General features: G+C 38.0%; 49 protein-coding genes. 22 read left to right on the top strand and 27 right to left on the bottom strand.

The window, feature by feature from the left end; all coding sequences use genetic code 11:
- Nucleotides 1-116 precede the first annotated feature (116 nt).
- Nucleotides 117-443, top strand: coding sequence for an MBL fold metallo-hydrolase (locus NQ185_RS18905; RefSeq protein ID WP_307001635.1), 327 nt, complete (start codon nt 117-119; stop codon nt 441-443).
- Nucleotides 444-446: 3 nt separating this feature from the next.
- Here NQ185_RS18905 and NQ185_RS18900 read toward each other — a convergent pair whose 3' ends face one another.
- Nucleotides 447-1331 (bottom strand): LysR family transcriptional regulator, encoded by an 885-nt coding sequence (locus NQ185_RS18900; RefSeq protein ID WP_257583619.1) that lies wholly within the window; start codon nt 1329-1331, stop codon nt 447-449.
- A 118-nt stretch (nt 1332-1449) separates the two neighbouring features.
- Here NQ185_RS18900 and NQ185_RS18895 point away from each other — a divergent pair, with 118 nt between their 5' ends.
- A complete protein-coding gene (locus NQ185_RS18895) occupies nt 1450-2640 on the top strand; it encodes a coenzyme F420-0:L-glutamate ligase (RefSeq protein ID WP_257583618.1) in 1191 nt (396 codons plus the stop codon).
- 59 nt (nt 2641-2699) lie between these two features.
- Here NQ185_RS18895 and NQ185_RS18890 read toward each other — a convergent pair whose 3' ends face one another.
- From NQ185_RS18890 to NQ185_RS18880, 3 genes are all read right to left on the bottom strand, one after another.
- Entirely contained in the window at nt 2700-3536 is an 837-nt protein-coding gene (locus NQ185_RS18890) for a carbohydrate ABC transporter permease (protein ID WP_257583617.1), read from the bottom strand.
- Between the two features lie 16 nt (nt 3537-3552).
- Nucleotides 3553-4440 carry a carbohydrate ABC transporter permease gene (locus tag NQ185_RS18885; RefSeq protein ID WP_257583624.1) on the bottom strand — a complete coding sequence of 296 codons (888 nt, stop codon included), beginning with the start codon at nt 4438-4440 and terminating at the stop codon, nt 3553-3555.
- Nucleotides 4441-4545: 105 nt separating this feature from the next.
- On the bottom strand, nt 4546-5820 hold the full coding sequence (locus NQ185_RS18880) for an ABC transporter substrate-binding protein (RefSeq protein WP_257583616.1): 1275 nt from the start codon (nt 5818-5820) through the stop codon (nt 4546-4548).
- A 291-nt stretch (nt 5821-6111) separates the two neighbouring features.
- Between NQ185_RS18880 and NQ185_RS18875 the strand changes: the two genes are divergently transcribed.
- Entirely contained in the window at nt 6112-7092 is a 981-nt protein-coding gene (locus NQ185_RS18875) for a glycoside hydrolase family 43 protein (RefSeq protein WP_257583615.1), read from the top strand.
- Nucleotides 7093-7179: 87 nt separating this feature from the next.
- On the opposite strand, the gene NQ185_RS18870 is transcribed toward NQ185_RS18875, so the two are convergent.
- From NQ185_RS18870 to NQ185_RS18850, 5 genes are all read right to left on the bottom strand, one after another.
- The gene (locus tag NQ185_RS18870; protein ID WP_257583613.1) at nt 7180-7557 is read right to left on the bottom strand and encodes a VOC family protein; all 378 of its coding nucleotides are present in this window, start codon (nt 7555-7557) and stop codon (nt 7180-7182) included.
- Nucleotides 7558-7748: 191 nt separating this feature from the next.
- Nucleotides 7749-7991: a hypothetical protein gene (locus NQ185_RS18865; RefSeq protein ID WP_257583611.1), complete on the bottom strand. Its 243-nt coding sequence runs from the start codon at nt 7989-7991 to the stop codon at nt 7749-7751.
- Between the two features lie 117 nt (nt 7992-8108).
- Nucleotides 8109-9503: a 23S rRNA (uracil(1939)-C(5))-methyltransferase RlmD gene (gene rlmD, locus NQ185_RS18860; protein ID WP_257583610.1), complete on the bottom strand. Its 1395-nt coding sequence runs from the start codon at nt 9501-9503 to the stop codon at nt 8109-8111.
- Between the two features lie 121 nt (nt 9504-9624).
- Nucleotides 9625-10509 (bottom strand): hypothetical protein, encoded by an 885-nt coding sequence (locus tag NQ185_RS18855; RefSeq protein ID WP_257583609.1) that lies wholly within the window; start codon nt 10507-10509, stop codon nt 9625-9627.
- Nucleotides 10510-10594: 85 nt separating this feature from the next.
- Nucleotides 10595-11101, bottom strand: a complete 507-nt coding sequence (locus NQ185_RS18850; protein WP_257583608.1) for a TetR/AcrR family transcriptional regulator — start codon at nt 11099-11101, stop codon at nt 10595-10597.
- Between the two features lie 169 nt (nt 11102-11270).
- Between NQ185_RS18850 and modA the strand changes: the two genes are divergently transcribed.
- Both modA and modB read left to right on the top strand, forming a co-directional pair.
- Nucleotides 11271-12047 (top strand): molybdate ABC transporter substrate-binding protein, encoded by a 777-nt coding sequence (gene modA, locus NQ185_RS18845; protein ID WP_257583607.1) that lies wholly within the window; start codon nt 11271-11273, stop codon nt 12045-12047.
- Between the two features lie 2 nt (nt 12048-12049).
- Nucleotides 12050-12709 (top strand): molybdate ABC transporter permease subunit, encoded by a 660-nt coding sequence (modB, locus tag NQ185_RS18840; protein ID WP_257583623.1) that lies wholly within the window; start codon nt 12050-12052, stop codon nt 12707-12709.
- A 69-nt stretch (nt 12710-12778) separates the two neighbouring features.
- On the opposite strand, the gene NQ185_RS18835 is transcribed toward modB, so the two are convergent.
- The gene (locus tag NQ185_RS18835) at nt 12779-13216 is read right to left on the bottom strand and encodes a hypothetical protein (protein WP_257583606.1); all 438 of its coding nucleotides are present in this window, start codon (nt 13214-13216) and stop codon (nt 12779-12781) included.
- A 342-nt stretch (nt 13217-13558) separates the two neighbouring features.
- On the opposite strand from NQ185_RS18835, the gene NQ185_RS18830 reads away from it, so the two are divergent.
- Nucleotides 13559-14338 carry an aldo/keto reductase gene (locus NQ185_RS18830; RefSeq protein WP_257583622.1) on the top strand — a complete coding sequence of 260 codons (780 nt, stop codon included), beginning with the start codon at nt 13559-13561 and terminating at the stop codon, nt 14336-14338.
- Between the two features lie 109 nt (nt 14339-14447).
- Here NQ185_RS18830 and NQ185_RS18825 read toward each other — a convergent pair whose 3' ends face one another.
- Nucleotides 14448-14768 (bottom strand): winged helix-turn-helix transcriptional regulator, encoded by a 321-nt coding sequence (locus tag NQ185_RS18825; RefSeq protein WP_257583605.1) that lies wholly within the window; start codon nt 14766-14768, stop codon nt 14448-14450.
- A gap of 166 nt (nt 14769-14934) precedes the next feature.
- Here NQ185_RS18825 and NQ185_RS18820 point away from each other — a divergent pair, with 166 nt between their 5' ends.
- Nucleotides 14935-15783: an NAD-dependent epimerase/dehydratase family protein gene (locus tag NQ185_RS18820; RefSeq protein WP_257583604.1), complete on the top strand. Its 849-nt coding sequence runs from the start codon at nt 14935-14937 to the stop codon at nt 15781-15783.
- Nucleotides 15784-15808: 25 nt separating this feature from the next.
- A complete protein-coding gene (mgrA, locus tag NQ185_RS18815) occupies nt 15809-16801 on the top strand; it encodes an L-glyceraldehyde 3-phosphate reductase (protein WP_257583603.1) in 993 nt (330 codons plus the stop codon).
- Between the two features lie 88 nt (nt 16802-16889).
- On the opposite strand, the gene NQ185_RS18810 is transcribed toward mgrA, so the two are convergent.
- The gene (locus NQ185_RS18810; protein WP_257583602.1) at nt 16890-19976 is read right to left on the bottom strand and encodes an efflux RND transporter permease subunit; all 3087 of its coding nucleotides are present in this window, start codon (nt 19974-19976) and stop codon (nt 16890-16892) included.
- Between the two features lie 130 nt (nt 19977-20106).
- Here NQ185_RS18810 and NQ185_RS18805 point away from each other — a divergent pair, with 130 nt between their 5' ends.
- Nucleotides 20107-20943 carry a TetR/AcrR family transcriptional regulator gene (locus tag NQ185_RS18805; protein ID WP_257583601.1) on the top strand — a complete coding sequence of 279 codons (837 nt, stop codon included), beginning with the start codon at nt 20107-20109 and terminating at the stop codon, nt 20941-20943.
- A gap of 12 nt (nt 20944-20955) precedes the next feature.
- Nucleotides 20956-21720: a peptidoglycan editing factor PgeF gene (gene pgeF / locus NQ185_RS18800; protein WP_257583600.1), complete on the top strand. Its 765-nt coding sequence runs from the start codon at nt 20956-20958 to the stop codon at nt 21718-21720.
- A 149-nt stretch (nt 21721-21869) separates the two neighbouring features.
- On the opposite strand, the gene NQ185_RS18795 is transcribed toward pgeF, so the two are convergent.
- The 7 genes from NQ185_RS18795 to NQ185_RS18765 all read right to left on the bottom strand — a co-directional run bounded on the left by NQ185_RS18795 (nt 21870) and on the right by NQ185_RS18765 (nt 29613).
- Complete coding sequence (locus NQ185_RS18795; RefSeq protein WP_257583599.1) at nt 21870-23321, bottom strand: protein adenylyltransferase SelO; 1452 nt, start codon at nt 23319-23321, stop codon at nt 21870-21872.
- A gap of 159 nt (nt 23322-23480) precedes the next feature.
- A complete protein-coding gene (locus NQ185_RS18790; RefSeq protein ID WP_257583598.1) occupies nt 23481-24368 on the bottom strand; it encodes a sugar phosphate isomerase/epimerase family protein in 888 nt (295 codons plus the stop codon).
- Nucleotides 24369-24520: 152 nt separating this feature from the next.
- Nucleotides 24521-25399 carry a TolB family protein gene (locus tag NQ185_RS18785; RefSeq protein WP_257583596.1) on the bottom strand — a complete coding sequence of 293 codons (879 nt, stop codon included), beginning with the start codon at nt 25397-25399 and terminating at the stop codon, nt 24521-24523.
- A 101-nt stretch (nt 25400-25500) separates the two neighbouring features.
- Nucleotides 25501-26229: a GntR family transcriptional regulator gene (locus NQ185_RS18780; RefSeq protein ID WP_257583595.1), complete on the bottom strand. Its 729-nt coding sequence runs from the start codon at nt 26227-26229 to the stop codon at nt 25501-25503.
- Between the two features lie 58 nt (nt 26230-26287).
- On the bottom strand, nt 26288-27070 hold the full coding sequence (gene frlD, locus NQ185_RS18775) for a fructoselysine 6-kinase (RefSeq protein ID WP_257583593.1): 783 nt from the start codon (nt 27068-27070) through the stop codon (nt 26288-26290).
- A gap of 45 nt (nt 27071-27115) precedes the next feature.
- Nucleotides 27116-28129 carry an SIS domain-containing protein gene (locus tag NQ185_RS18770; RefSeq protein WP_257583592.1) on the bottom strand — a complete coding sequence of 338 codons (1014 nt, stop codon included), beginning with the start codon at nt 28127-28129 and terminating at the stop codon, nt 27116-27118.
- A 137-nt stretch (nt 28130-28266) separates the two neighbouring features.
- On the bottom strand, nt 28267-29613 hold the full coding sequence (locus NQ185_RS18765) for an MATE family efflux transporter (RefSeq protein WP_257583591.1): 1347 nt from the start codon (nt 29611-29613) through the stop codon (nt 28267-28269).
- Between the two features lie 245 nt (nt 29614-29858).
- Between NQ185_RS18765 and NQ185_RS18760 the strand changes: the two genes are divergently transcribed.
- Together NQ185_RS18760 and NQ185_RS18755 are read left to right on the top strand one after the other, a co-directional pair.
- Entirely contained in the window at nt 29859-30527 is a 669-nt protein-coding gene (locus NQ185_RS18760; RefSeq protein ID WP_257583590.1) for a response regulator transcription factor, read from the top strand.
- Nucleotides 30524-31531, top strand: coding sequence for a sensor histidine kinase (locus NQ185_RS18755; protein ID WP_257583589.1), 1008 nt, complete (start codon nt 30524-30526; stop codon nt 31529-31531). Before NQ185_RS18760 ends, NQ185_RS18755 begins: the two co-directional genes overlap by 4 nt.
- Nucleotides 31532-31605: 74 nt before the next feature.
- On the opposite strand, the gene NQ185_RS18750 is transcribed toward NQ185_RS18755, so the two are convergent.
- Together NQ185_RS18750 and NQ185_RS18745 are read right to left on the bottom strand one after the other, a co-directional pair.
- Nucleotides 31606-33525, bottom strand: a complete 1920-nt coding sequence (locus NQ185_RS18750; protein WP_257583588.1) for an ABC transporter permease — start codon at nt 33523-33525, stop codon at nt 31606-31608.
- The gene (locus tag NQ185_RS18745; protein ID WP_257583587.1) at nt 33512-34288 is read right to left on the bottom strand and encodes an ABC transporter ATP-binding protein; all 777 of its coding nucleotides are present in this window, start codon (nt 34286-34288) and stop codon (nt 33512-33514) included. The genes NQ185_RS18750 and NQ185_RS18745 overlap by 14 nt, the downstream gene beginning before the upstream one ends.
- A 262-nt stretch (nt 34289-34550) precedes the next feature.
- Between NQ185_RS18745 and nagE the strand changes: the two genes are divergently transcribed.
- From nagE to NQ185_RS18730, 3 genes are all read left to right on the top strand, one after another.
- Complete coding sequence (gene nagE / locus NQ185_RS18740; protein WP_257583586.1) at nt 34551-36431, top strand: N-acetylglucosamine-specific PTS transporter subunit IIBC; 1881 nt, start codon at nt 34551-34553, stop codon at nt 36429-36431.
- A gap of 286 nt (nt 36432-36717) precedes the next feature.
- Nucleotides 36718-36939 carry a hypothetical protein gene (locus NQ185_RS18735; protein WP_257583584.1) on the top strand — a complete coding sequence of 74 codons (222 nt, stop codon included), beginning with the start codon at nt 36718-36720 and terminating at the stop codon, nt 36937-36939.
- 73 nt (nt 36940-37012) lie between these two features.
- A complete protein-coding gene (locus NQ185_RS18730; RefSeq protein WP_257583583.1) occupies nt 37013-37687 on the top strand; it encodes a hypothetical protein in 675 nt (224 codons plus the stop codon).
- Nucleotides 37688-37786: 99 nt separating this feature from the next.
- On the opposite strand, the gene NQ185_RS18725 is transcribed toward NQ185_RS18730, so the two are convergent.
- The 3 genes from NQ185_RS18725 to NQ185_RS18715 form a co-directional block, all read right to left on the bottom strand.
- Nucleotides 37787-39994, bottom strand: a complete 2208-nt coding sequence (locus NQ185_RS18725) for an ABC transporter ATP-binding protein (RefSeq protein ID WP_257583582.1) — start codon at nt 39992-39994, stop codon at nt 37787-37789.
- 296 nt (nt 39995-40290) lie between these two features.
- Nucleotides 40291-40848, bottom strand: coding sequence for a DUF1854 domain-containing protein (locus NQ185_RS18720; RefSeq protein WP_257583581.1), 558 nt, complete (start codon nt 40846-40848; stop codon nt 40291-40293).
- Nucleotides 40849-43137: an ABC transporter ATP-binding protein gene (locus tag NQ185_RS18715; RefSeq protein WP_257583579.1), complete on the bottom strand. Its 2289-nt coding sequence runs from the start codon at nt 43135-43137 to the stop codon at nt 40849-40851.
- 396 nt (nt 43138-43533) lie between these two features.
- Between NQ185_RS18715 and NQ185_RS18710 the strand changes: the two genes are divergently transcribed.
- The 6 genes from NQ185_RS18710 (at nt 43534) to nspC (ending at nt 49751) form a co-directional block, all read left to right on the top strand.
- Nucleotides 43534-44685: a serine hydrolase domain-containing protein gene (locus NQ185_RS18710; RefSeq protein WP_257583578.1), complete on the top strand. Its 1152-nt coding sequence runs from the start codon at nt 43534-43536 to the stop codon at nt 44683-44685.
- Between the two features lie 120 nt (nt 44686-44805).
- Nucleotides 44806-45708 carry a LysR family transcriptional regulator gene (locus NQ185_RS18705; protein ID WP_257583577.1) on the top strand — a complete coding sequence of 301 codons (903 nt, stop codon included), beginning with the start codon at nt 44806-44808 and terminating at the stop codon, nt 45706-45708.
- Nucleotides 45709-45886: 178 nt separating this feature from the next.
- Nucleotides 45887-46402 carry an acyl-CoA thioesterase gene (locus NQ185_RS18700; protein ID WP_257583576.1) on the top strand — a complete coding sequence of 172 codons (516 nt, stop codon included), beginning with the start codon at nt 45887-45889 and terminating at the stop codon, nt 46400-46402.
- 25 nt (nt 46403-46427) lie between these two features.
- The gene (locus NQ185_RS18695) at nt 46428-46799 is read left to right on the top strand and encodes a hypothetical protein (protein ID WP_257583575.1); all 372 of its coding nucleotides are present in this window, start codon (nt 46428-46430) and stop codon (nt 46797-46799) included.
- Between the two features lie 578 nt (nt 46800-47377).
- Nucleotides 47378-48622 (top strand): saccharopine dehydrogenase family protein, encoded by a 1245-nt coding sequence (locus NQ185_RS18690; RefSeq protein WP_257583574.1) that lies wholly within the window; start codon nt 47378-47380, stop codon nt 48620-48622.
- Nucleotide 48623: 1 nt separating this feature from the next.
- On the top strand, nt 48624-49751 hold the full coding sequence (gene nspC, locus NQ185_RS18685) for a carboxynorspermidine decarboxylase (protein ID WP_257583621.1): 1128 nt from the start codon (nt 48624-48626) through the stop codon (nt 49749-49751).
- 241 nt (nt 49752-49992) lie between these two features.
- On the opposite strand, the gene NQ185_RS18680 is transcribed toward nspC, so the two are convergent.
- The 3 genes from NQ185_RS18680 to NQ185_RS18670 all read right to left on the bottom strand — a co-directional run bounded on the left by NQ185_RS18680 (nt 49993) and on the right by NQ185_RS18670 (nt 53472).
- Nucleotides 49993-51156 (bottom strand): acyltransferase family protein, encoded by a 1164-nt coding sequence (locus NQ185_RS18680; RefSeq protein WP_257583573.1) that lies wholly within the window; start codon nt 51154-51156, stop codon nt 49993-49995.
- A 115-nt stretch (nt 51157-51271) separates the two neighbouring features.
- The gene (locus NQ185_RS18675) at nt 51272-52462 is read right to left on the bottom strand and encodes a serine hydrolase domain-containing protein (protein ID WP_257583572.1); all 1191 of its coding nucleotides are present in this window, start codon (nt 52460-52462) and stop codon (nt 51272-51274) included.
- A 146-nt stretch (nt 52463-52608) separates the two neighbouring features.
- A complete protein-coding gene (locus NQ185_RS18670) occupies nt 52609-53472 on the bottom strand; it encodes an alpha/beta fold hydrolase (protein WP_257583571.1) in 864 nt (287 codons plus the stop codon).
- A 193-nt stretch (nt 53473-53665) separates the two neighbouring features.
- Between NQ185_RS18670 and NQ185_RS18665 the strand changes: the two genes are divergently transcribed.
- Nucleotides 53666-54472: a 7TM diverse intracellular signaling domain-containing protein gene (locus tag NQ185_RS18665; RefSeq protein ID WP_257583570.1), complete on the top strand. Its 807-nt coding sequence runs from the start codon at nt 53666-53668 to the stop codon at nt 54470-54472.
- Nucleotides 54473-54575 lie beyond the last annotated feature (103 nt).

Raw genomic sequence — 54575 nt, 5'->3', positions numbered from 1 at the left:
TTCGCCCTTGTTACCCTGAATTCAAACCATTGGCGTGTTTGTCAAGGGCGATTGCGGAGTCATTCCACTAATAACTGGAAAGGGAACTGAGTATCTATTGAGTTTTCATAGAACTTTTGACACTACCAAATGAAACAGAGAATCTAGTGCCAATCGGAGGACTCACCCCGTACCTTACACCTGGCCACTCTCCCGGACATGTCGCCTATTTTCACGAAAAAGATCAAGTGTTATTAGCGGGTGACCTCTTCACATCGAAAAAGGGAAAACTCCATCGTCCGATATCTATTTTTACACCAGACATGAACGAAGCGGTAAAAAGCAGTGCCATCATTAAAGAACTTAAACCCAAAAAGGTAGAAGTATGCCATGGATATACCGTTCTTAATCCTGCAGATCATATAGAGGAATATATAGAGAGTTGGAGCAAAAAAAGATCATAGAATTTAATGGTTTTCTATGATCTTTAAAAATTTATTGGATGCGGGAGAAAGTGGAACACTTTTTAAATAACAAACACCGATGCTTCTACTTGGGATTTCTTCGTCTAATGGAATTTTCCATACTCTCCTTGCATACAAATCTTCTTCGGAAAATTCTTTAGTGACACAGGCAATACCTAAATTAATTTTTGCAAACTCCAGCAATAAATCATGCGAACCCAACTCAAATTCCGGCGACAGCTTAATCCCTTTTGAAATCATATAATCCTCTACATACATTCTCGAATTTGATTTTTGTTCAAGCATAATTAATGGCAATCCCACTAATCTTTCTAAGCTTAATGGTTTAGATAATAAGTATTTAAACTTCTCACCGCAAACAAAGATGTCATGAATATCGATGCAGGGTCTAAGCTCCAAAGCAGGGTCTTCCAATGGAAAATTACACACTCCAATGTCGACTTCCCCAGACTTAAGTAATGAACAAATCTCTGTGGTCGTACCATTGACCATTTTAAATTTAATATTTGGGTAGTGATTATGGAATGCTTCTAAGTATGGAAGTAAAAAGTGGCGGGAGATCGTATCGCCGACGCCTATTTTTAATTCACCTGCTGTTAAATTCTTAAATTCCAAAAGCTTTTCTTCACCAGCATCAATTAAATTAATGGCTGAGTTGGCATATTCAAATAAAATAGCACCCTCATCCGTTAAGGTGACCCCTTTCGGTGTGCGATTAAAAAGACGGGTATCCAACTCTCTTTCTAACTGCATAATTGCTTGGCTTACAGCTGGTTGGGTCATATATAGATCTTTTGCCGCTTGCGAAAAGCTATTTCTTTTTCCAACGACACAAAAAACTTTATACAAATCTAACTTGCTTGCCATATAACCACACCTTATATCCAGTATTCAATATATTCATTTTACTTATATCACTAAACTACGGTATATTACAAGTAGAGATAACTTACATTAAGTCTAATAGTAATAAGGGGCGATCAATTTGGAAAGAGTAGTCGGAACTGTTGCGAGAGGACTTCGTTGCCCGATCATCAATAAAGGCGATAACATCGAAGAAATCGTTGTAGATAGTGTGTTAAAAGCTGCGGAAATTGAAGGCTTTACCATTCATGATAAAGATATTGTGTCCATCACTGAATCCATCGTTGCACGCGCACAAGGCAACTATGCGACGATTGATCAAATTGCAAAAGACGTTCATTCAAAATTTGGCGACGATGCTTTAGGCATTATCTTCCCGATCTTAAGCCGGAACCGTTTTGCCAACTGCCTTCGCGGTATTGCAAAAGGTGCCAAAAAGATTGTTTTAATGCTGAGCTATCCATCTGATGAAGTTGGAAATCATTTAGTCGATATTGATACACTTGATGAAAAAGGTGTTAATCCTTGGACAGATGTACTAACAGAAAAGCAATTCCGCGATCTGTTCGGATATAATAAACATCCTTTCACTGGTGTCGACTATATCGAGTATTACAAATCTTTAGTAGAAGAATACGGAATTGAATGCGAAGTTATTTTTTCAAACAATCCAAAAACCATTCTAGACTATACAAAAAACGTACTTACTTGCGATATTCATACAAGATTTAGAACGAAAAGAATTTTAAAGGCAAATGGCGGAGAAAAAATCTATAGCCTCGATAACATCTTATCCGAATCTGTTGATGGCAGCGGGTATAATGAGGCATACGGTCTGTTGGGTTCTAATAAATCGACAGAAGAAAGCCTAAAACTTTTCCCACGCGACTGCCAGCCAGTCGTGGATAAAATCCAACAAGTGCTAAAAGAGAAGACAGGTAAAAACGTGGAAGTCATGATTTATGGAGATGGAGCGTTTAAAGACCCTGTCGGCAAAATATGGGAGCTTGCCGATCCAGTCGTATCTCCTGCTTATACATCGGGTCTTGAAGGAACACCTAATGAAATCAAATTAAAATACCTTGCCGATAATAATTTTGCAGATTTAAAAGGCGATGAATTGAAAAAAGCAATCGCCGATTATATCAATAATAAAGGCGACGATCTTGTCGGTGCGATGGAAGCTCAAGGAACAACACCTAGAAAGCTTACTGATTTAATTGGTTCGCTATCCGATTTAACTTCCGGAAGCGGCGATAAAGGAACGCCGATTGTGTTTATACAAGGGTATTTTGATAACTATACGAAGTAAAATTAAAGGGCATTGCCAGTTTTATGGCATGCCCTTTTGTCATTTATATTTAGATGAATTTAGTTTTTGACCGCTCCCTCTGTTATTCCTGCAATGAATTGCCTGCTGAACACGACAAACACTATCAAAATAGGCAAGGTTGCTAAGAAAGTGCCTGCAAGTATCATTGAATAATCTGTAAAGTATACATCATTTAGTGTTCTTAATGCTATTTGTATCGTATGGACAGATTCATCTTTTAATACAATCAACGGCCATAAAAAGTCATTCCAAGACCCCATAAAAGTGATAATCCCTAATGTTGCTAGGCCTGGACGTACAGCTGGAACTACAATATTCCAATACGTTCTAAAATTACTGCAGCCATCGATTCTCGAAGCTTCTATCAACTCGTAAGGAACGGCAGACGAAATGTATTGCCTCATCCAGAAAACGCCAAATGCCGAAACCATCCCAGGAACAATGACAGCTTTTACATCATCAATCCAACCTAATTTACTAATAATCATAAAGTTTGGAATTAATCCTAATTGGGGAGGAATCATCATCGTCCCTAACAGAAAAATAAATAATGCGTCTCTCCCTTTAAATTCTAGCTTTGAAAATGCAAATCCGGCCAAGGAACAAAAGAATAATACAGAAATTGTAACTACGACTGAAATTATAAAGGAATTCCATATCGCACTGAAAAAATCAATCTTTTCAAAAACCTTTTGAATATTTTCGATAAAATTTACACCTGGCACGACTACTGGTGGAAACTTGTTAACATCACTTGTGGTATTGGATCCAATTACATACATCCAATAAAAGGGAAATATTGAAATCAAGGTGCTTAAGACCATAAATACATATATAACAAAACTCGATATTTTATTTCTTCCAACCTCTTTCATTTTGGCCACCTCCTACCTATGCCGATCTAATTTTTCTAGTAAGAAAAATATTCAGGAGTGAAAAGATAATGATGATAAAGAACAACATCCAAGCAATTGCAGCTGCATATCCAAATGAAAATCTAGTGAAAGCTTCCTCATATAAGTATAAAGTAATTGTTAAACCTTGATTACTTCCACCCTTTCCGAACAATAGCGGCTCCGTAAATATTTGCATACCACCTATAGTTGATTGAAGAACGGTAAAAATGATTACTGGCCTCAACAGTGGAATTGTAATATGAAGAAGTTGTTGGAATTTACTTGCACCATCTATAGTTGCAGCCTCATATAAATCATTTGAAATACCTTGTAGACCAGATAGATAAATAATGGCATTATAGCCAACCCAGCGCCACATGACCATTGTTGAAATAACGACATGGGTTCCAAAATAGGAGCCGCTCCAATTGATTGGATCAATTCCTAAAAAAGAAAGTGCATAGTTGACAAGCCCATATTTTGTACCGAACATTGCTGAAAAGACAATAGCAACTGCAACGATGGAGGTAATATTCGGCATAAAGATACCTAATCTAAATATATCTTTCGCCTTTAAAAACGCTTGATTTAAAAGAAATGCAATAATTAAAGCAGCAATTAATTGCGGTATCGTCGATAAAACCCATATGCTAAATGTGTTTCCTAGGGCTTTCCAAAATAGTGGGTCAGTAAATAAAAGTTTATAATTCTGTAAGCCTATAAACTCCTTAGTACCCAAGATATCCCACTTATGAAATGATAGAAATGACGTGAATAATAATGGGAACACACCAAAAACGCCAAACAATATAAAAAAAGGAGATATAAATAAGTAACCAGATAATCGATCTGAGGATTTTTTACTATATTTTTTTGTTTTCATCGAAATGCCCTTATCAAGTTCTATCCCTTTATTCACATAGCTACCTCCCTCTAACTATTAGTAGAAATAAGAGGCGACATGCACCTCTTATCTCCACAGCATATATTATCTTCCTACCTGCCTTTTAACTTCTTCCATGGCTTTTTTCCAAGCTTCTTCCTCAGTGGCTTGTCCGTCAGAAACTGAGATTAATGCATCACCCATAATGGTGTTGATCGGTCCGGTCATAGGTCCACGGTAGACATACTTAACAGCTTTAGCTGCCTCTGAGAAAATTGCACCTAAGTCATCACGATTAAAGAACTCATCTTTTAAGTTTTGTACTTCATCTGTATCATAAATAGCTGGTGTGGAAGGGAAGTTTCCTTTTTCTTTAAAAATCTCCAACTGTATTTCAGGAGACATAACCCAAGTTATGAATTTATACGCTTCTTCAGCATGTTTCCCTTGTTTAGGAAGTGTGAGTAATGATCCACCCCAGTTTCCAGAGCCACCTGGCATTAAAGCGATATTCCATAGTCCAGCAGTGTCGGGAGCATCATTTTTAATGTTTTGCAACATCCACGGTGGAAGAAAGACAGTTGCAAAATCTCCGGCAGCTAGCGAAGCTGACCATTCAGTCGTTCCTCTTTGAGTGTTATTGTGAATTTCAATTCCTTGGATAGAAAGATCCCAAGCTCTCTTAATTAATTCACTATCTTCAATTATCAATTCACCGTTTTCATCAAAGTATTGTTTTTCTCCTTGTTCCCTAACCGCAGCGTACAAATCCGTTACATGGTTAAACATATTTTTGCCTGTTGCTGCTTTTAGTTTTTTCCCTGCCTCCATATATTGTTCCCATGTTCCCATTTGTGCTGAAACTTCATCTGGGGAAGTCGGGAGGCCCGCTTCTTCAAAAATATCCATTCTATACGCCATAGCCATAGGTCCTACATCTGTTGGGATACCAAAAACTACCTTTTCATCATTAGTTGATGCTTCTTTCCAACGCCAATCTAAATAATCACTTTTAATATCTGCTGCACCGTAATCTAGTAAATTATAAAAATGTTGATTATTTTCTTTAAATCTCTCAATATAACCGGATTCTACTGCAGCAATATCCGGGGCGCCCGAACCGGCTGCTAAAACAGTAAGTAAATTTTGATGGTGATCCGAGTATTCTGTTTCTTGAACTTTAATTTTTATGTTCGGATGGTCTTTTTCATATTGTTGAATATAAGAATCCATCCCCATACCAGGCCATAACCAAAAAGTCAGTTCAATATCCCCATCCTCACCTTTGGAACTGCCTTTACTAGAAGAACCCGAGGAGGAACAAGCTGCAAGCCCAGTAATTAAAGCCAAAACGATAAGCATTTGTGCAATCTTCTTCATTTGACTACCCCTTTTCATTTTTTTCTTATCTCATTCATAAGAAACTTATGAATTAATAAGTTAGTATACTAGTATACTTTTATAATTAGGAGGGTGCCTAAGCCAATTTTGAGCATGCTTCTAATCTCCCTAAAAGGCGATGATGAATATTTAATGTAATGAAAGCGTTGTCTTTTGCCTTTTTCCATATTATAATAATAATATCCTAGTTTGTCTAGCCATCATACAAAGTTTATTAAGGGATTTTTTTGCATTAAACTAGAATGGTAGAATACTAAAAAGGAGTAGAAAATGATGAAAAAAGTAAAGCCAAATATACCGTTAGTCGACCATATTTATACAGCAGACCCTTCTGCCCATGTATTTGAAGGTAAAATTTATATTTATCCATCCCATGATTTAGATCACGATGGACCCTCCAATGATAATGGCGACCAATATGCCATGGAGGATTACCATGTTCTATCAATGGATGATTTTGATTCTCCATGTGTGGATCATGGAGAAGTTCTTCATATAAAAGATGTTCCATGGGCAAAGCAACAAATGTGGGCACCGGATGCTGCTTTCAAAAACAATACTTATTATTTATATTTCCCGGCAAAAGATCACGATGGCATTTTCCGAATTGGGGCAGCGACTAGCTCTAATCCAGCCGGGCCTTTTATACCGCAAGAAAATTACATACAAGGCAGTTTCAGCATGGATCCCGCTGTACTAGTTGATGAAGATGATAGAGCCTATATGTATTTTGGCGGCCTTTGGGGTGGACAGTTAGAAAAGTGGCAGACAGGAAGCTATGATCCTAATGGGGAAGGTCCAGCTATAACAGAACCCGCCTTAGGTCCAATGTTTGCTGAACTGGATGATGATATGCTTTCTTTTAAAGAAAATCCAAAAGAAATTTCTATTATAGATGAAGATGGGAACCCAATCCTTGCGGGCGATGAGGAAAAAAGGTTTTTCGAAGGCCCATGGGTCCATAAATACAATGGAAACTATTATCTATCCTATTCGACAGGAACTACCCATTTGCTCGCCTATGCTATGAGTAAAAATCCACAAGGGCCATTTGTTTATAAAGGTACAATCCTTACTCCTGTTCTCGGATGGACAACGCATCATTCAATTGTGGAATTTAACGATAAATGGTATTTATTTTATCATGATGCCTCTCTTTCAGGGGGCGTGAACCATAAACGCAGTGTTAAATATACGGAACTTAAATATAATGAGGATGGAACGATACAAACTATTGAATATGAGTCTTAATATTTAAAAATCACCACACAATCTGAACATTGCGTGGTGATTTTTCTGTTAAATAATATGACCTATATGTGGTCCAAAACCTCCGAATCAACTTGGAAGATTCAATTGCCACGAAACACCGAATTTATCATTTACCCATGCAAATTTCTTACTAAATCCATAGTCGCCTAAAGGCATTAAAATGCCGCCTTCGGATAATTTTTCAAAGAGCTCATCAATTTCCGTTTCGGTATCACAAGTAATAAAAATTGAAAAGGAAGGCGTAAACGTAAACTTATGGTTAATATTGCTATCTAGACACATGAATTCTTGGCCTTTAATCTTAAAAGTGGCTTGCATGTTACTGCCTTCAGGAACTTCACGATTTAAACTAGTAATTTCCGAATCCTCAAAAATAGATATGTAAAAATTTATTGCCTCCTCCCCATTTCCTTGAAACATTAAAAATGGTGCTGCTTTTGACATGTTCATCACTTCTCCCATTTAATATATTCTTTATTCATTTATCCAATTATAACATTTTATATACAATACATAGATTTGCCAGGCAAGTACTTAAAAAGCATTCCAAGTGCTTATTATCCTGGAATGCTTTTTCATTGTTTATAAGGGTTTAAGTTGATGAATTAAAATGAGGTAGTTTCTTGTGAGGTGTTTTAGCCGAGTTTGATCTTCATGATTTCCCAATCATGTTCGGAAATTTTCCGATCAAAGTATTGTAAATCAACAGTGGTGACCATCGTATTTTTGATGGTTTCAATGTCTTCTGTATTTTTATCAACTTTCGCAGATAGTTCATTTAACTTTTCATTATTAGCTGCAACATTTTTTATCAGCTGGTGAAGTAAATCGCCATGGCTGTCCAACTTTTGTAAAATCAAGTATAACTTTTTCTCCATCTCTTTTACCTCCTTCCCTTTATATTAAATTCCTTCTATCATATAGAATTTGTATTGCCATTGCATTTTGAAAAACGAAACTCCACACAATTTTTCATATGTGTGGAGCTGTAATTTCTATTCGCCAACATACGTTAGCAATGCACAACACTCAACATGATACGTATGGGGAAATAAATCTACTGGTTGAACTACTTCTAATTTATATCCGAAAGGGATAAGTTCTTTAATATCTGTCGCAAAGGTATCTGGATTACAAGAAACATAGACAATGCGCTCTGGTTTAGATCGGCCAATTCTCCTCATTACTTTTCCTCCGGCTCCGGAACGAGGCGGGTCAAGGAGTAATAATTCCGGTTTTCCAAAGGTCTCTAATACTTGGTCGATTCCTAGTCTAGCATCTTTTGCTAAAAAGTACGTATTAGAAATGTCATTATCCTCTGCATTTCGCTTTGCGGATTCTATCGAAGTTTCTACAATTTCAATTCCGGCAAGTTCAGCTACCCGGCTTGCAAATGGAAGCGAAAAAGTTCCAACTCCACAGAAAAGATCAATCATTTTTTCAGTCTTTTTCGGTTGCCCCATTTCCAGAGCGATTTCTACTAACTTTTGCGCCTGGGTTGGGTTTGTTTGAAAGAAAGTATCGAACCAAAGACGGTACCTGTAACCTACCATCTCATCATAAATAAAATCTCTGCCAGCCAATATATGGGTTTTTGCTGCTTGAGTGCGGTCGGCCCATTCCGTATTTTCAAGCCATAATAAACTTTTTACATTAGGAACCTTTTTCCCAATTCTTTCAGATAAGTCGTTCACAGCATTTTCTAGATGAGAATTAGGAGCTTCTGTAGCAAACAAGGCCAGCATGATTTCGCCTGTTGCAAAAGACTCTCGAACCATTAAATGACGAAGCAATCCTTCATGAGTGTCCTTATTATATCCCGGAAGTTTATGATCTAGTGCCCAATTTGCAACTTCCATCGCTGCCTCAACCATGTTTTTACCTGCAATAAGACATGTTTCTAGTGAAATAATATTGCGGAAATTTCCTTGTTCATGCAATCCGAGTGTACCATCTGGAGCAAATGTAAACTCCATTTTATTGCGATAATGCCAAGGGTCCTCCATCCCGACGGTATCTTGAACTAGGGATGGATCAAACCCCTGGGCTTCAATCGCTTGTTTTACATGATTCGTTTTTTGTTTCAATTGTCCTGAGTAGTCCCAATGCTGCCAAACACAACCTCCACATTTTTGAAAATGAGGGCATACAGGTTCTATTCTTTCAGGATGAGACTGCAAAATTTCTTCCGGCTTCGCTCTCCATCTTCTTACCCACGGCCTTTCCACAGTGACACTCACTTTTTCACCAGGAAGAGCGTATGGAATCGTTAATTTTAACTTTTTCGGATTCCCATGTTCGTTTTCTCGCCACACAACCGCCTGCCCCGACCCTTTTACATCTAATTGATGTATATCGGCAATAAAGTTCTCTCCTTTTATATTCGTCAATATTGGTCCCTCCGCTTATATCAAATGATAAAATCATTTATGTTATTCAACATACTTTCCTATTATAGCGAAACAATGACCGAGTGGGAATAAGGGAGAAATGATTGCCATTATGGATCACTTATACATCTACATTCATTCCTGCTGGATTACCTTTTGAAAAGAAGCACTTACGCACATGTACATAAGAAGTAATCAACGCTACAGACCAAACTAATAGAGCCGCCACTGCTATAATAGGCAATAAACTCATTTCAAAAGTTGTACGTCCGAGCAGTGTTTGTATGCCGACAAAGATAATAGAACTTAACCAAGAGACTCCTCCTAGGTGAAGAAGAACTCGAGCTCGTTTATCATTGGCGCCTGCTTGCTCTATCAACCAACCTAATACCGGCAATGTCTGAAGTGCATGAAAACCTAGACCATGTAATACAATAAAATTTCCTGCAGACCCAGTATAACGGCTATGAAGAACTGACATACAAATGCCTGCTGCGAAAGAAATCATTGTCGAAAGAAACGCATAGCGAATGCTGAGTATGAGAATCGGCTGCTGAACTACATCCCTTTTTCGAAAAAATGAAATAGCGACTAATACCGTCAAAATAATCAGTACTAAAGATATCAATCCGAAGAACATCCCGACTAGCATATCTGTTGTTGTACCTACCTGCGTGAATCTAGGATTAATTCCTCGAAAATGCTGTATCGTTTCAATCCCATAACCGATCAGAACAGTAGCGGCTAAGCCCCAGCGAATCCACTTTCGACTACTCGGTTTCAAATCAGATACGACTAAAATGGCTGCCATGGATAAGATAAAAATGGCAATGGCCGCATTAAAGGAAAAAGCACTTTCCACATTTCCTTCCGGCAGTACCACACCCCCATATAAAACGACATAGACAGCGCAGATTGCAGCCAGCAAAAATCCAATCATGCCCATCACAATTAATAACCTTTCTTCCACGATTAATTTGCCAATGAATGTTGAAGCAATTTTCATTTTACATCAATCTCCTTTTTGTTTATTTATCAATCAATAAATAACTAGTTGTAATAAAAGACAGATACATTCTGCCTTCATTTCCTTATTCAAAACAAAGCAATTGTGGTAATTCCAATACTTCTGCTACTGTAATCAAAAATCCAGTGCCCAAAAACTGACTTGCACCAGCTTCGGGATTTGTACTGCCCGCTGCTTTTAATTTTTCAGTGACTAATTCATGAACACTCCGAAATTTCTCCCTAACATGGTAACGAATCACTTCTTCAAAAATGGCATGGGACTGCATAACTAAAATGATTTCATCTTTATGTGTCTTCATTATATCTAAGAATGCATGACCCATCGTATCCATTAATCGGTCTGAAGATGCCTCTACGCCAGAAAAAGCTTCATAGATCCGTTTGGTTGCCCGGTCAATAACAGCTATAAAAAGCTCTTCTTTATTTTTAAAAAAGTGAAATACATATGGTTGTGTAACCCCTGCTGCTTTTGCGATAAGGGCTGTCGTCGCCTTATAGTATCCATTTTCTGCAAAGATCCCAACAGCTTTATCCAAAATTAGTTCTTTTTTATCCTCACGAACGACCATCGTCGAACCTCCATTTCATTTATTTATTGACTAATAAATAAATGTCATTTCACAGCTTAATAAATGTCAAGAAACTTTTTTGATATTATCCACATATGACCTCATCCCTACTCTTTTTTGTTATAACAATTTATAATAGGTTTAATTAGTAGGAACGAGGATATGATTGATGAAAAAATTAAATTTACAGTTTCTTTCCATTTTCACCATATTACTTATCTTAACTGGGTGTTCGATCAATAAATCTGAAAAGAGCATTGAATTGACCATATCTGCAGCTGCCAGTTTGCAAAACGCATTGACTGATATTAAACCAATCTTCGAGGACGAACACCCTCATATAACATTAAACTTTAACTTTGGAGCCTCTGGTGCACTTCAGCAACAAATCTCACAAGGAGCACCCGTTGATCTTTTCTTCTCTGCCGCGGAGGATAAGTTTGATACATTGTTGGAGGATGGACAAATAGATAAAACGAACGCAATTGATTTAATTGGAAATGAATTAGTCTTAGTTGTGCCAATGAATACAGAAATAGAGATTGAATCATTCGCAGACTTAAACAATACTAATCAATTTTCCATTGGCACCCCAGAATCCGTGCCCGCAGGACAGTATGCAAAAGAAATATTAGAAAATTTAAATTTGTGGGGAAGTCTTGAAAAGAAAATTGTATATGCCAAGGATGTGCGGCAAGTTCTTACATATGTGGAGACGAACAACGTAGATGCCGGGATTGTCTATAAAACAGATGCACTTATTTCAACAAAAGTTAAAATCGTGGCAACGGCAAAGGATTATACTCATGAACCGATCATATATCCAGTTGGAGTGATTAAAAATAGTTCACATCCAACAGAAACACAACTATTCTATGAATTCCTTCAAAATCAATCGTCTATGGATATTTTTGAAAAGTATGGATTTAAAGGACTGACTGAATGAACATGGCAACCAACTTTTGGGCACCTATCCAACTTTCCTTAGAGGTCGCAACCGTCTCGGGAATTATCGTATTAGTTTTAGGATTATTTCTCGGAAAGATGATGGCGAACACAGCATTCAAAGGGAAAACCTTTGTTGAAACAACATTTCTTCTGCCGTTAGTTTTACCTCCTTCTGTTGTAGGTTTCCTGTTAATTGTTATATTTGGGCGGAACAGCCCAATCGGACAATTAATCGAAACAGTTTTCAAGCATCCGATTATGTTTACGTGGTGGGCGGCAGTCATCGCCTCCACTGTCGTCGCTTTCCCGCTTATGTATCAATCTGCGAAAGCTGGTTTTGAAACTATCGATCGTGATATAGAGGATGCAGCACGTGTCGATGGTGCTGATGAATTCAAACTATTTGCGTTCATTACCATTCCACTTGCACACCGAGCCATTATTTCAGGCGCTATCTTAAGTTTTGCACGGGGATTAGGTGAATTCGGAGCTACTCTTATGTTCGCAGGAAATATCCCTGGCAAAACTCAAACAATTCCAACCGCAATTTATATAGCAATTGATTCCGGAAATATGGAATTGGCATGGTTGTGGGTTATCAGTATGGTGGGGATTTCGTTTTTGATGTTATTAGGTGTGCGGCTAATGAGTTCGAAATGAGTCATTTAGCGACTGAAAGGGGACTTTCAGTAAAACCATACTCCCTGTCTGGTCATTATTATTCTTCTCTTATCCGAGCCAACCTATAGGGACTGACTTAGCAAGCTCTTTCTCTCGAAATTCCTCAAAGGATAGGAAAAATTCCTTTGGGGGATTCCCGAGCAAGGTTGTAAATAATCCATTTTCAAATGAAACTAAATAACTTTGCTCCTGATTCAAATCATTCATGAAGGTCATTTTATATTTTTCAAATGATTCATCTGTTATTGGATCGTTCAACATATTGAGCGTTTTATTGCCACTTTTATAAACCATCTTAAAAACGCCATATCCCTTGTATTCTTTTTCAACTAATTGAAATTTACCATTAATCTCTTTTGTCGTTTTTGTATAATTGTATCCGCAATGATCACAATAGGCGTATCTTTCGCCTATATCATAATAATCATCTTCAACCGCTGAGTGCCCACAATTTGGGCATTTAATGACTGAAAGCATGGATGCCATTTATCTAACTCCTTTACTTTTTTTGTGTTTGTTTGAAATAATTACTGAAAGGAATACGTGGTGAAATCTTGCGGCTTTATAAAGTGGGAGAAAAATTTGACCAGTGGAGGAGTATGGTCTATTTATACTATTAAATAAATTGTCAAAATTGTCAACTAAATTTACTCTTCCCAACTTATTTAATATTAAGTTAGTATAAAAAAGTAAACATAGTTTATAAGATTTCACTACTTACATTTCTTTCTATAGTCTTATACAATGAAAGGGATTACTTGATGAGGAGGAATACAAGTGACTATTCAAAATATCAAGAATTTTACAGTTTTAAACAATGGCGTACATATGCCGTGGCTTGGACTTGGTGTCTTCCAAGTAGAAGATGGCGACGAAGTCATCAATTCTGTTAAATATGCATTAGAGGCAGGTTACCGTTCGATTGATACAGCGGCTGGGTATCGGAATGAAACCGGGGTCGGAACTGCAATCAAGCAAAGCGGGATTGCCCGCGAGGAACTATTCATCACAACAAAACTAGCAAACTCTGATCAAGGATACGAATCTACGTTACAAGCTTTTGAAGAAAGCCGCCGCAAACTAGGCCTTGAATATATCGATCTATACTTAATTCACTGGCCGGGAAAAACAAAGTTCGTAGAAACTTGGAAGGCTTTTGAAAAACTTCAAAAAGACGGGTATATTCGCGCTATCGGTGTTAGTAACTTCAATATTCATCACTTAGAAACTCTTAAACAAAACAGTGATGTGATCCCTGCAGTGAACCAAGTAGAATTTCATCCTTTGCTCAATCAACAGGAGCTTCGTCAATATTGCAGGAATGCAGGAATTCAATTGGAAGCATGGTCACCACTTATGCAAGGAAATTTAGATTTGCCACAACTTGCCGAGCTAGCCGAAAAACATGAAAAAACGCCAGCTCAAATCATCCTTCGCTGGGATCTTCAAAATGAAGTAGTGACAATACCTAAATCTGTACACAAAGAACGCATTCATGAAAATGCTAATATTTTTGACTTTACTCTATCAGAGGATGATATGAAGGTAATTGATCAATTGAATAAAAACCACCGGTTCGGGTCAGATCCGGATAAGGTGACTTTTTAAGATTAGTTAAAAGAATACAAAATAAGCGTAGAGCCTTTATATGCGACAGCTATACTCTACGCTTTCCTCTTTAACACACTCTATATGTTAATTACTTAGTTTTACTAATCTACGTCCACTGCGATCCCCAAATTTTCATTTCTTTTAATATCTTATGCAGCGCTTGCCCTTTCTCCGTCAAGGAATATTCAACCGTTATAGGAACCGTTGGGGTAACCTTACGAATGAGCACTTCATTTTCTTCCAAGTGGCGCAACGTATCCGTTAATGCCTTTGGGCTTATTTTCGGAATTGATTTCTGGATTTCACCGAAGCGTTTCGTTCCTTCAAATAGCTGTTTTAAAATAAGAAAGGACCACTTGCCGCCAATCACGTTCAATGCCTTTTCAATCGAGCATTCCACGACTAATTCTTCTATTGCTTCTTGCATAACTTCATCTCCCTTAACAGCAAATAGTTACTATAAATATTATAGTAATTAACCTATCTTTTATTATATCAAAATTATTTCAGTACTTGTATTAAATAATATGTAAGCATATACTTCGAAGTGAGTAAGCGTTTTTACCCACAGCCAATAGAGAGGTGATTACAACATGCCGAAAGTGGTCATTACAGGTGGAAGTGGTCTATTAGGACCATCAGTGATAAAAGAGTTTTTAAACCATAGATATGAAGTTGTAAATGCGGATGTAAAAAAGCCGAAAGAGGAGCTTTGTCGAACCATCATTACTGATTTGACAAACCTCGGAGAAGTACATGGGGTTTTAGTTGGGGCGGACGCGGTTGTTCACCTTGCTGCTATCCCAGTCGCTTATTCCCATCCGAATGAAGTGACATTCCGCAATAACGTCATGTCTACGTATAATATTTTAGAAGCTGCTGGTAATTTAGGTATTAAAAAGGCCGTTATTACTTCAAGTGAGTCATCCTATGGCATCGTTTTTTCAAGGAATTCACTAGAGCCGAAATATGTGCCAATCGATGAGGAACACCCGCAGTTGCCGGAAGATAGCTACGGATTATCAAAAATTGTGAATGAAGAAACAGCAGACATGATTCATCGCAGAACAGGGATGCAAGTCGTTTCCATGCGTTTAGGAAATGTCATTACTCCAGAAATGTATAAAAACTTCCCAAGCTTTATCCATGATCCCGAGCAACGTAAAACCATTGTATGGAGCTATATTGATGCCAGGGATGCGGCAACAGCGTATCGACTTGCTGTTGAAACCGATGGACTTGGATCCGTGGCATTAAATATCGCAAACAATGAAACAAGTATGGATATTGAAAGTAAACAGTTGATGGAGCAAGTTTTTCCTAATGTAAAAGAGTTTAAGAAAGAAATAACTGGTTTTGAAACACTTTTTAGTAATGAAAAAGCTAAAAAACTATTAAATTGGGAGCCAGTCCATGCATGGAGAAATTATGTAAATCTCTAAATCTTAATTAAAAGGAGAATAAATTATGGTGTACTTAGCAAATGACAAACGATATGACACTATGAAATACAATCGAACAGGGAATTCAGGACTTTTGCTTCCTGCCATTTCACTAGGTCTATGGCATAACTTTGGCGGTGTCGATACATATGAAAATGGCCGCGCGATGCTTAGAAGAGCTTTTGATTTAGGGATCACACATTTTGACCTTGCAAATAACTATGGACCACCAGCAGGATCAGCTGAAACAATGTTTGGCGAAATGCTTGCGACGGATTTCAAACCGTACCGTGATGAAATGGTCATTTCTACAAAAGCGGGCTATTGGATGTGGAATGGCCCATACGGTGAATGGGGCTCGAAAAAATATTTGATTGCAAGTCTAGACCAAAGCTTGAAACGCATGGGATTAGACTATGTTGATATTTTCTATTCTCACCGTCCAGATCCAAACACACCTTTGGAAGAAACGATGGGTGCCCTTGACCAAATCGTTCGTCAAGGTAAAGCTTTATATGTCGGAATTTCAAGCTATTCGCCAGAGCAAACAGCGGAAGCCGTTAGAATTCTAAATGATTTAGGAACGCCATTGTTAATTCATCAACCAAGCTACTCTATGTTAAACCGTTGGATTGAAGATGGGTTGCAAGATGTCCTTGATGAAAGTGGAGTTGGATCGATTGCCTTCTGCCCATTACAGCAAGGTTTGTTAACGAATAAATATTTAGGTGGCATTCCGAAGGATTCACGTGCCGCTAGTTCAACAGGTGCGTTAAATGAGAACCAGGTTACAGAAGAAGTAGTTCAAAAGGTTAGAAAGTTAAATGACCTTGCCGCCGAAAGAGGACAAACACTTGCGCAAATGTCCCTCGCATGGGTGCTTCGCGGTGGACGTGTGACATCAGCCCTCATTGGTGCTAGCCGTGTAAGTCAAATTGAAGATAATGTTGCTGCATTAAACAACTTAGATTTTAGTGAAGAAGAACTTGCAGTGATTGATGATATTTTAAAAGGTTAACAGTAATAAAAATTCTTCGAGTGTTCGCATTCGAAGAATTCTTTAACCAAAAAGCCCTGCAAAGATTAACTCCTTGCAGGGCTTTTCCTTAATTCTCTTCTATTTCTTTACGGTTTTTCTTAAGCATCTTCGATAGTATTTCATACACAATCGGTACGATAATAAGCGTCAATAGCGTCGAGCTTGTTAAACCGCCAATAACCGTAATAGCAAGCCCTTTTGAGATCATACCGCCTCCGCCTTCTGCGCCAATCGCTAATGGAATTAAGGCACCAATTGTTGCGATGGCTGTCATAAGGATTGGACGTAGACGGGTAGAGCCCGCTTCTAATATGGCTTCGCGCATATTCATGCCTCCGCGTTCCATTCGAACAATCCGGTCCACGAGTACGATTGCATTCGTTACAATAATCCCAATTAACATGAGGAGTCCCATCATAACCGATACGGATATCGTTTCGCCGGCAATCCATAGCCCGACAAACGAGCCAATGACCGCAAATGGCAATGAGAACAAAATCGCAAATGGAGCTGTTCCTTCACCGAATGTAACAACAAGGATGAAGTATACGATCGCGATTGCCGCTAGCATCGCTACACCAAGCTGTGTAAATGTCTCAGCCATATCTGCCGCCACACCTGCTACATCAACCGTAACACCTTTAGGTAAATCCAGTTTATCAATTGCTTTATCCATTTCAGAAGATGCTTTTGAAACATCACTGCCGATGACCTTTCCTGAAACCGTTGCATAGTATTCACCTTTGCTGCGTGCAAGAGTGTTCAAGGTAGTACCCTTCTCTACTTTAACAAGATCGGAAAGTGGCATTGTTGTGCCTAGCGCTGTCGGTACTTCTGTTTTTAAAATATCGTCAATTGATTTTGGTTGTTCCTTTTGCTCCTGCTGAACAATTACATTTAATATGTCGCCGTCTTTTTTAACCGTCGTTAAAACATCTTGTGCTTTATTCGGACTTAACATCATCACAATTTGACCTGTTGTTAAGCCATATTGCAGCAACTCATCTTGCTCTACTTTAAATGTATATTCTACATACGGATCCTCTGTACTAGACTTAACGTCTTCTAAACCGTCGCTTTCCTTCATCTCAGCTTCTACCATTTTTACTGCTTCATTTAGTTTATCCAAGTCTTCGCTGTAAAAAGTATAGCTGACTTCACTTGACGACATTCCCATAGACGTAAAGTCTTGGCTTTTCCATTCGCCTGATTGATCCATATTGAATACATAGTCCTCAACTTCTTTGCGAACTTCAGAGAAATTCTTCATATCAGGGTCAAAGATTAAGTACATTAATGCACCATTTCCGCCTCCACCCATCATCGCAGCCATTGGATCGCCGCTATTTGTGATAGATAATTGAACGATATCAATATCATCACGTTCTAACATTTCCTGCTCTACAGCTTTCACGTTTTCTAATGTTTCATCTTTTAACTCGCCTGTTCCTGGTGTGTAAGTTAAGTACATAACTTTTTCTTCTTCACTGCCCATAAAGCTAAATCCAATAAGCGGTGTTAAACATAAGCTGCCAACTAATAACAAAATTGAAATAATAGAGGTAATAGCTTTATGGTTTAACGTCCAATTAAGGATACCTTTGTATGAATTCGCTAATTTTCCTGCTTCTTTATGACTCTTATTAGTCTTCTTACCATATAATTTTTTCTTAAATAAGAAATGAGATAATGCAGGAACGATAGTGATCGCTACTAATAGCGAAGCTCCTAGCGCAAACGTCATCGTCAATGCGAATGGCATGAATAACTCGCCGACCATTCCACCTACAAAAATGAGTGGTGCAAAAACGGCAACTGTTACGATCGTAGAGGATGCAATCGGCTTGAACATTTCAAGTGTTGCCTCACGGATGAGTGCTCGCCCCGTTAATTTCTCTTCTTTCAAATGCAGCCTTCGATATATATTTTCCACGACGACAATCGAGTCATCGATAACACGGCCAATGGCTACCGTTACCGCTCCTAGTGTCATCATATTGAGTGTTATATCCATCCAGTTCAGAATCATTAAAGCCATAAAAATAGAAACTGGGATGGACACGATTGATATCACAGTCGATTTAAAATCACGCAAGAATAGGAGGATAATTAACACGGCAATTAATCCACCAAATAACGCTTTTTCAACCATCGTTTTAATGGAGTCTTCGATTGGCTTGCCTTGGTCAAGTGATACATCAATGATCAGGCCATCAATTTTTGCCTTTTCATCTTTAATTAACTTTTTCACACTGTTTACGACATCTACCGTGTTTGCTTGTTGACCTTTTACAATTTGAATGGCAATCGCTTCTTTACCATTTGTACGAGAAACCGATTCTACTTTACCGACTTCCTCAACTTTTGCAATTTCGCTAAGCTTTACAAATGGAGATGGATTTGTTTCTGAAGGCGTAACAGGTATAAGCATGTTCTTTAATTCATCAGCGGTCATGAATTTCCCATCGATTGCAACTGCTTGTTCGCCTTCTTCAAACTCATAAAGGCCCAAAGAAACAGATAGGTCACTCGCTTGAATCATTTGCTTCACTGAATCTTCTGTTAGACCGAGTTTTTCCATTTCTTCTTTAATATAAATAAGCTCTACTTCTTCAATGTGTTGCCCTGTGACTGTTGCTGATGCAACGCCTTCGATTTTTTGAATTTTGGGCAGTAAAATATCTTCTACTGTAGAAGTTAATTCAACGATATCTTCTTTATCACTACTTACACTTAGTGCAACGACCGGCATCATATTCATACTAATCGCTGTAATGCTAGGCTTCTGCGCGTCTTCTGGCAATTTTACTGCATCTAATGCAGATTGTAATGCTCGCTTCGCCTCATCCATATCGATGCCATATTCATATTCCACTTGGATACTTGCCATGTTAGAATAAGAATTAGAATAGACGGCTTTGACATCTTCTAAGTTTTCCGCCGCTTTCTCTAAAGGCATAGAAACATCTTCCATAACTTGTTCAGGAGTTGCTCCAGGATATACTCCCGTTACCATTAAATATGGAATCGTTATATCTGGGATCGTCTCCGTTTTCATACGTGTTCCTGCGTAAATTCCAGATACAGTAATAATGATCGTTAATAACCAAACGGCTAATTTGTTTTTAAGTACAAAATTGACTAAACCTTTCACTGCTGTCCTCTACCCCCATTTTTTAATGAATGCTACATCATGCACTATTGACTTTTTACGCCTATTTACTTATAGTAATGACTAATCAGTCACTTGTCAACAATGGAATATAGGAGCGAAAAAAATAAACATGATTAAAAAACAATTAATTATGGAAAAAGCATTGGAACTGTTTGCCAAACAAGGATTTGAATCGACATCAGTTCAACAAATAACAGATTATTGCGGCATATCTAAAGGAGCTTTTTATCTATCTTTTAGGTCAAAAGACGAATTGATTTTAACATTAATGGATCATTTTATGATGCAAATCACTTCAGATATTGACCATATAGTCAAAACTTCAAAAAATGATAGCTTGTTGTATGACTTTTACTATGCTACCTATAGTTATTTTTATAAACATTTGGATTTCGCAATGACTTTTATGAAAGAACAAACGCGAACATTCAATGAAGAATTCATTTTAAAAATGCGCTACTATGATAAATTAAACGAAAAAGTTATATTAACCATGATTGAACGCTTGTATGGGGAAGAAGTCAAATATTCAAAATACGATTTGATTTATTGCATTAAAGGGTTTATGAAAATGTACGGAGAGCTATTTTTATTTAAAAATATACCTGTCGATTTTCACCTGCTTGCCGAGTCTCTTGTGGAAAAAACAAATATTTTAGCTAAGTATATGACCATCTCATTTATTACTGATGAGCATAAAACATTGCTTGATATTGGTCTGGATGGGGTTGTTACGAAGGAACAAATTACCGAAATGATTGATCAAAAAATCGAAGAAATGGAAGAATCCATTGAAAAGGACTCATTAATATTACTTAAAGAACAGCTTTTAAACCCAAGTCCAAGTCTGGCTATTGTAAAGGGGTTAATCGAAAATATTCGTAATCACCCACATTGCAAATGGGTTGCTTTTTTACTTAGAGATTTTTACAAATCGATTACTTAAAGTGGTGATCATATGAAAACAAAGCTTTATAAAAATAACGGAATGATGATAGCGGGTATTACATTAAGGGATCCGGTGGAATTTGAAAGCAATAACATGGCCCTTCATGCCTGTGAAAACCTTGAAAATGTATTGGAAAATCGCAAAAAATTGGCCGCATTTTTGAATTGTGATTTAGAAAACTTTGTGTGTGCAAAGCAAACCCATAGCGCCAACTTTCATCGGGTGATGATTGGTGATAAAGGAAGAGGCTCTGACCGTTTAGAAACTGCTATTCCCGACACGGACGCATTGTACACATTCGAGCCAAATTTATTACTATGCAGCTTTAATGCCGATTGCGTCCCGGTGATTTTTTATCATGAAGGTACTGGTGCTGTCGGTGTCGTGCATTCCGGATGGCAAGGCACAGTAAAAGAAATTACGTTAAAGGTTTTTAAGCATTTAATACAGGCGGAAGATTGTGATCCCAGTGGTTTTCATGTACAAATCTGCCCTGCACTAAGTCAGGAAAAGTTTGAGGTCGATGAAGATGTATATGTGAAATTCAAAGACCTTGGTTATGCCGATGCGTTTATGTATTACAATGAACGGACTAATAAATATCACATTGATAATCAGTTGACGGTGAAAAAGCAATGCATGCTCGCGGGAATTCCGGAAGCGCAAATCACGATTGATCGAACGTGTACGTATATAAGTGAAGATGGCTTCTCATACCGTCAGGATAAACATGCTGGTAGACATCTATGTTTTATTATGAAAAAAAGCAGATAAAGTCGCGAGCCCGCGACTTTTTTTAAATTCCGATTCAATTTCATCAATTCCAAATCAAATATCATCATTTAATCTAGATTCTTCACAAATCCTAATTACAAAATAATGCTGCCAAAAAGAAAATAGGCAGCATTTAACAATTTTGCACATTATGTTCCACAATACGTTCGATAAGGAGTCGTCGAAGCGGGCACTACGCTATATTCTGCTTGTTCAGCCGAATGCTCATACGGATTTGAAAGTATAGCTAGAAGCCGCTCCATCACGCTAAAGTCACTGCGCTCTACGGCCGCTTCCAAAGCTTCTTCTACCCGATGGTTCCGTGGAATTACTGAGGGATTATTGTTCTTCATTAACTTTTTTGCTAAATCGCTTGTTTCTGGTTGTCTTTCGAGTCTCGCCTGCCATTTCTCTTTCCATTGAGTAAATTCTTGGGATACACATCCATCCTGTGAATCAAATGTCAATGCGCGAAAAGTATTCGTATAGTCAGCATGTTGCTTCTTCATTATATCGAGGAGATCATTTATTAATGATTCATCCTCTTTATCCTCATTAAAAATCCCAAGTTTTGATCTCATACCAGAAAGCCAATGTGAATGATAAAGGGTACTAAAGTTTGAAATCTTTTCCTGAGCCTTTTCAATCGCCATCTCTTGATTTTCATCCAATAGCGGCAGTAGCGTTTCGGCAAATCGCGAGAGATTCCATGCTCCAATATAAGGCTGGTTTCCATAGGAGTAGCGCCCTTGAATGTCAATGGAACTAAAGACAGTTGCCGGGTCATACGTATCCATGAAAGCACATGGTCCATAATCAATTGTCTCTCCGCTTATCGTCATATTATCGGTATTCATCACACCGTGAATAAAGCCAACAAGCATCCACTTTGCAATAAGTTCAGCCTGGCGCTTGATTACAGCGTCAAGTAATGCAAGATAGCGGCTTTCATCCGCTTCAATACTTGGATAATGGCGCTCTATCGCATAGTCAGCTAATATTCTTAGATCTTCCACCGTTCCCCACTGCGCGACGTATTCAAAGGTCCCGACCCGAAGATGGCTAGCAGCCACACGGGTGAGAATAGCACCTGGAAGCTCCGTTTCCCGAATAACCGCCTCTCCAGTTGTCACCACCGCTAGGCTCTGGGTCGTAGGAATTCGAAGGGCGTGCATCGCTTCACTAATAATGTACTCACGCAGCATCGGCCCAAGCGCCGCGCGCCCATCGCCACCACGAGAATAGCGGGTTCTACCAGACCCTTTCAGCTGAATATCAAACATCTTGCCTTCAGGCGTAATTTGCTCTCCAAGTAAAACAGCCCGGCCATCCCCCAGCATCGTAAAGTTTCCAAATTGATGCCCCGCATACGCTTGTGCAATAGGTGCAGCACCTTCTGGAATTTTATTTCCTGCTAGCATTGCAACGCCATCATCGCTTTGCAGCTCCTCTATGTTGAAACCGAGAGAGGTCGCTAACGGGTAATTAAGGATGATTAACTTTGGTGAGCGTACAGGAGTCGGGTTGGTGTTTGTATAAAATGAATTCGGCAGTTTTGCATAGCTATTGTCTAAGTTCCATCCCGATTCTTTTTTAACCATAGACTCTCCTTTTTTTAATCCAAGTTTTTAGTTTACATCATAATTATATTATACCCTTCAGAATGATGAATACGCGGCATAATTCACCATTTATATTATTTACATGACACTTCTGGATAAAATAAAAAGTCGCCCGGTAAAGGACGACTTTTTAAGAAATTAACTATATTTTTTCAACAAATCAATGGTCTTCTGGACACCTTCTCGCTGATTTCCGGGACCTTCAAATTCTACTGAGTAGTAGCCGTCATAATTATGTTTCTTTGCAATTTCCATGCACTTTCCAAAGTCAAATTGAACATGGCTTCCGTCTTCGTTGAACTCATATGTTTTAGCATGCACTAAGATTGGATCATTAAAAATCATATCAACCGCTTCGTAGCGAATACCTTGTTCAAAGTTTCCGAAATCAGGGCAAACTCTGAAATTCGGATGATCAACCATTTCAAAAAGCTTTATAATATTTTTCGGGTCTGCCGACATACCGCCGTGGTTTTCTAGAACTAATGCAACACCTTTCGTTTCTGCATATTCAGCAAGTTCTCTATAAGAATCTGCTGTTATGCTAAGATCGAAAACACCTTCTGGCTGCTGTCCAGTATTGACCCTAGCTCCCGTACTTCCTAAGTAAGCCGCTATATCGATCCATGATTTAATAACTTCAAGATCTGATTTGCGTTTTTCTTCATCCAACCCTGAGATATTACCGTAGTCGATTGGCATATTGAGCACCTTCACGCCGTATTTCTCAAGTGCTTGCTTCACATCTTCAAGATTTTCTGGCTTGTTGAGGCTCATTTCATCCATGACTTCCATAAAGCCGCCGATCGCTTGCTGAATTTTTTCAGGGTCAGGGTTACTGAACTGCTCAAGGGCAAACTTCATTTTCTCTGTACCTTCTGGACTAACCTTACCTACCATCCAATGAACCATCTCAACCGCGTCTGCTCCGAATTCCTCTTTAACGACACGAATGAAGTCTACCATCGTCATGCCTTTTTCGATAAATTCTTTGTTCAAACTCCAGCTTGATACACCAATTTTCATACCCATTTCCTCCCCATTATGTATTTTTACATGGATGACCCGCCTTCGACAGGTAAGCATGCATCTATTAATATAGTAACACTTAAAGCGCTTTAATTAGTATTTTAGCCAGCCGAATTTCCAATTTTATTTATAAAAGTTTCTTTTCTTAATCACGTAAGTTCATAACTTACAAAAGCAAGATGCTTACTATCAGGTGACCAAGAATTCACATTAATCGTTCCCTGTCCCCCAAATAGTTTTACTAGCAAACGTGATTCCCCACCCGAACTTGCCATTAAACGTAATTCCACTTCTTTATTCGGTGGATGATCACCTGGTTCGACATCTCCTTTTCGGTAAGAAATATAAGCTATACTTTTGCCATCTGGAGATACATGTGGAAACCAGTTATTGCTTTCTTCAAATGTCATCTGCGTTTGTTCACTGCCGTCTGCATTCATGCGCCATACTTGCATAAGTCCCGAGCGAGTCGAGTTAAACCAAATATGTTGGCCGTCCGGTGAATATTCCGGACCATCATCTAGCCCTGGGAAATTCGTTAACTGCTTTTCTTCTCCCCCAGCTGCTGGAATGGTGTAAATATCATATTGTCCATTCCGTTCAGCACAATACGCCAATGTTTTTCCATCTGGTGACCAACCGTGTAAATACGAAGGTGCCATCGGCGTAATTAGCACCGGGTTGCCGCCCTCAAGTGGTAAAATATAAATTCTAGATTGGCGGTCTTCCAACGTATGATGACTTACTGCAATTTCAGATTCATCCGGAGATAAAACATGATCGTTATTGCAAAAATTAGCAAACCCTGAATCTATAACACTATTTTCAAGAGTATGGATGTCGAAAGAATGCAAAAGACCTCCACTGTTGTATATAAGCTTGTCATCTCGAGTCCAATTAGGTGCCTCAATTACATAATCAAATGCAGCCAAACTTTTTCTCTCACCAGTTTCTATATTAATAATCTGTAAGAAACTCTTTGTATTTTCCCTCATTTGAAAGCTAGATGGGTTTTTCAATGTTTCCATTCTCTTTCCCCCTTTTTATTTTCTACTTCAATAATTCAATAAAAAGCTGCAAAAACCTTCACTTTTTTAAAAAAATTGGATATAAACGCTGCTCGTATTTCCTACTTCGCCCGATGAACGGTCAAATTTACTTTGCTCGTTTCACACATATAAGTGGAAAGGTGAACTGGTTCGTCATTTGCATCATAAGCAATTTTTATTATTCTAAATAGATTTGCGCAAATATCGCATCCAAATAAATGAGCATATTCTTTCGTTGCACCAATTACGTCAATAATTTTATCATTGCTAACAATATCCGTTTGATAATCTTCCGAAAGAATTTTATAAGTCGATTCATTCCCTGTTATTTTTTTCTCTAAATTAGGAAAACGAATGAGTGAATAATGAGCGATATCATAAAAGAGAGGACGGTCATTTACATACATAAGCCTCTCCAGTTCCAAAATAGGACTTCCCACCTCAATGGCCAGATGTCCGGCAATGTCTTCTGATGCAGGAATCACTTCACTTTTTAATATTCGTGAATTAGGTATCATCCCCAGCTGATGACTAAATTCGGAAAATCCACTAACCGATAATAATTCATTCTGAAATTTTTTAGTTGTAACAAAGGTGCCTCTTCTAGGAATTCGAGTTAATACTCCTTCCATTACCAATTCCTCAATGGCTTTTCGAATCGTGATTCGGCTAACATTATAAATTTCACACAGTTCAGCCTCAGTTGGAATCTGTTCATCTGGTTTGTATGTTCCGCTCTGAATATTATTCATCAACATTTGCCTTATTTGCATATACAATGGTTGAGGAGTCGCAGGATTTAAATTCATACTAAATCTTCCTTATCATTCTATTATTAATCCATTATACCTTGCCTTGAAACACTGGTCACCATGCACCGAAATATCGTATTGTTTCTGCTGCCATTTCCGAACCCAACTCTAAACAATCCATAGCGGACAGCCCTTTTAATCGCCCGGAAATAAAACCAGCTATAAAGGAATCCCCCGCCCCCATTGTATCAACAACATCAGAATCAACCGCACGACATGTGTAAAAGTTTTCGCCATCATAGGCTAGTGAACCATTTTCACCTAAAGTGGCAACAGCAATACTAGATCCAAGATTTTTTATTTCCTTTAAATATTCGCGGATAAAGGAGTCATCTTTCGTATAAGAGAAGAAAGAGTAATCAACAAACTTCGGTAATGATTTAACAAGATGATGGTCTAATTTATCAGAGAAATCAAAGGAGGTAGACACTCCTCTTTCTTTAAAAAGCGGAAAATATCCTTCTACATGTCCGTAAATGCCAGCATGTATAAGTTGATATGTTTGAATAAACTCCAGTTCTTCTTTTGTTAAAAAGAAGTCAGCCATAACACCCTCTTCATAATCGCCAAAACAACGTTCATTGTTCACTAATTCCACATAAGAAATAGCCGTTTTTCCTTCCTTTTTTGTAAGATGGGATATGTCGACACCCTTTTCCGAAATGCTGTTTTTCATTACTTCTCCATATGCATCACTGCCCACCCAGCCAATATAAGCTGAACCAGCTCCTAACCGTTTTAAAAATACAGCAACATTTACAGGATTTCCTCCAGGATACGCCTTGCCGCTTGGCTGATAGACATCCATACAATTATCGCCGACCGTAATGATTCTCATCTTTTTCCCGCCTTGTGGAAGAGGGTACTAAACGCCCTCCACATTTTAATAGTCCATTTTTCTGTAATATCTTCTAAGGGTTAAGGGATGATTTCTTTCCCGTTCAAGATATGAGTTGAACCGATTAATAACAGCCCAATTGACACTGACAGCGAAATATTTTCTAAATTCTTCACTGATGCCTTCCATTTCAAAATCTTTAGTATCAATAACTGTAAGCTCCTTTGTTATTTTTTTAGCGAATTTTTCTACACGATCCATAAGCATTCTTGTTTCATCTTCCCCTTTGAATAAAATAACACTTGTATCTTCTTCAACGAGTTCGAGAGTTCCATGAAAAAATTCAGCGGCATGAATCGACTTCGTACGAATCCATTGCATTTCCTCTAAAATACACATCGCATATGAATAGGTGTTCCCCCACAAGATACCAGAGCCGACCAACATATGATAATCTGTTTCCTTATGTTTAACAGCAAATTCCGCCGCTTTTTCTTCAAATGATTGTACAGCCTGAACAATGGCACGTGGAAGCAGGGTGACTTCCTGTGTGAATTGCTCATATTGAGGAAACTCGTCGTTGTTATGTATAAACCGGAAGATTACCATATATAAAAGCAAAAAGAAAGTATCGAATGAATGCTTTTCCGAACCAGTTGTGACACAGTAATCAACGATCTTTGTTAAAGGCGTATTCGGGAATGCAACCAATGCAAATGTAGTAGCGCCTCTCTCTTTACAATACTTCACCGCTGCCACTGTTTCTTTCGTAGTACCCGATTCAGACGTAAAAATACACACGGAATCCTTCCCGAATTGTCTATGATTCATAACCATGAATTCCGCTGCATTGATAGCGTATACATTTATGGTAGAATTTGAGTTCAATATGTATTCATACGGATACATCATGGCAACGGTTCCACCAACGCCGATAAGAAAAATATTTTTATATCCTTTTTCGCAAATATCATCTACAAATCCTTCTATTTGACCTCTAAAGGATAAACCCTCTTTTTCTACATGTTGTAAAAAAACAGTTTCATCAAACTTTAACATGCCTCATTTTCCTCCTAAATTATATATTTGTATTGTCTTGTATTATAATTGAGCAATACATTATGTACAAGACATATTTAGCAATAAAAAAGGGCTTAAGACAACGAGGCATTTCTCGTTTTCCTAAGCTCTTAAAATCAGCTTTCACCTTCGACCGTTTTTAATCTAACCGTATCCCAGTCAGTTCGATAAAAACGAATCATCACGGCAATTCCAAACACCATTAAATACGAATATAGCGCAATCCATGCTCCAACACTGCCTAAATTTAGTGTAAAGGTTAATACATAGCTTAGTGGAATAAATAATAACCAACCTAATACTAATGAAATTTTAAGCAGGAATGAAGTGTCGCCAATTCCACGAAGACCCCCAGCATAAAAGTTCAACAATCCATCAAATATTTGTAAAAATGCTGAGATCATGATGAGTTTACCTGCCAAATGAAAGACCTGGGCATCTTGGGTATAGATCTTTGCAACTTGTTCCGAAAAGAAGAATTCAATAACGCCAAGCAATAAAATAAATATACACCCTAAAATAGCGGTGTTTGTTCCCGCCCTTCTTCCGTTAAGAGGTTTCCCTTTTCCAATTTCTTGACCAACTAAAATAGTGGCAGTTGATCCGAAAGCAAAGGCAGGCATAAATCCAAAGCTCATTACGCTCAAGGCAATTTCATTTGCGGCTAATGCTTCTGTCCCTAATCTCGTGACAAATCCTGTAAATACGAACATCGCCATCGCCAAAGAAAATTCCTGAATTCCTAACTTTGAACTTTCACCAAAGATTAATTTAGATTCCAACCGGTTAAAAGCAACTCGTACACGCGTACCATATTTTGGATGTAACTTTACGAAATAGATATAAGCGCAAAATAGAAAAGTCACAAGCTCTCCTACAAAAAAGGCAATCCCTGCACCTACCAGCCCTATTTCAGGAAAGCCAAAATGTCCATAGGTTAATCCATATGTGAGAAAAACCATTAAAGCTCCACCTATGATTGTACTAATCATCGGCGTCTTCGTATCACCTATACCACGTAAAAATCCATGAAAAACAAATGTGAAGGTTCCGAATATCATCGCAAGGAAGCGAATTTGCAAATAGTTTTTTCCTTGTTCGATCATTTCCGCAGAACTTCCCAAAACTTTGAAAATTCCTACAGGTAAAAGCAGCCCAACTAGTAAAATAAATGCACTAGCTGCAATACAAAGATAAAAAGCGATATACGTTCGCTCTATCCCTTTTTTCATATCGTTTGAACCATAATTTTGGGCCACTAAATAGTTCGTAGTATGGCCAATCCCCGAAAACAACGCCCAAACATTATACATGACAACATTCGTCACACCGACAATAGCGATGGCCAAGGCCCCCAAATGACCAACTAGAATCAAGTTTATCGTTCCCGTAAGTGTCGATGAAGCAAATGAGGCAATCGACGGTATCGCAAGTAATATTATCTTTTTCCATTCTTTCATCATTGTGATGTACCCCTACTCTTATATGTCAAATCTATTATACTTAGTTTTTTCGTAAAAGGATTCTTTTTCTAATAAAAACCTTCTTCCGAACCCATTTGTTATGCCTTGTATTATAGTTGAATATTACATCCTGTACAAGAAGTATTTATTTAATTTACTTTGAATGCTCTTGATATCGTTTTTTTGATTGCTCTCTATTCAATTCTTGACTCCCTTTGTATACTGAAATTAGGTGGGTGATGAACATGTACAAAGTGTTAATTATTGAAGATGATCATAAATTAAGGAGTTTAATAGGGCAGTATTTAGCAAAATGGAATTTCCAACCCGTTTTGGTTGAGGACTTTGAACTTATCGACCAAATCGCGTTAAAGGAAAATCCCCACATCATTCTGTTAGACATCAACCTCCCTGGAAATGATGGCTTTTACTGGTGCAGTAAGATTCGTCAGCTTTCAGATGTACCGGTCATTTTTATTTCGTCGCGCTCACAAAGTATGGATATTGTCATTGCGATGAATATGGGTGGAGATGACTATATACAAAAGCCATTTTCACTTGAAGTGTTGGTGGCAAAGATGAATGCCGTATTAAGAAGGTCCAGCTCTATTGTGGATAACGACTTTCTTGAGGTTGGTGAGCTTATCCTTAACCTCCAAAATGCGTACGTTGAATCCAGGGGTAAAAAGGCCGCCCTTACAAAAAATGAGTTTCAAATTCTTTACCTTTTAATGAAAAAGGCAGGACAAATTGTTTCTCGGGATGAAATCATGCGTGCATTATGGGAAGATGAGCAGTTTATCGATGACAATACTCTCACCGTGAATGTAAATCGGCTGCGGAAAAAGCTTGGGGAAATCGGCGTTGAAGATACCATCACAACTAAGAAACGACAAGGATACTTATTACAATGACTTGGAGAAACTACCTTCGTGATAACCGGTTTCTTTTACTTACTTTTTTCTTCGTATTAGTATTTGTATCCATCATCATATGGCTAGATCCACAAGTGCGCATTCATTTTAGTAATCTGCTATATATATGGCTCATCCTCGTCTTACTTTTTTCGTTTTATTTCCTATTTGATTTCCGTAAGAAAAAAGGATTCTATCGTGAATTAAAAAAGAAATTGGAAACTGGATATATTTTAGAACCTTCACAAACTCACAATTCCGAAGAGAAATTATATATCCAACTATTAAACATTCATAAGGAACAATATGAAGGAAAGATCGAACAAATCCAAAGTGAACAAAAAGAATGGCACGAGTATATGACATCGTGGGTTCATGAAATCAAAACGCCGATCTCCGTCTCCAAAATGATGATTGAGACAGAACTAATAACAAAAGCTATAGAAGAGGAAATTGAAAAGATTGACCATTTAGTCGAACAAGCTCTTTATTACAATAGAACGAGTGATTTTAGCAAAGATTATTTTATTCAGGAAATTGATGTTGGACAAATCATCAAAGAAGCCATCAAGGGGAATCGAAGGTTATTTTTATCGAAAAAAATTAGACTCCAATTGGACCTTACTTCAATGGAAGTCTTAACAGATAAAAAGGGACTCCTATATATCTTCAATCAATTATTATCTAATTCATTAAAGTACACACCTGTTGGCGGCGTAATTTTGATTCAAGTTCTACAGAGTGAAAGGAAAATTCTTGTACGCGATAGTGGAATTGGGATTCCCGCCGAGGATTTGCCAAGAGTCTTTCAAAAAGGGTTTACAGGTAAAAACGGAAGACAAGTTGCCTCATCAACTGGAATGGGGTTATACCTAGCTAACAAAATAGCCGCTAATTTAGGGCATCAACTCTCCCTAAGTTCAAAGGAAGGCAGCTATACCGAGGCCTCAATTTACTTTTCAAAAACAGTTGAACTGTTACGAGGGGAGTTTGCCTATAAATAAGGACGTGATGACTGCATCACGTCCTTATAGAGGCACTGAGATCTTTATTTTACAGTTTTTTTGATGTTATTTACTTACTGGTTCACGATCGTTGTATATTTTCTTAGCGTAATCAAATAGTAAATTAAATATATGGCCATATAAATGACGATGGTGATCAGAAATGGCAGCAGCAAATTCATTTTTGAAAAAATGGCGAGTGCCGAAATCAAGAATGAACTATTAGGGATAGCCATCACTAATGGCAGCAAAAAGACAGGCAATAATTGTTTGGCGATCGTTGCACGGATTTGCTTTTGGCTCATGCCAATTTTTCGCAACACGCCGTAACGCCCCTGATCAGCAGTTGCCTCGGTAAGCTGTTTGTAGTGCAGCATGCTGCCTGTTGCAAGCAAGAAGACAATTCCTAAAAAGCCGCCAATGAAAATGAGCAACCCATACGTTTCCACTCCCCGTTGATACTCATGAAAAAATGAAGAAAATATCATTGAATCTTGATCAACTTCGAAATCTCTAAAAACCACTTCTTCAATGTCCTTCATTAGTGTTTCCATTGATTTCTCGTTTTTCACTTTATATACTTGCAATTCTTTTATAGCGGCGTGCTCTTTCAACTCCTCATAGTCAGCATCGTTGATCACCATTGGCAAAACAAAATAACTTTGATTTAACAACGGCTTTTCTTCATATTGTTGAATCGTAAATTTGTGATCCATAACCGTTATCGTTTTGCCTGTATATATGTCGGCACTTTGATTTATATTTCCGTCATTAAAGACAATGGCTCTCTCTTTTCCAACGTCCTCGCTGCGATTCCCCATTTTTTCAGATAATCGCCGATATTCCTTTTCCGGTAAAAGCATAACTGGAAACTGATTCGACCATCTTCCTATTTCAGAGAAATCCCCTTCAACTTGTATATATTCAATACGATCAGAAAAGACAATCTCGTGCTCTTTACTATCAGAAATAAGTCTAGCGATCGCCTCATCCATTTCCGTATTATGCGATGTATACATAAGGCTTAACGGATAATTATTTTCAGCCATCGCCGTTACATTATGATGCAGACCAAAAATAGCTCCTAAAACAAAAAGCGTAAATGTGCTCAATAAAGCAATCATCGATAAGATAAGGGTATTTCCTTTCATTCGAAAACGAAGGTGGGAAACACTCATTAAATTTGTTCCTTTAAAATATAGCCCTTTTACCTTCATGATCCTTTCTAAAAGGACAGCAAATACAGAACGTATAAAGAGAAATGAGCCCATTAACATCATTACCAAGGAAAATAAGACTGCCCCAAAACCATATTCCTTATAAATACCCGAATCACTTGGTTGAAGTAAAATATAGTATCCGACTCCAAGTGCCAGTATAGACGCTATAGCGGCTGCTTTTGAAACCTTAAGCTGCTTTTCTCCCTGCTTATCCGCTATTAACAATTCGAATAATGTATAGCGGTATATCATCCGGTAATTATGAATCGATGTCACTACAATAATTGCAATAAAAACGATTAACGTCTGAATGACTGCTCCATAAGAAATTTCAAAATTAGCGAGGATTGAAAACCCCATTAACCTTATCAATAGCATCGTAAAAAGCTTAGATAAAAGGATGCCAATCGCCATTCCAATCCCAAGAGCAACGATTCCCATAATGAGATTTTCATAAAATAGGAGCATACCAATCTGCTTTTTACGCATCCCAAACAAGGAATATAAGGCAACTTCTTTCTTTCGTTTTCTTATGAAAAAGTCATTTGAATACCAGATAAAGATTGCTGAAAACAGCAACAGCAAAACAGATGCAACCATAAAAGCGGGCTGCACTTTTCCAAGGGCGGTCGCTGATTCGTTAATTTGCTTGTTGTACTGGAGCGAAACAAATGTGAAGTAAATGACAATGCTGAATACCATCGGATAAAAATACAACAAATAATGCTTTGTATTCAGTTTTATATTTTTTTTGGCAAGGTTAAATAACGTCATGATGCCCACCTCCCCCAAGGGTAGCCAGGATATCGATGATTTGCCCGAAAAATTGCTTGCGGCTGCGGTCGCCCTTCCTTATTTCAGTAAAAATCGATCCATCCTTTATAAATAAGACACGGTTGCTGAAGCTTGCCGCATAAGCATCATGAGTAACCATTAAAATGGTAGCTTTTTCTTGTTCATTTAATTCGGCGAGCGTTCCAAGCAGCATATAGGCAGATTTCGAGTCGAGCGCCCCTGTTGGTTCATCCGCAAAAATTAGGCTAGGATTCGTAATAATCGCTCTAGCAGTTGCCGTCCTTTGCTGCTGCCCACCCGAAATATTATAAGGATAAGATTGTAAAATCCCTTCAATACCAAGCGCTTTAGATACTTTAGCAATCCTATTCTCAATTTTCTCAGCCGCCACATTCGCTAAAGAAAGCGGAAGGATAATATTTTCCTTTACTGTTAGAGTGTCAATTAAGTTGTAGTCCTGAAAAATAAAACCTAATTTGTCTCTTCTAAAATCAGCTAAATCTTCTTCCTTAAATTTGAGAATATTTTTCCCGTCAATCTTAATTTCACCTGAGGTGGGGACGTCAATCGTTGATAACACATTTAATAGAGTCGATTTCCCAGCACCCGACGGACCCATAATTCCTACAAACTCTCCTTTATATACATCCAACTCGATATCATTCAATGCAGTATGAATGTTTCCCTTTGACCCAAAAACCTTTTTTATATTGGCGGCTTCTAAAACAATATGATTTTCCATTTCATCCATCCCTCGTTTATCTTATAAGCTAATCATAAAAGAAACGGAGAGGCTCAACCATAACTTATCCTTACAATTTATCCTCTAACCTTACAATTTTGTAACGTATATAGTGCTTATCCAGCCAAGAATAATGTTGGTTATCTTTGGAAAGATAGTTTTAAAACGAGCTTCTGATTTTTTCTTTATTAAAGTGGGTAAAGGACTTACATATTAAACAGAATGCTAAATTGTTCATTTTCTTATTTAGGAGGAATTATTCATGCTTGGTTTTTTACAACGAATTGGTAAGGCATTAATGCTTCCAATTGCGGTTTTGCCTGCTGCAGGGCTGCTTTTGCGTTTCGGACAACCTGATTTATTAGATATACCGTTTCTTGCCAATTCCGGGAATGCTGTATTTGAAAATCTTGCCTTAATCTTCGCGATTGGTGTTGCCATTGGGTTCGCGAAGGATAATAATGGAGCTGCCGCTTTGGCGGGCGCTATCGGATATTTGGTGCTGACAGAAGGTGCAAAGTCGTTGAATGACACAATTAATATGGGCGTTCTTGGTGGAATTATTGCAGGCATTATCGCAGGTTCATTATATAACCGATTCCACGATATAAAACTTCCCGATTGGTTAGGTTTCTTCGGTGGCAGGCGCTTTGTACCGATTATCACATCACTTGTTATGGTCATTTTGGCGTTTATTGCAGGATTTGGATGGCCCCCCGTTCAAAATGCTATAGATGGTTTAGGAAACTGGATTATTGGGCTTGGCGCGGCTGGAGCAGGTTTGTTCGGATTCTTTAATCGTTTGCTCATTCCGCTAGGTCTTCACCATGTTTTAAACAATTTATTTTGGTTCCAATTCGGTGAATTTAACGGAAAAACAGGGGATATCGCAAGATTCTTTGCTAAAGACCCAACAGCCGGAACTTACATGACAGGCTTCTTCCCGATTATGATGTTTGGGTTGCCTGCGGCCGCTTTTGCTATTATTGCGGCAGCGAAACGTGAGCGAAGGAAAGCCGTTTTTGGGATGTTTATTAGTCTTGCATTAACTTCTTTTATCACGGGGATTACGGAGCCGATTGAATTTTCCTTTATGTATGTAGCGCCACTCTTATATGGTGTCCACGCCGTTTTAACTGGGATATCATTATGGCTGACCACAACACTTGGAATTAAAGATGGATTTACATTTTCAGCAGGAGGAATTGATTATTTATTAAACTTTAATATCGCTACGAAACCCGGTCTTTTATTGCTTATCGGATTAATTTACGCAGCTATCTATTTCATCATCTTCTACCTTTTAATTAAAGCGTTAAATCTTAAAACCCCAGGGCGTGAGGATGAAGAGATTATTGAAGAGGATAACGTTTTAAGTCCATCTGATAATAAGTATGAGCGGATGGCTTATCAATTCATTCAAGACCTTGGCGGCCACGATAATATTACCGCTATTGACAACTGTACAACGCGACTCCGTTTGAATATAAGGGACATGGATAAAGTACGGGATAGCGCTCTTAAAGCGCATGGGGCAAAAGGAATATCTAAGCTAAGCAAGACAAATCTGCAAGTTGTCGTAGGGACAGATGTTGAATTCGTAGCAGACGCTATGAAAAAGATGGATATGGATCATGTAACATTTACTGAATCCGATACCTATGAAGTCCCAGATATAAATCAGCTGCTACCATTAAACGAACATGATTTTGTCATGCCAATTACAGGAGAAGTCATTCCCCTTACAGACGTTCCAGATCAGGTCTTCTCCCAGAAAATGATGGGCGATGGATTCGCGATTATTCCTGAAAAAGGAGCAGTCGCCTCTCCGGTTGATGGTGAAATTTTGAATGTTTTCCCGACAAAGCATGCGATCGGCATTAGATCGAAACAAGGATATGAAATATTGATCCATGTCGGAATTGATACCGTCAATCTGAAAGGAGAAGGCTTTACTTCACATGTAAAAGAAGGCGATAACGTATCTAAGGGTCAAGAAATACTGACCTTTAACTTGGACTATATAAAAAAGAATGCAACATCAGCAATTACACCGATTATTTTTACGAATTTAACGAAAATGAATGTTAAAAAACTCGGGAAAGTGGAGCAAGGAAAAGAAGGGATCCTTTCCATTGATTAAAATTACAATCAAGCAGCCCGTAACTCCTTTTTATTCATGGAGTTACGGGCTAGTCATTTTGATATCCAAAATGCTTTCTCATCACCTTTTATGGCTTTATTAACAATACCTGTATTTTACAAATCGAACCTCCTTACATTATTAGAGCAGAATCATTCAGGAAAAATTTAAAAAACATAAAATAAATTTTATAACATCCTTGTATCCCTTCGTATTCCTGAATATATGATTATTTATAAGGAGAAAGGGAAAAGATAATAAATAATTGTTTATAAGGAGGATTTTAATGGATGGGTATAGAAGTAAGGAGGTAGTAGATAATGATGAAAAGGGGGTAAAAGTCATGGCTATTCCACAGGCATTGCCTCGAAAAAAAATAAATGAAAATCAGTCAGACTTAGTTATAAAAAATAAAAAGAAGAAAAGTGCACTTGAGATTTCGGATTCTATAGGTGTTTACGGAGCTTTTGGACGCACGTTATCTGATCTTCATAAACAAGGGAGATAAGTATGGATTTTATCATTGATGGTGAAAAAATAGATTCAGAAGATTATTCTGGGGCATCTATTTATTTGGATGCTTGTTTTATTTTAACCTTTTAGATAAATCAGATAACCGACGCCCCGATGTTGCAAGAGTATTAGATACTTGGGCTGAATACCCTGAAGTTACTCTAGGTATTAGCAATCATACAGTTGCAGAAGTTATAAATCGTATATTTCAAATGCTAATCTTAGGTGCTCTACAAGTTTTCCATGAAAATAACAAATTAATTAACCAAACTAAAAATGGCTATGAGAAATTATCCGTTAAACAAAAAGAGCAGTTATTAAATTTAGACTCTGCAAGGTACTTGTACTCTGTAGCTAAAAAGGAACAAATCATGCGTCTTTATAACAATGAAGTCAATGTAAATATATCAGAATTAATAAAGATTGCTAAAGAAAACGAAATTAAGAGAAATAACCTTGATATTTTTTATAATCATGCTATAAACGTGTTTGAATCTTTTACTAACGGAATGAGTTTAGATCTTGAATTTAATATTGATATTCTTGACTCGAAATATGAACCACATTATCAAGTAGCTAAATCGAACATGCGATTATTACAGTTGGATATTATTGATTCATTCCATCTAGCAATAGCACATTCAAACGATTATGACTTTTTAGCGACTTTAGATAGCGATTTTATACATAATTTGTATTCGGACATTCCCAACCTATCTACAAGAATTATAAAGGTAGCATAATAGAGTATAAAGTTTAAAAATAATCTCGCCTCCCTAATACTTGCAGGGAGGCTTTTTAAAGATTTTTCAACTAAAAGGCGAAGGATTTACGCTAACGTTTCATCCTGTTTTCGCCTTTGCTTTCGTCATATTTCGCTGCGCCATTATCAAGCCATAATAAATCCCCTGTTTTTGCATCAGCTCTTGATGTGTTCCAATCTCTGCGATCTCCCCTTTATTAAGGACAAAGAGTCTATCAGCGTTCTTTAGGGTAGAAAGCCTATGGGCGATGGCGATCGTTGTGCGGTTTTTCGTAATCCGCTGCAACGCTTCCTGAATGGCTGTTTCGGTGTCAATATCTAGAGAGGCGGTCGCTTCGTCCAATATTAAGATTTTTGGATTATGGAGCACGGCTCGAGCAATCGTAATTCGCTGCCGCTCTCCCCCTGATATATTATTGCCGTTTTCTTCTAATCTCGTATCATATCCATCTGGTAATTTAATAATAAAATCATGGGCGTTTGCGATCCTAGCAGCCTGAATGACTTCTTCCATCGTGGCCTCCGGCTTGGAATAACGAATATTTTCCATGATTGAACCTCTAAACAGCATCGTTTCTTGGAGGACCACACCTATTTGTGAACGCATCTCTTCCTGTTTAATCGTCCTTATATCGATGCCATCTATCAGAATTTCTCCTTCGTTAACATCATAGAAGCGGGAAACTAGATTAATAAGCGTTGATTTTCCCGAACCGGAATGCCCGACAAGCCCTATCATTTCCCCAGGCTTTATCTCAAAGTTAATATGCTTCAAAACTGGTTCATAAGACTTGTAACCAAATGTTACATCATTAAATTGGATCGTACCGTGGATTGAATGCTGTATGGATGTATCCTTATCAAAAATCTCAGGATCTTCATCAATCACTGAGAAAATCCGATCAATGGCGATAGCGGCATTGGCGACCCACCTTGGCATATTCATCATCCAAGCGAGCGGCCCAAAAATCATACTTGCATATCCTGTAAATTGAACAAGCTCCCCAAGGTTTAGATTGCCTTTTAGATTCATATTACACCCTACTAATAATACAAAATAAGTACTGATTTGGAGTAAATACGTTGAGATTGGTGTTAATACAGCATATACTTTTTCCGCTTTAAAGGCTGCCGCCGCATAATCCGTATTATATTGTCTAAATCGCTTGATTTCGCGCCCTTCCTTACCAAAAGTTTTGACGACTCTTATTCCGCTTAGTACGTCATGAAGATAGGAATTCGCCTTGTCAAATATCCTCCATTGCTTCGTGAAGAGCCTTCTGACGATCACCCGCCATGTCATAAACTGCAAATAGGCTACAAACGGTGCAGGCAGCAGCACGATTAAGGCTAAGCGCCAGTCTGTCATAAGTAGGAGAATCGTTACCGCTATGAGCATGATCATCTGATAAATAGCCGTTGTAAAGACCTCTTCAATCAGCCTTCTAATTCGATTCGTGTCAGAAGTGACGCGATTCATCAGATCGCCTGCTCTTTGCGATGTTAAAAAGCCAAGCGAAAGGTTTTGGATTTTTTCATACACAAGCTTTCGTAAATCTGCAGCAATCGTTGAACCTACGGTCGCCATGACACGGCCTTTTGCCACATTTAAAAGCTCCCCACCCACTAGTGAAAATAGAATACCGCCAATAGCAATAAAAAACATTGGCAAACTTGGACTTTGCCCTTCCGGCGGCTGGAGCGAGGAGTTAACGAGCAACTTTTGAAAATAAGGCCCTAATAACGTGATAGCTGATGTAATAAATAAAATGAATAACCCTAGTACAAGCATTCGCCAATGGGATTTAGATACGCCTAATAGCCTTTTTAATACCGCCGCTTTGTTCATACACTTCGGACAAACTCTTGTAGTTTGATGGATCCTGCTGCCACAATTCGAGCATACTCGTTCTTCCTCTTCATTGTAGATGCGAATTTCACTTTTCGCGGCCATATAGTTTAATATTTGAGCAATATAGGAAAACCGCGCAATATGTTCCATCGAGACTCTTACAATGATTCGCTTGCCAAGCTCATCAGTTGCTTCAAGAATCGCATTTCCAACTAGCGGAATGACCTTGTAGTCGTGTGCTTCGGCTATTAGACCACTTTCTCTTACGCTTCCAGCTTCAACATAAGCCCATTTTTCATCACCAATTACAAAGTACCCTAACGTTCTTCGTCCAGTAAGGGATAAGTCGGCAGGCACACAATAATGAAGCCTTTCCCCTATCTCTTGTTGAACAGCCAACCGATCTTCATTTGAAAGTTCATAGTTTAGGTTCATAATAGCTCCCTTTTAAAAAATGGATCTGTTTTGCTTTCCTTTGTCTAGCTATAGCGGCTATCGACTAGTAAACTTCCTGTCCTTTTCTCTTGCGTAAGTAAAAGGACCTGCAATTATACGTCGATGGGCAGGCGCTTTCGCTTTTCTTTGTCCAGCTATAAGCGCCTATCGACTAGCAAACTTCTTGTCCTTTTCCCTGCGATAAGTCAACATCGACTCGTTCCTCGCCGTGTTTCCTTTATCTCAGTCAAAGGACCTGAAGTTTGTACGTCGATGGGCAGGCGCTTTCGCTTTTCTTAGCTCATTAACATTTCCACCATTCGGTATTCTTTATCTGTTAAGGCCGTAACGTCTTTAATGATGAAACGATTTCCATCTACATCTGTAATCAACACTCTATTTGCCGTAACGACAGTGACATTTCCTCTGCCCGACCGAACGGTAAAATAGCAGGTTCCGGAACTTGTTTCCGTCTCCCAATAGGAATAGCCAAATTCTTCATTTATTTTATTAATTTTTGTAATTTCTGGCGCAAAATAGCGCAAGTTAATATGTTCCTCCAATAAACTTACGATATCACTCGGAAAATCATCCAAGGATTTTATGATGCCGATTTCTTCATTTTCACCCGTTCTTACAGAAATAAAGATTCTATTATTCATATGCGGAAAAGAACAATGTAAATATACGGCAGGATGTACCTCCCCATCTACGTGAACCGTGAGCATATGCCCTTCCGTCTCTAAAAACACTGCATTTTCTGTTGTTAAATACGTCATTTTAGCCGCTTCGGCTAGGTCTGATTTCGGTTCGGCCAGCCCTTGACTACCATGGCCCATATCTACCTTCGTCATTTAGATCGCCTCTTTCATCTTTAAAGCCTCTTCGTGCTTTTTCACCATGCCAGCGTACTTGGCATCTTTATCCATAAGCTCTTCATGGGTTCCGTCCTCAACGACCTTCCCGTTCTCCATCACATATAAATAGTCTGCATTTCGCAATGTCGATAATCGATGGGCAATTGCGATTGTCGTTCTTCCTTCTGCGAGTGATTCCAGCGCTTCCTGGATTTGCAATTCTGTCTTCGTGTCTAGTGAGGCAGTAGCTTCATCCAGTATTAATATTTTCGGATCATGCAAAATCGCCCTGGCAATCGAGATCCTTTGCTTTTCACCGCCTGACAAATTATATCCTCCAGTACCGACAACCGTATCATAGCCTTCCGGAAGATTCTCAATGAAATCATGGGCGTTTGCAATTTTTGCTGCATATATAATCTCTTCAAGCGAACAATCTGGATTCGCATATGCAATGTTTTCCGCTATAGTTCCGATAAACACATATACTTCCTGCGATACAATCCCAATATTATTTCGTAAAGTATCCGTTGCTAAATCTTTTACATTCATCCCGTCAATCTTTATTTCACCTTCGTTTACATCGTAAAGCCGCGATATTAAGTTCACGAGTGTCGATTTACCCGCTCCCGAAGGTCCAACAATACCAATCATTTGCCCTTGTTTTGCAACAAGCGATACGTCCTGCAGTATCGGTTTATTCGGCTCATAATTGAAGTTGATATTTGATATCGTGATGTCTCCTTTAAGTTTCTCCAAATGGAGGGCATCTTCTTTTTCAGTTATTTCTGGAACAGCATCCTGAATTTCAAAGATTCGCTGTGCAGCTGCCATGCAGTAAGACCACCAGCCAGCAATATTATTCATGAATTGAATTGGACCAAATAGCATGTAAATATACGTAATGAATGTCATGATTTCTCCGAACGTCATGTCTCCACCCATTACTTTCCAGCCGCCAAATGCCCATATCAATACTCCGCCTATTTGCGTTAACATATTAATAATTGGAAAAATTGTACTGCTTGTCTTGTTAAATCTTTGTTCAGCAGCGGAAAAAGAAACATTTGCACCTTGAAAACGATTGATCTCCACTTTTTCTTTACCAAAGGCTTTAACAATCCTTGCACTACGCACTGTATCACTAATAATGGAGTTCATAGCACTTGCCCTTCTATGCCTTTTCCATGACATCCGCCATAATTTTGGAAATACCCAGCGAATCAATAGAACGACAAAAGGCAAAGGAATCAAACAAATGAGTGTAAGTTTCCAATCCATCACAAGAAGAATGGCCGTAACCCCGATAATATTTATCGCATTTACAACAAAATACGGGATCCCATCAACAAAGAAAAATTGCAGCTCATTCGCATCATCATTTACTCTCGTCATCAATTGTCCTGTTTGCCTTTTTTGAAAAAATGATAAAGACAACCTTTGCATGGATGTAAAAATGTTCGATTTTAGATCAAAGACAATATTTGCGGCCATGCGGGCATTGATTACACCAAACAATACTCCGAATACGAGCGACAATGTCCGGAAAACAATGATGATTAAAATAACGAGGGCAATTTTTCCGGCAAACTGACCAGTTCCCCCTAACGCTTGGTCAAATAGTACCGTACCTTGAAAGTAAGGGATGGCAAGCCCGGTTGCTGAATTTAGCAACATGAAAAAAATAATAAAGAAAAGAGACCATTTATAATTCGTTGTAAATCCTAACAGCCTTCCAAAGATAGCACCTTTTTTTAGACATTTTGGACATACTTGCCGGCCATGCTCAGGATAGATCAACCCACATTTTGGGCAGGCGATTTTATGTGCGTCATCCTCTTCATGCATGTCAATCGTTTCATTATTTTTAAGTTTCGTGATAGTAGACACAAATTTTGTTGCATCACCCATATATCCATTTGTCATCGCGGCAATCGCCTTTTCCTCGGGGGCTTTTATGACAATGAGCCCTGAGGCAATGAGATTCACAGTGTAAGCACTATCAATTTCTTCAAGCTTAAATTTGTCTATCTTGAATTTATCCGCTTCTATAAGACTAGAAAACTTCTTTTTCTTATCGGATGCTTCATATCCTTTAAAAACCTTTTCCTTAATCTTTTTATCATCGCTTGATAATCGATAAAGCGATTCCTTCGTGAGAATCAAATATGTATCGGCAAAACCACCTTCTATGCCGCGGTCACAGTACTGCCAGTTAATAATTCCTTCTTTCGATAAACCTTTATCTGATAATAACGTTTTTAGTTCTTCCGGAAAATTTTTCATACCCTTTTAATCATGCACCTCACTCAGAACACATCAAAATTTTATCAGTCTTTTAAAAATATCATATAACATCTATTAAATTAAACTACTCACTACTAAAGTATGAGATTCCTCAGACCACTGCCTTATCGTCCCCAGAAAGATTATTATTTGCGTTCGGCCTTGAACAAAATCATTATCAGATCATTAGCAAGTACCCGCAAACATATACCAATAATACGTAGGCTATATTTTGCAATTCCATTTTGTTTATCCTTCCTTAATTTTAGCATGTACGATTCTGAATGGTAGTGCAAAAAGAAGGTTTCCCTCATACATTTTGAAAATAAAATAAAGGGTTTTATACAGGAAAAAAAGAACATGTAAACAACCAACAAAAAAGGAGTGAGATTGGCATTGAATCGATTAGAATCAAAGCTAAAGCCGCTGTTAAGAAGCTTCGTTGAAAATGGACCGCCGGGGTGTGCACTATCCGTTTCAAGTAATGGTGAAACGATTTTTGAAGATTATGTAGGTCTCGCGGACATCGAAACAAAAAAAGAGATAGCGTCTGACACGATTTATCGGATCTACTCGATGACTAAGGTCGTTACATGTACAGCTGCCCTTATGTTATACGAAAGAGGACTGTTCTTATTGAATGATCCGTTGGAGGAATATTTGCCGGAGTTTAAGGACTCCCAAGTTTACCGCAAAAACGAACTAGGTGAATTATACACATCACCCGCTAAAAGATCGATTACCGTGAAAGATCTTTTTACGATGACATCTGGCTTAACATACCCTGGAGAAGGAAATGAAACAGAGCAACAAGTTGGTAAAGCAATGCAGGAGTTAGGTGGAAAATTAACAACAAGAACAATCGCAAAATCATTAGCTTCAATTCCTTTAGCTTTTGATCCAGGGACGAAATGGCACTACGGTCTAAGCCATGATGTATTAGGAGCCTTCATTGAAGTCTTGTCTGGAAAAACCTTTGGACAGTTTTTACAGGAAGAAATCTTTGAACCATTACATATGAAAGATACCTTTTTCCGCATTCCGGAAGATAAGAAGGACCGTCTTGCTAGCAACTATACTCGGGACGAGAGCGGCAAATTAAGAAAAAATACAGAAATGGATTCTCACATCCAAGCTGATGCAAAATTTGAAAGCGGTGGCGGCGGTCTACTTTCTACATTAGGAGATTACAGCAGATTTGCACAAATGCTGGCATGCGGAGGAAAATTAGACAGGGAGCGAATCATTGGTCGAAAAACTGTTAATCTAATGGCAACAAACCATCTAACTCAGGAAAATAACGATCAGTATAATTGGGGTTATCTATCAGGATATGGATACGGATTAGGCGTTAGAACATTAGTAGACCCCGCATTAGGAGGAATCAATAGTTCTATCGGAGAGTTTGGATGGTCTGGATTATTGGGGACTTGGGTATTGATTGATCCAAAGGAAAATCTATCTGCTGTATATATGCAGCAAATGCTCCCTAACCTAGAAGCTTACCATCAACCTAGATTAAGAGCGGTTATTTATGGGGAAATCTAATAAAAGCCTTCTGAGCCTTCCGAAGGTTTTGTCCTTATGAAAATACCTTATTTTTTCTTGCTCTCATCGTATGGTAAACTTGTTTAAACAATTTTTCTTCATATAAGGGTGTTGGGCAAATTGAAAACAAAATACTTAGAGTACTTTATCGAAGTGGCGCGTACTGGCAGTTTTACGGAGGCCGCTGAGAATTTATATATCACACAACCCGCACTTAGCCGGATTATAAAATCATTGGAGGATGACTTAAGTACTCCTCTTTTTGTTCGTGCGCGAAAAAAGCTAATCCTGACAGATGCGGGTCACGTCCTGAATAAACATGCTCACCTCATTGTGAAACAGGTAGATTTACTCAAGACGGAACTTAATAACTTACTCACTCCGAAAAAGGGGCATATTCGCATCGGGCTGCCTACCATTACTAATTCCTTCTTTTTTTCCGAGCTTCTCGCTTCCTTCCATAAAGAATATCCGGAAGTGACTTTTCAATTGGAAGAGAATGGGTCGAAGCCCATTCAGGAAAAAATAATCGACAATCGACTGGATTTAGGTGTCATCGTTCTTGTTGATGACTATGATCAGCTTGACTATTATTCCTTTATCAATGAAACATTAAAACTAGTTGTCCCTCCCTCCCATCCTTTTGTGACAAAACAGGAAGTGTCACTGGACGAATTAAAAAGGGAAAAATTCATTATGTTTAATCAAGACTTTGAGTTAAGAAATTTAATTCTAGTCGCATGTCGGGAAAGTGGTTTTAAACCCAATATCATTTCCGAGACCTCTCAATTAGATTTTATTGAAGAAATGGTCGCTTCTAATCTTGGCATTACGATGCTGCCAGAAAGCACATGCACTGAATTAACAAGCGATTTACATACCATCACTATTACTAATCCAACAATCGAATGGAACTTAGCACTTATTTGGAATAAAGATACGTACTTATCGCAGATTGCCAAGGAATTTATTCGTTTTGCTAAATTAAAACTCACCAAACTGAATGATAAACAATCACAATAAGGTCTCGATGATTTGGGATCTTTTTTGTTTTATTACATACTAACCGCTTTCATGCAAACTTGTTATACATCCTATGTCGGATTGGCATTGTACATTTACATTCAATAAAACTATAATTGCCGTTATGAAAAGTTACATCACTATATTTTTGAAATACATCTTAATTAAGGGTGATATCATGGAAGCAAAAAAAATGAAAGAAACACGCGTTGTTCAAACCGATCAGGTGCTTATTAATGATTTGAACAATTATCATACATTATTCGGCGGAGTCTTAATGAAAAAGATGGACGCCTGTGCAACCCTATCCGCCAGAAGACATTCAAGGGTGAAAGAATGCGTCACCGCCTCAACTGATTCTGTCAATTTTATCGAGCCCATTAGGCAAAGTGATTCGGTCTGTATTGAATCATTCGTAAGCTTTACAGGGAAAACGTCGATGGAAATTTTCTGTAAGGTGACAGCAGAAGATTTAGAAACAGGGGAACGGAGAATTGCCACTACAGCTTTTCTAACATTTGTTCCACTTGATGAAAATAAAAGACCGATTGAAGTACCTGGCATTATTCCGGAAACGAAAGAGGAAAAGTATTTATTTGAAACTGGAAAAGAACGGGATAAAATTCGGAAATTAAAAAGAGAGCAAAATAAAGATCTTGTCTCTCACCTGGTATTGGACAAGCCTTGGGATTAATAATTTTATAAAAAGGAGAATAAACATGCTAGTAGCACCATGCTTAAATGAATTATTAGATACGAAGCAGGAAATTGAAAAATTAAATCAAACAAAACCTACTCTATTTCAAAAGTTTATTAACGTTATCCTACTTACACGCCAACTTCAATATAACTATCAATTCATGGGTGCCTTGCTTATGGACGAAGATCCAAGCAAATTCTATCCAGCATCCCAAGATGATTATGTATTATCCGTCTATAAGCAGGAAATTGAGAAATTAAAGACAGACAGCAAATTCCAGGAGTTAAAAATGCTGTTAAATAAATGCCGAAAAGTAAGCTACATGAACATTAGTAAATTGGCATTAGGCACAAATCCCAGAGTATTAGTTGGTCCAACCTTAATACGCTAATCGGAAATGCTCAAACAGAAAATTCCCCAAATAGGACTATTTTACAGATAAAATTTAAATTTCCTATTGATATTTTCACTACATGTTGTTAATCTAAAAAAGAATTAATTTGGAAAGCCGCTGTTCAATATTCTAGAGTCTTTCCAAGCAGATAATGTTTTGACCACTTCTTTAAGAAGTTAAGGCCATACGGACAGCCGGGTCAAATGCCGATTGGCGACTTTCGTTGCCTTATTGATTGAGTTAAAAGCTCAACTTTTATAAGTTGGTTACTTTACAACCAGTGCATAAGCACACAACTTGTGAAACGGTCAATAAGAGTAGTAAAAGTAATTATTTGCTATATAGACTCTGATCCCATGATGAATATTGAATAGTAAAAAGCTTCTACCATAATGGGCTTTTATGGAAGATGTATGCGCATGGCATTTTGTCATAGTATACGTGTGCCTTTTTAATATTTGATATTGTATCTAAAGCAAGTGTTGTGCGCGTTAATGCGTCATTTCACTTGCTTTTTTGTCGTTTCGCAACTGTTCTTAGTACCACCAAATCTATTTAGTAAGGGGAGTAAAAAAATGGGAAAAGCGCTTATTATCGGTTGTGGTGGAGTGGCATCCGTAGCTATTCACAAATGTGTTCAAAACAGTGAGGTATTTGAAGAAATTTGTATCGCGAGTCGTACAAAATCAAAATGTGATGCCTTGAAGGCAAAACTTGATGGCGGCAAAACGAAAATTACAACAGCACAAGTTGATGCGGATAATGTTGATGAGTTAATTGCTTTGATTGAGGAAGTAAAGCCTGATATTGTTATGAACTTGGCATTACCATATCAAGATTTGACAATCATGGATGCTTGTCTTGCAACAAAAACGCATTATATGGATACAGCGAACTATGAGCCGGAAGATACGGCGAAATTTGAATATAAATGGCAATGGGAATACCGTGAGCGCTTTGAAAAAGCTGGGATTACAGCACTTTTAGGCAGCGGCTTTGACCCTGGCGTGACAGGCGTATTTTCAGCACATGCCTTAAAACATCATTTTGATGAAATTAATTATATAGACATCCTTGACTGTAATGCCGGCGACCACGGCTATCCTTTTGCAACGAACTTCAATCCTGAAATCAATATCCGTGAAGTTTCAGCAAACGGAAGATATTGGGAAAATGGTGAATGGATTGAAACGAAGCCAATGGAAATCAAGCGCATATACAACTTTCCTGAAGTTGGTGAGAAAGACATGTATTTGCTGTACCATGAAGAACTTGAATCACTTGCGGTTAACATGCCTGGGATTAAGCGCATCCGCTTCTTCATGACATTTGGCCAAAGCTATCTTACACATCTAAAATGTCTTGAAAACGTAGGAATGACCTCAATTGAACCAATTGAATTCGAAGGTAAACAAATTATTCCACTGCAGTTCTTGAAAGCAGTATTGCCTGATCCAGCTTCACTCGGACCACGCACTAAAGGTAAAACAAACATCGGCTGTATTTTCAGAGGAAAAAAAGATGGAAAAGAAAAAACATACTATGTGTACAATGTTTGTGACCATGAAGAATGCTACAAAGAAGTGGGTTCTCAAGCCGTTTCCTATACAACAGGTGTACCTGCCATGATTGGCGCCATGATGGTGATGACTGGAAAGTGGAACAAACCAGGCGTATACAATATTGAAGAATTCGATCCAGATCCATTCATGGAAGCATTAAACAAGTGGGGGCTTCCATGGCAAGAAGACTTTAATCCAGAGCTTGTTGATCATGAGCCGATCAAAGAAAAAGAAAAAGAATTGGAGCTTGTCAGATAATATGCGCTTTGAAGAACTACCATCACCTTGCTATATAGTCGATGAAGGTTTACTTGAAAAAAACCTAAAAATCCTGAATGGGGTTAGGGAACGTACCGGATGCAAGATTATTTTGGCTCAAAAAGCATTTTCAATGTTTAAATTGTATCCGTTAATAGGAAAGTATTTAGATGGTGCCACTGCAAGCGGCTTGTACGAGGCGCGATTAGGCTACGAAGAAATGGGAAAAGAAAACCACGTCTTTTCCCCTGCCTATCGTGAAGATGAGCTAGAAGAAATCGTAGAAATTTGTGATCATATCATCTTTAATTCCTTCTCACAAGTAGAAAAGTTTAAAGATAAAGTTCTCAAGGCAGGAAAAAAAGTGGGCTTGCGCATCAATCCTGAATGCTCTACTCAAGTTGGGCATGCCATCTATGATCCTTGTTCACCCGGTTCTAGATTTGGTGTGAAAAAAGAACATTTCCGCCCCGACTTGCTTGAAGGTATTTCAGGACTGCATTTCCACACACTTTGCCAACAGAACTCGGATGACTTGGAAACTACTCTTAATGCATTGGAAGAAAAGTTTGGCCAGTGGCTATCACAGATGGAATGGATTAATTTCGGCGGTGGCCACCATATTACGAGAGAAGATTACGATATTCCCTTACTGGAAAAATGCATTAAGAGAATGCAAGATACGTATGGGTTGGAAGTATATCTCGAACCAGGCGAAGCCGTTGCGCTGAATGCAGGTTTTCTTGTAACGACAGTCCTTGATACGCTTGAAAATGGAATTGAGATTGCGATTCTTGATACATCGGCAACTTGCCATATGCCGGATGTTCTTGAAATGCCTTATCGCCCTCCGCTCCAACGATCTGGGGAAGTTGGAGAAAAGCCATTCACATATCGATTGGGCGGGCAAACATGCCTTGCCGGCGATGTCATCGGAGATTATTCATTTGACGAGCCATTAAAAAGTGGAGATCGACTCATTTTCGAAGATATGGCCATTTATTCCATGGTAAAAAACACAACTTTTAACGGTATGGCATTGCCAGCGATTGTCGTGAAAGATAAAAGTGGAGATTACGAGGTTGTGCATGAATTTGGCTATCAGGATTTTAAAATGAGGTTGGCTTAATAGCGGTTTTAAAATTTAGAGTACTTTTTAAAGAACCAGAATCCGTCCGGAACTGGTTCTTTATGACTTTAATGGGTTACTTTGTATATTAAGGAATGTCTACTATCTCTATTTTTATTTGAAATGCTGGATACATTTGATAGTTTGCGTTTATGTTTTTTCATGGATACAAAGAATCTTGAATAATTTCTACAAAAAGAAAAGAACTAAGCAAAATGGAAATTGCTCAGTTCTTTCATATCTATCTAAAAATATTGGGATTCTGATTCTGTCCATGAATCTTTTTTTGTACTTTTAATCCAAATAACACTCTTGCAATGGCTATCCGCTTTATTATAAATTCATAAAATGCAAATGATACTGCTAAAGTCAAAAACATAATGATGAGAAACTTTAGGAAAACCCCATAATTTAATTGTATAATGTAGTACCCTATCACCACTAAGATACTTTGGTGAACGATATAGATCGGGAATGCCGCTTCGTTCATATAAGAAACTGCCTTGTGAGGGAAGTTTAAAACTTTGTTGCCATATCCCAAAATAACGATTAATGTCAACAACGTATTCATCGTCCTTAAAGATGTTATAAAGATATCCATCGCCGAGAAATTAGGAGCATCCTGGTTCACATTTATGAGAATGATATGAGCCGGCACCAAAATGATGACTAATAATAAAGTTTTAAAACGAATGCGATTAAACATTTCTTGATACCTTAAATCGCTGGCAGTCAGAAACCCAGCAATAATGATGACCATAAAGTAAAATGGATTTTGACCACCTGGAGCTGGAAGGGCTTGTGCCAATAGTAATACAAGAGTGAACAAAGAAATAAAAACAAACGGTTTACTTAAAACTCTATTAAACTTATTTATGTTTACTGTACTTAAGTTCATATATTTGGAGAATATCGGCAACGCAACGATAGACAGTACAAATAAATAAAGAATAAACCATAAGTGAGCCGGTGTGAATGTTCCAAAATATCCAGACAAATCACTGAAATCCAGAAAAAATTCTTTTAAGAATAAAAAATAATTACCAGCTTCACCTGTATGATGTAATAATGCGTAATATCCTTGCGGCGGAACTATAATTAGAACGCCCACAATAAGCGGAATAAATAAACGTTCATAACGTTCTTTTACATATTGGGACTTAGTCCGTTTTTGCAACGCATACCAGCTAGCCGATCCAGCCAGCCAAAATAATAAGGGCATAAACCAAAAGCTAGTCGCAGCAATGAACCAACTAAGTCCTTCACTTAAACTTTCACTTTTCACATAAAATGGATCCCAAAAATCAAAAACCCTGGCTGAATGAAATGGGAATAACAATAAAATCCCTAAATTCCTAAGCCAGTCAATATCATATCTTCTTTCTATTATTGCTTTATCCTTCACATGTACTCCTCCTGAATTCCATAACCGAATAGATCATATCCCTTTGCAACCTCTCCTTACTAATAGTGTGTATCGATGTGACTTTGTTTGAAATCTTTCTACGTACCCTTGCTATTTACAACAATTCTTCCCATATCCAAATAGGCTTTTGAAGAATGATGGAAGTTAGATTACGGTTAATTGACTTTGAATTTATTGACAATTCATTGCTTAACACAATCACTGTGATGTCTTCATCAAGAAGCCGTGCAACATAGTGCCGGAAGCCACTAGGATATCCACCGGAATGTCCGACTGCATGGTGACCCATCACATCCTGCGTATACCATCCATAACCATATTGATACGGGAACTTTGAGGCGTGTTTTTTTGCCATTAATGCATCCGTATCCTCCGTAATAAGTACATGATTGCGTAGGGCATGATCAAAGAGCGCCAAATCTTCAGCAGTTGAGAGTATATCTCCTGCAGCATATGCAGCGGAGTTATCCATTACCGGACCCTCTTTACCCTTAATATGTCCTTTAGCTACCGCCATTCCCTCTGGAATATCGAACATCGAATTATGCATGCCACTAGGTATGAAAATATGCTCCATTATGTAATCATCATAAGATTGACCACTAACCTGTTCAATAATCAGTCCCAACATCACATATCCAGAATTACTGTATTGGAAGCTTTTACCTGGTTCAAAGAGCAAATCAGTATCCCGCACAACGTTTACAATTTCCTCAGGCTCCCATGATTTACCGTAATCAAATTCAAAATCGGGATGCAGATAGTCCGGGATTCCCGAGCTATGACTGAGCAAATGACCAACAGTGATACTATCCGCATTTGGAAATTCAGGAAAGTATTTTTCGATTGACCCATCTATTTCAAGCATTTGTTTCTCTCCAAGCTGCATGATGGCCACCGCGGTAAACGTCTTTGATAAGGAGGCAATTTGGTATAAAGTACTTGGGGTATTCGGTACATTAGGTGCTGCCATCCCGTATCCTTTTTCAAATAGTACACTACCCTTTTGCACCACTACTACTGAACCCTGAAAATCTTTTTTCATTAGATATTGATTGATTTGTTCAGGTATACTGCCAGATAAAGTTCTGTGACTATCTCGGCCAAATATTAGTAGCATGGCAACTCCAATCAGTACAAGGGAAGCCACACTAACTAAAGCAATTTTCAAAAGTTTTTTCATATACTCATTCTCCAATTCTCCAAAAAATGGTAATACTTCTACTATATAAAGTTGTGTGTTCATCACTCCACAAACTATTTTTATATCAATAATATTCAACATAATGTCTATAATTCCTTTCGGATAGTACTTAATTCCTAGAAAATATTATTATGATCGGGGCGATTCGATTACAAAGGCGATCAAAGGAGATATATTCATAAAAAAAGCAGCAATGACGTGTATAACTACAACGTTATTGCTGCTTTTTAGCTGATTAGAAAATCTTTTACTAATTGATTTACAATCTCTCTTTGTTCGGCAGGCAGACAATGAGAACAATTAGGAATCAACTTTGCTTTTATTTTTGTAAAACTGTTTGCATATTCAACGGCTTTTTTAGTAGATGAATAGACGACTTCTTGCTCGCCAATTAGTACAAGCGTATCGGGTTTCAATCCTTCTAATTCGTCCCTTTCAAACACTTTTGGCGCAATACGCAATTGAATTTTCCCATATTTATATCCTTTGTAAAATTGTTGATACAAAATTTCATCAGGTTGATTTTGCTTGGCAAACATCCAATTAAACAAACTCCTAATAAAAAATGAATTTTTCACTGTCATGGCCGGAAATAATTTCATAGGAAATTTCCAATTTAGTCCGGCAAAACTCATAACGGGCGCAAGTAAAGCCAATTTCTTTACTCGGTTGGAATTCAAACTAAATTGTAAAGAAATCCAGCCTCCCATTGAGTGTCCCACCAGATGAATATCATTTAAATTTAAAGCATCAAGTGTTTCATTTAGCCAACTATCAATATGTTCAGGAGAAGAGATTGGCTTCGTACATTCACTTTTTCCAAAGTCCCCCATCACATCAATCGCAAATACTCTAAACTGTTGACTCCAATCGGGGGCATTGGCAAACCACATAGTAGAGCTTACCGTCATACCGTGAATCAAAACAAGCGGAGGGGCGCCCTCTGGCCCACATGTAATTACATGCGTTTTTCCAAATGATGTATCAATATACAAACTTTCCGTTTCTACATCCCATTGTTTTAGTGATTGATCATAGCTTTCATAATACGATTGTTTTTTATCTTCATTATTAAATACTAAATAGGACATATTTACACCACAATTCTTTTAATGTATTTCCATTTATATGAATAAGGTACCATTGACAATCGGGAAAGACAATTAGACTTTTGTGTCTTTTCAGAAATTTCTTCACACATAAACTAAATTTCTTTTGAAAATAGTATGTTTTAACATCTCCGTCTTATATACTATCTTTAGAATAGCAGGATAGGAGAATAGTATGATCCCTCATTTTTTCCAGTATTCCTTTATATACATGTACTTCTTTATCAGTTTTATTTTCATTTGTTTATTTTTTATATCCTGGCCAAAACGCATACTTCCTTATTTGATTTACTTCAGCATGTTCGTGGCAACGATAGCTATCAATTTATTAGTTATTTGGCAAATGCCTGCTGCCATTGAGCATCCTTCTTTCATGAAATATGCTTCATATGGAGCCAGCATGTTTTTCTTCCTGTTTTATGAACAAATTTTTGGTCCAGGCTTTAAAAAGATCAATCGTCGTTTTTGGCAGCTGCATCTTTTATGTTGGACTTTGATTACCGTAATCTCCGTGTTCTCGCCCGTTCGACTTGAGGATATGTTCCTCCCATATAGCGTACTAAATATCATATCTATTCTTTACATTGCAGTCGCCATGATTGTTCAAGCACGTTCCGGAAATAAAGATGCCCTCGTCATTAATATTGGACTTATCTGTTTAGTCATTACCGTATTGATCGATATCATTTCAGCTATACAAATTATTAACTATGCGCCCATTCAAACGGCACCATGGGGATTATTACTATTTATAGGCTGTTTAACTACTATTTTGGTGAAGCGGTATATCGCTAAGGGAACGAAATTTATCTACGAACCTCTCACCTTTCATAATGATCCAATCGAATTAAAAATGAAAGCTGACTCCATGGTTCTCCACACGCTTAAAAATGAAATTAGCCGTTTATCTTATTTAAATGAACGCTGTAAAAGGTTAATGACGACTGTTGAGAAACCGTTGAACTACTCGCCACTAAAGTAACGAGATTCTGTGAGTTTCAATCGGCAACACTCATGCTAATTTAATTCTCACTGGGACTGCCAAAAACCCCCTAGCCACCTTGCCTGCAAGCGCAGATGTATGG

It is taken from the genome of Lederbergia panacisoli, assembly GCF_024626525.1.
GTDB classification, from domain to species: Bacteria; Bacillota; Bacilli; order Bacillales; family Bacillaceae_C; genus Lederbergia; species Lederbergia panacisoli.
The sequence above is the reverse complement of the archived record's forward strand: the minus strand, read 5'-3'. Positions and strand labels throughout refer to the sequence as shown.

Bases quoted from the DNA above. Each gene is read 5' to 3' on its own strand.
- NQ185_RS18900 (WP_257583619.1), bottom strand. From the start codon at position 1,331: ATGGCAAGCAAGTTAGATTTGTATAAAGTTTTTTGTGTCGTTGGAAAA.
- NQ185_RS18890 (WP_257583617.1), bottom strand. From the start codon at position 3,536: ATGAAAGAGGTTGGAAGAAATAAAATATCGAGTTTTGTTATATATGTA.
- NQ185_RS18885 (WP_257583624.1), bottom strand. From the start codon at position 4,440: ATGAAAACAAAAAAATATAGTAAAAAATCCTCAGATCGATTATCTGGT.
- NQ185_RS18880 (WP_257583616.1), bottom strand. From the start codon at position 5,820: ATGAAGAAGATTGCACAAATGCTTATCGTTTTGGCTTTAATTACTGGG.
- NQ185_RS18875 (WP_257583615.1), top strand. From the start codon at position 6,112: ATGATGAAAAAAGTAAAGCCAAATATACCGTTAGTCGACCATATTTAT.
- NQ185_RS18870 (WP_257583613.1), bottom strand. From the start codon at position 7,557: ATGTCAAAAGCAGCACCATTTTTAATGTTTCAAGGAAATGGGGAGGAG.
- NQ185_RS18865 (WP_257583611.1), bottom strand. From the start codon at position 7,991: ATGGAGAAAAAGTTATACTTGATTTTACAAAAGTTGGACAGCCATGGC.
- NQ185_RS18855 (WP_257583609.1), bottom strand. From the start codon at position 10,509: ATGAAAATTGCTTCAACATTCATTGGCAAATTAATCGTGGAAGAAAGG.
- NQ185_RS18850 (WP_257583608.1), bottom strand. From the start codon at position 11,101: ATGGTCGTTCGTGAGGATAAAAAAGAACTAATTTTGGATAAAGCTGTT.
- modA (WP_257583607.1), top strand. From the start codon at position 11,271: ATGAAAAAATTAAATTTACAGTTTCTTTCCATTTTCACCATATTACTT.
- modB (WP_257583623.1), top strand. From the start codon at position 12,050: ATGGCAACCAACTTTTGGGCACCTATCCAACTTTCCTTAGAGGTCGCA.
- NQ185_RS18835 (WP_257583606.1), bottom strand. From the start codon at position 13,216: ATGGCATCCATGCTTTCAGTCATTAAATGCCCAAATTGTGGGCACTCA.
- NQ185_RS18830 (WP_257583622.1), top strand. From the start codon at position 13,559: ATGCCGTGGCTTGGACTTGGTGTCTTCCAAGTAGAAGATGGCGACGAA.
- NQ185_RS18825 (WP_257583605.1), bottom strand. From the start codon at position 14,768: ATGCAAGAAGCAATAGAAGAATTAGTCGTGGAATGCTCGATTGAAAAG.
- NQ185_RS18820 (WP_257583604.1), top strand. From the start codon at position 14,935: ATGCCGAAAGTGGTCATTACAGGTGGAAGTGGTCTATTAGGACCATCA.
- mgrA (WP_257583603.1), top strand. From the start codon at position 15,809: ATGGTGTACTTAGCAAATGACAAACGATATGACACTATGAAATACAAT.
- NQ185_RS18805 (WP_257583601.1), top strand. From the start codon at position 20,107: ATGATTAAAAAACAATTAATTATGGAAAAAGCATTGGAACTGTTTGCC.
- pgeF (WP_257583600.1), top strand. From the start codon at position 20,956: ATGAAAACAAAGCTTTATAAAAATAACGGAATGATGATAGCGGGTATT.
- NQ185_RS18795 (WP_257583599.1), bottom strand. From the start codon at position 23,321: ATGGTTAAAAAAGAATCGGGATGGAACTTAGACAATAGCTATGCAAAA.
- NQ185_RS18790 (WP_257583598.1), bottom strand. From the start codon at position 24,368: ATGAAAATTGGTGTATCAAGCTGGAGTTTGAACAAAGAATTTATCGAA.
- NQ185_RS18785 (WP_257583596.1), bottom strand. From the start codon at position 25,399: ATGGAAACATTGAAAAACCCATCTAGCTTTCAAATGAGGGAAAATACA.
- NQ185_RS18780 (WP_257583595.1), bottom strand. From the start codon at position 26,229: ATGAATTTAAATCCTGCGACTCCTCAACCATTGTATATGCAAATAAGG.
- frlD (WP_257583593.1), bottom strand. From the start codon at position 27,070: ATGAGAATCATTACGGTCGGCGATAATTGTATGGATGTCTATCAGCCA.
- NQ185_RS18770 (WP_257583592.1), bottom strand. From the start codon at position 28,129: ATGTTAAAGTTTGATGAAACTGTTTTTTTACAACATGTAGAAAAAGAG.
- NQ185_RS18765 (WP_257583591.1), bottom strand. From the start codon at position 29,613: ATGATGAAAGAATGGAAAAAGATAATATTACTTGCGATACCGTCGATT.
- NQ185_RS18760 (WP_257583590.1), top strand. From the start codon at position 29,859: ATGTACAAAGTGTTAATTATTGAAGATGATCATAAATTAAGGAGTTTA.
- NQ185_RS18755 (WP_257583589.1), top strand. From the start codon at position 30,524: ATGACTTGGAGAAACTACCTTCGTGATAACCGGTTTCTTTTACTTACT.
- NQ185_RS18750 (WP_257583588.1), bottom strand. From the start codon at position 33,525: ATGACGTTATTTAACCTTGCCAAAAAAAATATAAAACTGAATACAAAG.
- NQ185_RS18745 (WP_257583587.1), bottom strand. From the start codon at position 34,288: ATGGAAAATCATATTGTTTTAGAAGCCGCCAATATAAAAAAGGTTTTT.
- nagE (WP_257583586.1), top strand. From the start codon at position 34,551: ATGCTTGGTTTTTTACAACGAATTGGTAAGGCATTAATGCTTCCAATT.
- NQ185_RS18735 (WP_257583584.1), top strand. From the start codon at position 36,718: ATGGATGGGTATAGAAGTAAGGAGGTAGTAGATAATGATGAAAAGGGG.
- NQ185_RS18725 (WP_257583582.1), bottom strand. From the start codon at position 39,994: ATGAACCTAAACTATGAACTTTCAAATGAAGATCGGTTGGCTGTTCAA.
- NQ185_RS18720 (WP_257583581.1), bottom strand. From the start codon at position 40,848: ATGACGAAGGTAGATATGGGCCATGGTAGTCAAGGGCTGGCCGAACCG.
- NQ185_RS18715 (WP_257583579.1), bottom strand. From the start codon at position 43,137: ATGAAAAATTTTCCGGAAGAACTAAAAACGTTATTATCAGATAAAGGT.
- NQ185_RS18700 (WP_257583576.1), top strand. From the start codon at position 45,887: ATGGAAGCAAAAAAAATGAAAGAAACACGCGTTGTTCAAACCGATCAG.
- NQ185_RS18695 (WP_257583575.1), top strand. From the start codon at position 46,428: ATGCTAGTAGCACCATGCTTAAATGAATTATTAGATACGAAGCAGGAA.
- NQ185_RS18690 (WP_257583574.1), top strand. From the start codon at position 47,378: ATGGGAAAAGCGCTTATTATCGGTTGTGGTGGAGTGGCATCCGTAGCT.
- nspC (WP_257583621.1), top strand. From the start codon at position 48,624: ATGCGCTTTGAAGAACTACCATCACCTTGCTATATAGTCGATGAAGGT.
- NQ185_RS18675 (WP_257583572.1), bottom strand. From the start codon at position 52,462: ATGTTGAATATTATTGATATAAAAATAGTTTGTGGAGTGATGAACACA.
- NQ185_RS18670 (WP_257583571.1), bottom strand. From the start codon at position 53,472: ATGTCCTATTTAGTATTTAATAATGAAGATAAAAAACAATCGTATTAT.
- NQ185_RS18665 (WP_257583570.1), top strand. From the start codon at position 53,666: ATGATCCCTCATTTTTTCCAGTATTCCTTTATATACATGTACTTCTTT.